Consider the following 57,671-nt stretch of genomic DNA (forward strand, 5'->3'; position numbering starts at 1 on the left):
TTAGCTGAAAGAATTAATGGAATATTAAAACAAGAATTTTTACTCTTTAAAACAAATACTAAACAAGAATTAGAACAACTAATAAAACAAAGTATTTATATTTATAATAACTTTAGACCTCATTTAGGATTAAATATGCTCACTCCAAATTATGTGCATAAAAAAATCCAGAGAGAAAATCCCTCTGGATGTATTGTTTAAAAACTTGTCAATCTATTTTAGGACTAGTCAAAATAAATGGTCTTATTCTTTTGTGTATTTATTTTTTAGCACAAAGTCTGGATGTTCTTGAAAGAAGTTGTCCCAGAAAACTTTATCGTAGGTCGCTCTATCAAATCGGGTCAGGTCTTTTACTCTATGCTCATAAGGGATTACATCTATATTCTCATTTGTAAAATCGTATGCATAAGAGTCGGTCAAATAAACATTGCTTCCTTTTTTATTCTCCTTATTAGTATATTCATTGAAGGCACGATTAAAGTAGCTATTAGCATAATATTTATTGTCATCTAACACTTTGGCAAAAGAAGTGATATTCTCCTCTTTAGAGACAAATTGTATGACATCTGCAAACCGAGGATAGCCTTTAAATCTTTTAGCTATTTCAACTTCGTTTAGCGTTATTTCCCAATTCTCGATAACTTTTATAATAGCAAAACTCTCTTTGTCGATGTATAGAACACCTGAATATTTCGTTGGATAAGTTCTATTGGTGTAATTCCATTTGTTGCGATCTGTTTCAAAAGCAATGATGTATAAATTGTCTTCGTTTGCATCTTTAGATTCCATAAAGTTTAGTTTGAATTTCTTGTATTTTCGCTTGTGTAAGATATTTGCATAGCGAATTGGGTTTTCTCTAAATTGTAATAATTGAGAAACGTATTTTAAGTTTTTATCTTTTTTATTGTTCCAATTAATTTGTTCAAGGCGTTGAGTCGTAATAAAAGAAGATAAATACCCTTGGTCGTAATCTTTGGTGATAAGCTCTAAATCTAAGGTGTTTTTATCGTTTACATTTTCTATCGTTCTGCTATATCTCATAAAGTTATACGGACTATCAGGGTGGTTTTTACCTTTATTTGCAATTGCCGCTTTGACAATCTCCTTGGCACTGAGTTGTTTTTTGATAACAATTTCAGCTAACTCCTCGTAGTTTGGCTCTACCAATTCTGTTTTTTGTAGCTTGTGGAGTGACACAAGAAGTGGGTTATAGCCCATAGCTTGTACTTCAAAAGTAGCATTAGCTTGAGTACTTGGTACGAACGGTAATTCATAATACCCATTTTCATCGGTTACTCTATATAACTCGAGATCCTTCAGAATTATCGTAGCATAAGCAATCGGTTGATTTGTGTATTTGTCAATCAATTGCCCAATGAACTTTTCTGTGGCTATAGTAACTTGTTCTATCGTAGTATTTTCAGTTTTTTTTGCTGCGCTTTTTCTTTTGTTAAAGTCTATGTATGGGCTACTTACCTTGTGTATAAATAAGTAACCATCGTGAAATAAATCAAGCCTTTCTGCAGAGAAATCAACATAATGCAACAATCGAGTCGATTTAGGTTGGTGCATTGCCTCTTGATTAGAGGAGATAAACAGGTTAGGAGTACCAAGCTGAACTAATTCCCCTTCAAAAGAATTTGCAGCAATAGGTGCTTCATGCCATATTTTTGTAGAAGAGTCAAATATGGAGTCGTTAGCGTGTAATGTTGCCAAACTATACACCTTGTCTTGTAACGCATCTTGAATGTGTTTACCCATTGATACAAACTCGCGTGCATACACATTACCACTATTAGGGTTGCTGTACATTACGTGGATGTTATCACCCCAAACCGCAATCTTTTCAGTAGGATGTCTTTTGTTATAGCTCAATAAGTTGTCGGCCATTTGTTTATCTCTAATATTGAGGTCTTTAGTTGCGAAATCACTTGTTAGTATTGGTTCTTTAGTAGTAATAGCGTCTTCTGCTACCGCTAAAACTCCTTTGGTAAACTGTTGCCAATGATAAGTCGTATCAGAATCAGGTAGAAGCTCTATTTGTTTGATAATGCGGTTCATTTCTTTCAAAAAAGCAGTTGCTTTAATATCCGAGTTGTCGTATTTCGCATTTTCAAGTAGTCCTTCTAATACAATGCCTAAGTCGTCTTGGTCCAGTTTAATCGCTATTTTGTGTTGGTCACAAAAGTCAAAGAAGTCCTCTATAAAATTAGCCGAATTTTGAACCTGAGAGTCGAAACCAATTACCTTTATGTTATTTGTTTCAATATACTGTACAAGTTCTTGAAATGCATCATCTTGGCTCCAAATACCCCAGATAGCATTGTTAAACACATCAGCATCAAATCCTTGTTGATTCATTTTATAAATGTCATACATCGGAGATTCGATAGCAAAGGTGTTAAATCCTAACTCTTGGTGTAAATATTGAAATACTCTGATTTTAGCTTCAAAAATAGTAGTATACGCGTGGGTAAGTTCACCTAACATAACCATTTGCTTGTTTTGCAATTCTTCTTTTAAAAAAGACAAATCAGAAAGGTCTTTAGAATTAGGGGGAAATAAAGGCTTTGTTTGTAGCTCTTGTGCGTTTGCTAAGGTCAGCATAAAACAAGAGATAAAGGTCATAAGTAATCTCATTATATGTATTTTGTTAGTTGGTAATCATATATATAACAAGTAAAAATATTTTTTATTGCATACTTGATTAAATGCAATAGTCGTTTTACAGATAGAAAAGACAATAATTGCAAGGAGACTTTTGTATTATTGTTTAGAACAATCGTTAAGATAAGAGAGGGGGTAGGCAATATAATTGTTTGCTTTTTAAACTTTATAACTAAGAAAATACAACAAAGAAAATTAGATTTTAAATATAAGTTTTATTTGTTTTAGTTCTATTGCTAAAAAGAAAGATGTTTTTGTTTTGTTTCTTTTTAACCTTAAACAACATTTTAATACACTATATTTGTTCAAGCTCATTTGAGTCAATTATAGCCAAAAAAAGAAATCATCTAATGGAGATTTATAGCAAAAGAAAAAAAGTTTTTGAAGAGAAATACAACTCAATTCGAAGTAAGTATAAGATAGTTGGAGCGATTAGATTAATTGTTTTTTTAATGATTATTTATTTCTTCTATCTATCAGTTTCTAATGCAGACTATTTTTATCTTTATATAGCAGGGGGTATTGTAGTCTTGTTTTTAGCACTGCTTAGATTACACGCATCATATTCTTGGCGTATGCGATATATGCAGGCGTTGATGGATATTAATAAAGATGAATTAGCCTTTTTAGATGAAGATGCGAGACCATTTGAAGGAGGAGATGAGTTTAAAACAACAGACCATCCTTACGCATTTGACTTAGATATTTTTGGAGCAAAATCGCTTTTTCAATATTTGAATAGAACAGCCTCTTTTATTGGGAAACAGAAATTAGCAGACTTGCTAAAAGGGCATTTAGACACTAAGACTATTTTATTAAATCAAGAAGCAATCAAAGAGTTGTCTCAAAAAGTAGAATGGCGTCAGGAGATTAATGCGTATAGTAAAATCTCTAATTTAGATGAAGCTGCTTTCAAGCGATTAAAAGCTTGGAGTGAGTCAGAGGTAGTTAAGATGAGTAAAATGACTCGTGTGTTGAGTTATGTAGTACCGGCTATTTTACTTGTTTCATCAATCCTATACTTGATTACAGATAGTACTGTTTACGGTTATATTGTATCTACTTCCTTTACGTTTAACTTAATCTTTGCAATGTCTAAAATACGCTATATACAAGCAGAGTTAGGCGGAGCTGATAAGGTACACGAAACGATAGATAGTTACAGTGCCATTATTAAGAGAATTGAAAAAGAGCCTTTCGCAACAGAAAAGATGAAAGGATATATCAAGCAATTGAGAAAAGACTCGTTTCAGGCCAGTAAGGAGTTAAAGGTATTATCTCGTTTGTTTGAGCAAATGGAAACAGTAGCCAATTTATTTGTGATGGTTATTTTTAACGGATTGGGGCAGTTTCACGTTCACGTGTTACACCGTTTTTTGGAGTGGAAACGCGAGAAAGCGCAGTTGGTTCCAATTGCAATTGAGGTAATCGGAGAAGTAGAAGCTTTAAATTCGCTGGCAAACTTTTCATATAACAACAGAACGTATAGTTTTCCAACCTTAAATGAAGATGGAGAAATGAGTTTTGCAGAACTTGGACATCCGCTGTTAAATGAAAAGAAAAGAGTTTGTAACGACATTAGTTTTAGTGACCAACGCTTTGTAATCTTAACGGGGTCTAATATGTCAGGTAAGAGTACTTTTTTACGTACCGTAGGAGTAAACTTAGTATTGGCAGGAGTAGGAGCTCCAGTTTGTGCTTCACAAGCGTCTTTCTTCCCATTGCCATTATTTGTTTCTATGCGTTTAACGGACTCGTTAGAAGACAGTGAGTCTTATTTCTATGCAGAGGTGAAGCGATTGAAGATGATTATAGAAAAGGTACAGCAAGAGCCTTGTTTTGTGTTGTTAGATGAGATTTTAAGAGGAACAAACTCAGATGACAAACAAAGTGGTACAATTGGAGTTATTATGAAGTTAATTCGCGAGAAAACGTATGGTGTAATTGCTACACACGATTTAGAGGTTTGTAATACGACAGATGAGTATCCAGAGATATTGATTAATAAGTGTTTTGAAGTAGAGATTAAACAAGACGATTTGTACTTTGACTACAAAATAAGAGATGGTGTGTGTCAGAATAAGAACGCTACATTCATTATGAAGAAAATGCAGATTATTGATTAACTGCATTCTTAAAAAACAGAACACCCTTTATAGGGTGTTTTTTTATGTCCTAATGTGTGTGAAAGTACTCTTTTGAAAGTAGAAATAGGTAAGCTGTTTAAAAAATGAAGCTTGAATTGCTGATATAAGATGCTCAAAAGTATATAAAAGCAGAAAATGTGGGTTGTTTTTAAATAAAGGCGAATTAGCAGGAAGGTAGCAAATACGGGGCTTTCCAGAGTTTTAAACGGAGGTTAATCGTAAATGAGTCGTAGATAAGTCGTATTTTGTTCGCGAAAAAGGCCTTTAGGTGAGGTATCTACGACTTATCTCCGAGTTATCTCCGACTAATGTACATATGAGGTTATGTCAATCCCTTTGTTTATAAGGGATTGCGGAGGTTGGAGTAAAAAAGTGGTACGGAGTTAATAGTGCATTTGATAGCAAATGATGTCAAAATAACCACTTGTCGGTTTTTGCTAAAATTAAATTCATTATAAGTAAAAGAAAAAGGGCTATCCTCTGGTAGAATAGCCCTTTAACAATATAAAAAAGTACAATTAAATTTGTGCAATTAACTCGTTGATTAATCCACGAGCGATAGGTTCTGCAGCTTGCACAGCTTTAAGAACTTCTTCGTGATGTGCTTCAACAATTCCTTCTTCGTTACCCATATCAGAGATAACAGAGATACCGAATACTTCCATATCCATATGGCGAGCAACGATTACTTCTGGTACAGTAGACATACCAACACAGTCAGCACCTACAACGCGAACCATTCTGTATTCAGCTAATGTTTCAAATGTAGGTCCTTGTAATCCGTAATAAACACCTTGTTTGATATCGTATTGTTTATCTTTAGCAATCACTAAAGCTTTGTCGATTAACGTTCTTGTGTAAGCATCGTTCATATTTACGAAACGAGGCCCGAAACGCTCATCATTTGCTCCACGTAATGGGTGGTCTGGGAAAGCGTTAATATGGTCAGTGATAATCATAATATCTCCAACTTTGAAAGAAGGGTTAACACCTCCTGAAGCGTTAGAAACGATTAATGTTTCAACTCCCATATATTTCATAACGCGGATAGGGAAAACAGTTTTAGCCATTTCATACCCTTCGTAGTAATGGAAACGCCCTTGCATAGCCACTACTTTTTTACCTCCAATAGTACCAAAGATTAAAGCTCCTTTATGTCCTTTAACAGTAGACACAGGAAAGTTAGGAATTTCAGAATATGGAATTTCATATTCAATAGTAATATCTGCTGTTAGATTCCCTAATCCTGAACCTAAAACAATTCCGATTTCTGGTTTAAAATTTGTTTTTTCAGATAGATACTTAACCGTTTCTTGTACTTGATCCCACATAGTTTAAAATTGTTTTGTCAAATTCCTCGTTGTTATTAATAAAGGAAGTTTGAATTGGTAAATAATATAATTTCTCAGAAGGGATTACATCTTTTAATCGAACATAGTCCTTTTCTGTTGTAATAATTTTATGCTCTTTTGCAGTATTCAAAATTAACTCAATATCTGCTTTAGAAAAATGATGATGGTCAGGGTAAGTTAAACAAGTTGTTTGTTCACTTTTTAAGTGGTCAAAGAAACTTTGTGGTTTAGCAATACCAGCTACCATTATAAATTCTTCTTTTTTCAAGTCATCAACAGAGATTGTATCTGTCTTTGAATATGCAAGTTTACTGAATTCAATATACGTAAAAAAAGACAATTGTCCTGATTTTAAATTTAATTCTTTTCTGATGATATTCTGATTATCAATACTTAAATCTTTCGGACACTTAGTTACAATAACTACATTAGCTCTCTTAGCTCCTTTGCGTGATTCTCTAAGATTACCTGTTGGCAACATATAATCTTTAAAGTATGGTTCGTCATAGGTAGTTAGTAAAATATAAAATCCCCCTTGAACAGCCAAGTGTTGAAAAGCATCATCAAGTACAATCGCTTGTGTTTGTGGTTTTAGTTTTAGTATATTTTGGATTCCGTTTACCCTTTTTGCATCTACAGCTACATTGATGCTTTCAAATTTATGGTGGTATTGAAAAGGTTCGTCACCAATTTGTTCCATTGTAGTGTTTTCATCTGCTAAAAAGAAACCTTCACTTTTGCGTTTGTATCCTCTACTCAAGGTAGCTACCTTAAAGTCGTTTTGCAATAAGCGAATAATATATTCTACCATTGGAGTTTTTCCTGTACCACCTACACTAAGATTTCCGACTACAATAGTGGGAATAGAAAAAGAGGTACGTTTAAATAGCCCAATTGTATAAAACCAATTGCGTATAGATGTGATTATGCCATATAAGATGGCAAAGGGAAATAGTAAGTTTCGAAGTAGATTCATAGGTACGAAATTACCAAATTTTTTATCTTTGAGAAAATATAATAACTTCAAGGAAAATTATACTTAGTAAGATGAAGATAAAAGAGATTATTCCGGTGTTAGAAGAGTTGGCACCGTTGGCCTATGCAGAGGATTTTGACAACGTAGGATTGTTAGTTGGCGATTATGATAGTGAGGTAACAGGTATATTAGTTTGTCACGATGCCTTAGAAGCTGTGGTTGACGAGGCAATTGAAAACAAGTGTAATATGATTGTTTGTTTTCATCCGATTCTATTTTCTGGTTTAAAGAAAATAACGGGTAAGAATTATGTAGAGCGTGCAGTGATTAAAGCGATAAAGAACGATATAGCTATTTACGCAATTCACACTGCTTTGGATAATCACCAAGAAGGGGTAAACAAGATATTTTGTGATACATTAGGTGTTACAAACTGCAAGATATTGATTCCGAAAAGTAATTATATTCAAAAGTTAGTTACTTATGCACCTCTTAATAAATTAGAAGAAATTAGAACAGCCTTGTTTGATGCAGGGGCAGGGGCACTTGGTAATTATGACAATTGCAGTTTTGTTTCTACAGGAGAGGGGAGTTTTAAAGGAAACGAAAAGAGTAATCCTACTATTGGAGAAAAGCACGTATTGGAGAAAGTACAGGAAAATAAGATTGAAGTTACATTTGAAAGACACTTACAAGGAAAGATTTTAAACGCTTTGTTTAATGCACACGATTATGAAGAGGTGGCTTATGAGATTTACAATCTTGAGAATAAGTTGCAGAACGTGGGAATGGGGATGATAGGAGAGTTAGAAGAGGCGATGGATGAAATAGCGTTCTTGAAAATGGTGAAAGAAAAAACAGGAACAGGGGGAATTCGCCACAGTGCATTACTTGGTAAGAAGATTAAGCGAGTTGCTGTTTTAGGAGGTTCAGGAAGTTTTGCTATAAAAGCAGCATTAAGCCAAAAAGCAGATGCATTTATTACGGCAGATTTAAAATATCATCAGTTTTATGAGGCTGAAAATCAAATGGTTTTAGCCGATATAGGCCACTTTGAAAGTGAAAGGTATATAAAAAATTATATAGTTAGACAACTTTCGGAAAAATTGACTACTTTTGCAGTTATTTTATCAACAGTAAATACGAATCCAGTTAACTACTTATAAAGATGACAAAGAAAAAAGAATTAACCGTTGAAGAGAAGTTAAGAGCATTATACGACTTGCAATTAATCGACTCAAGAATTGACGAAATTAGAAACATGCGAGGAGAATTACCTCTGGAAGTTGAAGACTTACAAGATGAGGTTGCTGGACTGAACAAACGCTTAGAAAAGTTAAATGTAGACTTAAGTGATATCGAAGCGAGTATTAAAGATAAAAAATCTTCAATCGAAGAGTTTAAAGCTGCTATTGCAAGATATACTGAGCAACAAAACGAGGTTAAAAACAATAGAGAGTACACTTCTTTAGAGAAAGAGATTGAGTTTCAAAAATTAGAAATCGAACTTGCTGAAAAGAACATTAAGGAAATGAAAGCAAGTATTGAACATAAAAAATCTTCTATCACTGAAACTGATTCAAAATTAACAGCAAGAAAAGAGCACTTAGCTCACAAAGAAGCTGAATTGAACAGTATCATGGCTGAAACTGAACGTGAAGAAAAAGTTCTTTTAGAGAAATCAGAAGAATTTAAAGCTGATATTGAAGAGCGTTTAATGGTTGCTTACAACAGAATTAGAAATGGAGTTCGCAATGGTTTAGCAGTTGTTTCTATTGAGCGTGGTGCTTCAGGAGGTTCTTACTTCACTATTCCGCCTCAAACACAGGTAGAAATTGCAGCTCGTAAGAAAATTATTACAGATGAGCACAGTGGACGTATCTTAGTTGATAGTGCATTAGCAGAAGAAGAAAGAGAAAAAATTGACGCTATTATAGCTAAATTATAATCTAAGGCCTCTTAATTTATTAAGAGGCTTTTTTTATTTATTAAGATGAAGAAGTTTGTAGGATTTATTGTGAATGTAATTTCCCTGTTTTCAGTGGAACGCGCTGTTGCTATATCCTACAAGTTTCTTACTTCTCCCCGTAAGGGACAGATTAAACTTGATGAGGTATTTCCTTTTTTAAATTCTGCTGCACAAACGCAGTTGCCTTATAAGGATTCTTATATACAAACGTATCAGTGGAATGCTGAGCGTACTGATTTACCTATTATTCTTTTTTTTCACGGTTGGGAAAGTAATTCTAATCGATGGGAAGCAATGGTTACGTATTTTGGAAACAATTATCGTTATATTGCTGTTGACGCTATAGGCCTTGGGCTATCGCCAGGTAAGAAGATTACCATTGTTGGTTATGCTGATATGATTGACTTCTGTTTAAATGCTTTTCAGCCAACGTATGTTATTTCACATTCTTTAGGGTCGTTTTCATTATTAAATCGATTAGCAGTTGATCAATACCCTTCTGTTGAGAAAGCGGTTTTGTTAGGGTGTTTAGATGAGTATAGTAGTGTTGTAAAGAACTATGTGGCTATGATGGGGTATCGATCAGTGATTCACAAAAGGTTAATTCAGAAAGTAGAACAGATAATTAAAATGCCAATACAAGCTTATGCAAGTTATTTGTTGGTAGAAAAGTGTACAGTTCCCTTATTACTTGTACACGATAGAGGTGATGATGTCATTTACGAAAGCGACTGTGTGAAGTTTCATCAAAAGATGGTTGATTTAAACCAAAATATCGTTGCTACAGAAGGATTAGGACATTCCTTACAAGACAAAGTTGTCTATCAATCAATCTTAGATTTTATAGAAGGCAATTAGTTTGCAACCAATTGTTTTATCGTTGAGAAAAATACTTATTTTTGCGCTATGGAAAAAGTACAAACACGTTTAAATAAATATCTATCTGAAGTTGGATATTGCTCAAGAAGAGAGGCTGATCGTCTAATAGAAGAGGGTCGTATTACTGTAAATGGTGTTGTTCCAGAAATGGGATTAAAAGTCAGTGAAGATGATGTTATTAGAGTAAACGGTCAATTGATTAAGAATAATGATGAGGAGAATGTTTATTTAGCATTCTACAAACCTGTTGGTATTGAGTGTACAACAAATTCTACTGTTAGAGATAATATCGTTGATTATATAAACTATCCAAAAAGAATATTTCCGGTAGGACGTTTGGATAAGGATAGTGAGGGGTTAATTATTATGACGAATGATGGAGACATCGTTAATAAGATTTTACGTCAGAAAAACAACCACGAGAAAGAATATATCGTTACGGTAAATAAACCTGTTACAGAGCGTTTTTTACAACGTATGGGGGCTGGTGTGCCTATCTTAGACACAATTACAAAAAAGTGTAGAGTAGAGCCTATTAGTAAAACTGTATTTAGAATATTTTTAACGCAGGGGTTAAACCGTCAAATTCGCCGTATGTGTGAGTTTTTTGGTTATGACGTTGTAGCGTTAAAGCGTATTCGAATTATCAATATCTCATTAGATATTCCGGTTGGAACGTATAGAGATTTGACAAAAGAAGAACTTGCAGAATTGAATCGATTGATTGAGCCGTCAGTTATGACTGAAGAGGCAAGTTTAAATCAAGATGAAGAGAGTCAGCAAAGTATTAGAAAGAGAATGACTTCTGAGAGTTCTGGACAAAGAGATGAGAGACGCCCACGTAGGAACTTTGATCGTGAAAAGACAAGCAGTAAGCCAAGAGAAATAAAGCTTAAAAATGAGCGTTTAAGTAAAAGAAGAAGAGAGAATTAAACTAATTCTCTCTTTTTTTGTTTTAGAGGGATGTGTTCACGAGAAACACTTAAATGTTTTTCAATAACTAAGAGATACTAAACTATACTGCAAAGAAAGGAGCCACTAAATAGTGATTCCTTTTTGTCGGGGGTATGAGTATTTGAACTAATCCTTGTAAATGTTTTTAAAACACTTACTTGTCTTATTTGTAAAAACTAACAATCTAATATCTCTCCTTAGTAAATTAGGTTAAAATCAAGTATACCTATTTTAAATGATGTTTTATTCTCTATGTGTGGCATTTTTGTAGATTAAGTCTTATTGTTTTTTACTTATCAATGGCAGGTATTTATCATATCCTTCTGCTTTCATTTCTGCTTTTGGGATAAAGCGGAGAGAGGCTCCATTAATGCAATAACGCAAACCTCCCAATTCTTCAGGACCGTCGTTAAAAACGTGTCCTAAATGTGCATCTCCTGTTGTACTTCTCACTTCTGTTCGATGCATACCCAAGGTGTTGTCTTGTTTTTCTTTAATTAATTTTTTGTCAATAGGTTTTGAGAAGCTAGGCCAGCCACAACCAGCATCAAATTTATCTGTAGAAATAAATAAGGGTTCTCCCGTAGTAATGTCTACGTATATTCCCTCTCGAAATTCGTTCCATAATTCATTGCTAAAGGCTCTTTCTGTCGCATTGTTTTGTGTTACCTCATATTGTAATGCGGTTAATTTGCTTTTAAGCATTTCTTTGTCTTTACGTGTGTACTCTTTTGGCTTTTCAGGGTTAGCTTTTCGCGCCAATTCAAATAAATCTGGTCCAATGTGACAATAACCTCCTGGATTCTTATCTAAGTATTCTTGGTGATAAGTTTCCGCATCATAGAAGTTGCGTAAGGGCTCCACTTCAACCACAATTTTTTGGGTATATTGTTTTGCTAAGGCTTGTATTTTCTTATCAATAATGGCTTTATCTTCTGCATTTACATAGTATATTCCAGAACGATATTGTGTTCCAATGTCATTAGCTTGACGATTTAAACTTGTTGGATCGATGGTTTTAAAGAATAAATCAATAAGTAAATCAAAATCTACAATAGTAGGATCGTACGTTACTTTAACTGTTTCTGTGAAACCAGTGTCTCCAGTTGAAACTTCTCGATATGAAGGGTTTACTGTATTTCCATTGGCATAGCCTACTTCTGTTGCGGTAACACCTCTTACTTGCTTAAAGAAGTGCTCTGTTCCCCAAAAGCATCCTCCTGCAAAGTAGATATCTTTCATTTCTTTACTTTGTTTTATATTCATTTGTGGCGTATTGATTTTCGTTGTTTTCTCTTTATCAGTTAGGATATTATTATTTGCCAGTAGTAAACCACTACAAGCTATTATGATTAAGGCTATTCGTTTTTTCATACTGTTTGTTTTTGGGTTGATTCTAATAAGGATATTCCAAAACCTAAATACATTAAGTCTTTTAGAATGAAGAAATCAGTTAATGGAAATCCGTCTACTGTTTTCCAAACACCTGGTGTAGTAAATAAATAACTAATAGTCATTAAGAATATGATACATAATCCGATACCTGCATACTTTTTAAAAGCATCATATTTTAATGTTAACACGAGGGTTAAAGCAACAAGTAGTTCTACTATACCAACGACAATGGAAACTGCCTGTACACTTAAGACGTTGTACATCCAGTATGACAAGGGGTGATTTTCAATTAATGGCACAATTGCTTTAGCTTCGGTAGGTGTAAATTTATATGCCCCTACCCATATTAGGATTAATACAGTGCCCCATAGGGAAATATAATATCCAAATGTGTGTTTTTTCGTTGAAAATGATTTTAGCTTCATTTTTTAGATTTTAAATAGTTAAACTTGTTTTTCTATTTGGTCGTTTTACTTTTAAAATCCTGACAAAATAAAAACTAAATCTTCAATTTATTTTTTATTTTGTTTTTAAAGTCTTGTATATCAGTATCATTTAGTTCATTTGAAGAACTGTTTTGTGTCATTTTTTTTAGGATATTATCTAAGAAAGTTACTTTTTGATAGTAATTTTCACAGCATTTACATAGCCATAAATGTTTTTTTAATCTTTGTTTTTGCCACCAAGATAACTCTTGACTATTTTGTTTTTCGATATATAAAGTAGCTTGACAGCAAGGCATAATCAGCCAATGTATAATTTTATTTATCATAATTACAATTGGATTAATTAGTTTGTTTTAAACCAGTTTGACTCTAGACACGCTCTAAGTTGCAAGCGACTTCGTTGGAGTATTTTCCATAAGTTAGTCGTACTAATACCTGTTTCCTGACAAACAGTAGTTGCTTTTTTTTCTTCTAAATAGTATAGTTTTACAGGTATTAACCACTTAGCAGGTAAATTATCTAAGCAATGTGTTAAGGTAGTTCTGAATGTTGCATCGTCAAGTAAAAGTTCTTGGTCATCTTGCCACTCGCCAATAACACTGTCGTCTTTCCATTGACCTGAGGCATCAAAAAAATGGTCTAATTTGATTTTTCCTGTGCTTTTGTATTTTTTTCGATAATAATCAGCTACCTTATACTTAAGGATATTCATTAACCAAGTTTTAGGATGACTTTCGCCTCTGAAAGAGTCGTAATATTCAAAGGCCGCAATAAAGACATCTTGTACCATATCTTCCGCATCTTCGCGGTTAGATAGCAAGTAGATGGCTCTATTTAATAAAGATAGACTATAATTATCAATCCAAGATTGTAAGTCTTCAGATTTCTTATTCATAAGGCATTCAAAATTTTAAAGGTTTTAGAAAACTAGTGTAGAATATATTGATAGCGTTTTTAAACTGTATATTTCTTGATGTATGAATAAGTACCATTACTTTTTTTCTTTGTAAGAAAATTGATACTAATAGCTAATTTAGTTTATTGTATTTAATTATTATGCATACTTTTTTGTAAAATATCCATAAATAATTGCAGAGATGGACTAATCTACTTCTGATGATGATGTGTTGCAATTATAGCAATAGTAGAGGTAAAGATTTTAATTGGTATTTCAATAATTAGCCTTTTTCTAATTCATCTTTTACAACAAAATGAGGTAAACACGCAATATTTATTTGGGTTATAATACTTCCTTTGATGATTTGAATGCTTCAACTTTCAATGTTTTGACTCAGTAGAATATATACACTTTGAAGTATATTTGATATCCTTCACCCTGGATTATTGTTTATTACAGAGTAGTTTTTCATTTGATTTTTTGTTGGACTAATTGATGATAGGCATCTGTAATGGGTGCAGCGTACAGGCTCAATATGTGTACTGATTCGAACCGTGTCCTCATTTTTTCCTTTTCCTTTAATGTTATCCCAAGAAATAGGGGATATTTTTAGTTTTAAAGAAATTTCTGTACGTTGGCCATTTACCGCTATCCTTGCGTATATAAGGGATGGAACTGTTTTGTTTGAATTAGAAACACGTATAATGACGTGTATTTCAAATGTGTTCTTTGTGTTTATATCAATTTATTATAATATATAACAAAAAAAAAACCGTAAATACCAAGTATTTACGGTTTTATGAGCATTTTATGCTCTTAAAGTCGGGGTGGCAGGATTCGAACCTGCGACCTCCTGGTCCCAAACCAGGCGCGATGACCGGGCTACGCTACACCCCGCTTTAGACTTATTTTGTCCTTGCGAGTGCAAATATAAAACATAATTTTAATTAATCAGTGCTATTTGCTTGTTTTTTTTAATTAAAAATAACTTAACCGGTAACTTTTTGAATATTAGACGGAAAGGTTGTGCAATAAGTAAGGGAAGTGAAAAATTTTATATACGTAGTCAGTGTTTTGGGAAACTTATAAGCTATATACAATTAGATGTTGCGTTGTACGAACTTGATGTTTTTTAATTTTTCGGTTTATAATGACAAAAAAAAGATAGGGGAGAATACTTTAAAATGTAAAGGATTGCTTATTTCTAAGTAGAAACTTTTACTTCCTATTAATAATTACATTGCTTAAGTAAAGTGTATAAAAAAAGGAACCACTAAATAGTGATTCCTTTCTGTCGGGGTGGCAGGATTCGAACCTGCGACCTCCTGGTCCCAAACCAGGCGCGATGACCGGGCTACGCTACACCCCGCTTAGACTTATTTTGTCCTTGCGAGTGCAAATTTAGAATATTTTTTTTATTGAAAAGCATATTTTGTAAAAAAATATTGATTTTTTTTGAAGGATTATTTTATTCCTCTTATACACAGTGTAATAAATTGTTTTATGATAACTCTTTCACCATAAAACGACCTCTTATATGCTTTACGTAATACATAAATGCAATAATAGTTTGTACCTTTTATGTAAATGAACTGCAATTTACTGATATACTAACTCACAAAGATTATCTCTGTACAGTTAAAATGACCATTTTATCACAATACAATAAATAAAAATGATTCGGCTATTTGTTATTTCTTTCATAACCTATTTTGAAAAGGCAATAAAAAAGGTATTTTTGTTTATATAATATAAAACTGATTGATTATGTCTAATATAGAAAGAGTAAAGTGTTTGATTATTGGTTCTGGACCTGCAGGTTATACTGCTGCTATTTATGCGGCTCGTGCTAATATGAACCCGGTATTATACCAAGGGATGCAACCTGGAGGACAATTAACTACTACAAATGAAGTAGAAAACTTCCCTGGATATCCAGAAGGAGTAACAGGTCCTGAAATGATGATGCAATTACAAGCTCAAGCACAACGTTTTGGAGCAGATATCCGCGACGGTTGGGCTACTAAAGTAGATTTAAGTGGTGATGTAAAGAAAGTGTGGATTAATGAAACTACTGAAGTACACGCTGATACAGTGATTATTTCTACAGGTGCTACTGCTAAATATTTAAACTTACCATCAGAGCAACACTACCTATCATTAGGAGGTGGAGTTTCTGCTTGTGCAGTATGTGACGGATTTTTCTACAGAAATCAAGAGGTAGTGATTGTTGGAGCAGGTGATTCTGCTTGTGAGGAAGCTCACTATCTATCTCAATTGTGTAAAAAAGTTACTATGCTTGTGCGTAGTGAAAAATTCCGTGCTTCTGTTATTATGGAAGAGCGTGTTCGCAACACTGAGAATATCGAAATATTAATGAACACAGTTACAGAAGAAGTTTTAGGAGACGGAAATGTAGTTACTGGTATTCGTGTTAAAAACAATGAAACAGGTGAGGTTAAAGAAATTCCTGCTACTGGATTCTTCGTTGCTATTGGTCATAAACCAAATACTGACATCTTCAAAGGTCAGTTAAATATGGATGAGACGGGTTATTTGTTAACAGAAGGAAAAACAAGTAAAACGAATATTCCAGGTGTATTTGCTTGTGGAGATGTTCAAGATAAAGACTATCGCCAAGCGATTACTGCTGCAGGTTCTGGTTGTATTGCTGCCTTAGATGCTGAGCGTTATATGGCTTCAAAATAAGCTTAATCTACATTAAATTATATTTTAAGTCCTGATAGATATTTCTTTCAGGACTTTTTTTGGTTAAAATTATTATAATAAAAAATAGTATGGTCTTGATTTAATTAGTAAGTTCGGTATTTGTAACCAAAAAAATAATCAAATTATGAAAATTAAGCGTTTATTTATGTCATTGTTGCTTGTGGGAATGATGTTTTCTTGTAGTAATGATGATGGATTGCCATTTACTGTTGCTGATAAAGTTGTTGAAACACCTGTAGATGAAGAACCAGTAGTAAAAGATGTTTTAGAAGGTAATTGGACTGTTGCAGCTTTAATTTTAAATGATATGGACTTAGGTTTAAATGAGTGTGAAACTCAGTCTACCATTTCGTTTTTACCAGAAGGTGTCTTAGAAGAAGTAGTTGTTAATTTCCGATGTGAAAGAGAAGAAGAGAAAAGAAAAGGAACATGGAAGGCTTTAGGAGATAATAAGTATCAAGTTAGAGCGGATGCTGAAAGTCCAAATGCTTTTTTTAATGATGTTGAGTATTCTACATTGATTGTAGAAGAAGAGCAAGTTGTCTTAAGACACAAAATTCAACACGAAGGCGAAAACCCTTATACTTTAGACTTGGTTTTAAAGAAAGAGCAAGTAAAAGAATAAATTATTTCTGTTTTTTAGTACATAGAGAGTTTTCTGGAGCTTATTTTATCTATTAATCTGAAAAACTTAGAGAAGTAAATCAAAAGATCACCAATTTAGGTGGTCTTTTTTTATTTTATAAAGTTAATATTTTAGAGTGCTTGTACGGATATTGTTATATTTGCGGTTCATAAAAATAAAAAATGCTTTTACTTAAAAATATATCATTCAGCTATACGGAGGGAAAACGTGTTATAAACGAATTAGACCTTGTAATTGAGAAAGGAAAACATATTGCACTTTTAGGAGAGAGTGGGTGTGGAAAGAGTACTTTATTAAAGTTGATTTATGGATTGCATGATTTAGATGAAGGTGAAATCTATTGGAATGAAAAACAAGTTTTAGGACCTGCTTATCATTTAGTGCCAGGTATGGATGAAATGAGATACTTAGCACAAGATTTTGACTTAATGCCTCATACTACGGTTGCTGAAAACGTAGGGAAGTTTTTGTCTAATTTTGATATGGAAGGCAAAAAACACAGAACAAAAGAGTTAATCGAATTGGTTGATTTAACTGATTTTGCTGATGTGAAGGTTAAACATTTAAGTGGTGGACAACAACAAAGAGTGGCTATTGCTCGTGTTTTGGCATTAGAACCTGAAGTGTTGTTATTAGATGAACCGTTTAGTCATATTGATTACTCTCGTCGTAGCTTGTTGAGAAGAAACCTTTTTGCTTATTTAAAAGAGAAAGGAATTACTTGTATTGTGGCTACTCACGATAGTGTTGATGCTTTGAGTTTTGCGGATGAAACTATTGTGCTTAGAGAGGGGATTGTTGTTGATATGGGGGAAACAAAAGAGTTATACGAGTTTCCAAATGATAAATATGTAGCTTCTTTATTTGGAGAGGTAAACGAATTGTATATTTCTGACTTTGCTCCTAAGGTTGAAATGGACGAAATGTTATTGGTTTACCCACATCAGTTAATGGTGTCTAAGCAAAAAGGACAAATAGAAGTAGAGGTAATCGACTCGTATTTTAAAGGAGATGGTTATCTAATTAAGTCTTTCTTTGGCAATGAGAGAGTGGTTTTCTTTGACCACCCGTTTGATATCGAAAAGAAAACAAAGATTAAATTAGCACTTAAAAAGTTTCAATAATATAGAAGGGATACAGTAATGTGTCCCTTTTTTTGTTTTAAATAGTTATGCGTGATAGGTTATGCGTGATAGGTTATGCGTGATGTGTGATAATTTTATAAGAGACGAAAGATAAATAGAACATAATATAATATTGTACGAAATAAAAAAGGCGCTAACTTCATAGGTTAGCGCCTTTTGTCTATTATTTTTTATTCTTTAAATGTTTTTCTAAGAACTGATCTTGTTCCCAAAGTAAGTGAAGAATATTTTCTTTTGCTACATAACTGTGGCTTTCTTTCGGTAAGATAACCATTCTAACAGGAGCACCTAAACCTTTTAAAGCTTGGAAGTAACGCTCTGTTTGTAACGTAAACGTTCCAGGGTTGTTATCTGCTTCACCGTGAACTAACAACATCGGTGTTTTCATTTTTTCAGCATTCATAAACGGAGACATTGTGTTGTATACTTCTGGTACTTCCCAATAGTTTCTCTGTTCTGTTTGGAAACCAAAAGGAGTCAATGTTCTGTTGTAAGCTCCACTACGTGCAATACCTACCGCAAATAAATCTGAATATGTCAATAAGTTTGCTGTCATAAACGCTCCGTATGAGTGTCCACCTACACCAACTCTTTTTCTATCGATAAATCCTAATTTGTCTACTGCGTCAATAGCTGCTTTACCGTTTGCAACTAATTGTTGTACATAAGTATCATTCGGTTCTTCAGTTCCTTCTCCTACAATTGGGAAAGAAGCATCGTCTAATACAGCATATCCTTTAGATACCCAGTAAACAAAAGAACCATAGTATGGGAATGTAAATTCATTCGGGTTGTTTGTAACCTGTCCAGCACTGTTTTTATCTTTAAACTCTCTTGGATAAGCCCAGATTAATAAAGGTAATTTCTCAGCTTTTTTCTTTCTGTCATATCCTTTAGGTAAGTATAAAGTACCTGAAAGTTCTAATCCATCCTCACGCTTGTAAGTGATTACTTCTTTATAAACACCATTTAAACTCTCAAATGGGTTTTTAAAATGTGTAATTGCTTTTAAGTCGTTTTTCTTTTTAATATTTCTGAAGTAATAGTTAGGGTATTCAGTTGGCGACTGAATAGACACTAATACAAGTCCTTTTTTAATATCTTCAATCGATTGGATAGATTCTTTTTTATCTGTGTAATTCGATTGATATAATCTTTTTTTGTTTTTCGTTTTGATGTCAAACTCATCAATGAATGGGAATTGTCCTTTAGAAGTATATCCATCACCGATTAAGTACATTTTGTTGTCGTTAATCGCTAAAACATATCTTCCATATTCATTGCGTTTTAATTCAAAGTTTCCTGGATCACTATAAGCATCTTGAGAGTTTCTATCTTCAATTTTAACTGGGTTCTCATTGCTTGTAGATGGATTAATCATAAAAGTACGCACATTTCTTGTGTCATACCATTGGTCAGATACAAGTGCGATATCGTCATTCCCCCAAGTAATTCCTCCATAGCGTTGCGTTAGCTTAACTATAGAAGTTGGAGCATTGTTAAATGGTGCTTCCCAGTTAAAAACTTCATCTCTATATGCTACTTCATTAGCTGGATCTCCTCCATCTAAAGCTTCTACAAAGTATAAAGTAGCTGGTTTGTCAGCTCTCCATCCCATATTTCTTTTCCCTTCGCGAACTGCCATAAATCCTTTTGGCATCACTTCGTTTAACGGAATATCGTTTACCTCTTTTACTTCTTTTCCTTCTTTAGTGTAAACTACAGATTTCATTGGGAAACGGTTTAAAGCTACTAAGTAAGAAAACGGTTTTTGTAATGTTGTAAGCATTAAATACTCTCCATCTGGTGAAAAAGAAGTACCTACATATAAATCACCTTTTTTGAAAAGCGTTTTGTTTCCGTTTAAGTCAATTTTATACAATTCAGAAGTAACTAAAGTTTCAAAGTTAGTTTCGTCTGCTTTGTTTTTCAATAAGTCTTGATATGTTCTATTTTGAGAAACAACTCCTTCACTCACAGAAACAATTGGTCCTGTTGGAATGTTCTTAGATGTATCAATTAAGTTTGGTCTATTAGCAGGAATTTGATTAATTAAGATGCTTTGTCCATCTCTAAACCAGGTAATAGGGTTACCAATATTTGCGTTTAAGTTCGCTTCAGTTAACTTTGTAGCTTGAGCAGATTTTACATCAAGTACCCAAAGTTCTACTCCATTTTCAATAGTATTTGTAAAAGCAAGTTTAGACTGATCTGGAGACCAAGTAATATTTGTAATACGTGGATTAGCCGGTAGTCCTTTTACTTGAACTTCTTGTGTGTCCTTAACTTTTCTAACTTTTAAGTTAGTGATATAAGTAACCGTACTTGAAATATTCGTGTTTACGTCAATTCGCAAACCAGCTAATCTCATTTCGTTTACGTTTAAATCCATTAATGTTTTATATGTACTTCTGTAAGTAAGTAACATATAATCAAGTTTGCTGTCCATTGAAATAGACGGAGCTCTTTCGAAGTCAGCAAGTTCTAAGATTTCTTGAGATGGTTTCTGGAACGTAATGTTTTCTTGTGCGTACATAGATGTAATCAAAAAAAGAGACAATAATGTTGTTTTGATGATTTTCATAAAGGTTAGTTTTTCGTTATGTGGGCTAATATACTTGAAAATACCGAGTGTTCAAGAAGTTATCTGTGCTTTTTGTGCCAAAAATGATATTACTATTTACTTAATAGTGTATTTTTGCACCACGTGAAACAAGAATTTAATAATATGTTTAAATCAAAAATAAGTGGGTTAGGGTATTACGTTCCTGAGAATGTGGTAACAAATGACGACCTATCAAAAGTGATGGATACGAATCACGAATGGATTGTTGAAAGAACAGGTATTCATGAAAGAAGACATAAGAAGTTAGAAGAAGACACTACTTCAGGAATGGGAGTGAAGGCCGCTCGTATTGCGATGGAAAGAGCAGGGGTAGAGGCAAAAGATATTGACTTTGTAGTATTTGCTACGTTAAGTCCTGATTACTACTTCCCAGGTCCTGGTGTTTTATTACAAAGAGAATTAGGGTTAAATACAGTAGCTGCATTAGATATTAGAGCACAGTGTTCTGGTTTTATCTACGCTTTGTCTATTGCAGATCAATACATTAAAACAGGTATGTATAAGAATGTTTTAGTTGTAGGGTCTGAGGTACATTCTGCTGGATTAGATATGACTACAAGAGGACGTGGTGTATCTGTTATTTTTGGAGATGGAGCAGGAGCGGCAGTATTGACACGATCTGAAAATGAGAATCAAGGTATTTTATCTACTCATATTCACTCACAAGGAGAGCACGCTGAAGAATTAGCGTTAATCGCTCCAGGAATGGGAGGTAGATGGGTAACGGATATTTTAGAGGACAACAATCCAGATGATATTAGTTACACACCTTATATGAACGGACAGTTTGTATTTAAAAATGCAGTAGTTCGCTTTAGTGAGGTTATTAATGAAGGATTAGAAGCAAACAACTTGGGAGTAGAAGATATTGATATGTTAATTCCACACCAAGCTAATTTGCGTATTTCACAATATATCCAACACAAATTTGGATTACCAGACGATAAAGTGTTTAACAACATTCAGAAATACGGTAATACAACAGCTGCATCAATTCCTATTGCCTTAACAGAAGCGTGGGAAGCAGGGAAAATTAAAGAAGGAGATTTAGTAGTTTTAGCAGCTTTCGGAAGTGGATTTACTTGGGGAAGTGTTATGTTAAGATGGTGAAAATTAATATATTAGCTTTAATGTAAAGTTAATATATATGAAATTTGATAAGATTCATAACAAAGGTCAAGCGCAACTTTTCAAGAATCCTTATTTAGAAATGTTGACTAAGGGACATCCTGCTATTATATGGGGGATGTATATTCCTATATTATCTTACATTGTTTATGTAGGATATAAAGACTATTCATTAAGTGTTCAAAGTATCATTCTTCTCTTTTTGGGAGGTATGTTATTTTGGACATTTTTTGAATATATAGCTCACAGATATATTTTTCACTGGATAAGTGATAAACCCAATATTCAGCGGTTTGCTTATGTGATGCATGGTAATCATCATCATTATCCGAGAGATAGACAGCGACTGTTTATGCCTCCCGTACCCAGTATTATTTTGGCGTCAGTGTTGTTTATCCTATTTTATGTTTTATTAGGACAATATACTTTTGGCTTTTATCCCGGATTTATAATCGGTTATTTGCTGTATGCTTCTATGCATTATGCTATTCACGCTTTTGCACCTCCATTTAAGTTTATGAAACCCTTATGGCGCAATCATCATTTGCATCATTATAAAGATGAGGCAATGGGCTTTGGTGTAAGTAATACGTTTTGGGATAGAGTGTTTGGAACTATGTTCGACTTAGCAAAAGAGAAAGAAGATAAGGAGAAGGTAAAGGAGCTGATGTTTGAGAAAAAGAAGAGTAAGATGTAAATAAAAAAAGGTGATCTATTGTTTTAGATCACCTTTTTTGTGTTATTTCTGGTCAGGTTTTACTTCTGTCCAAATATTTTTAGCGTTGAATTTTTTATCATTATGAGTCCCCCAAATTAAGTTTGCTAAATGTGGGTTGTCAATAAATGGGTTTCTATTTCCTTGTGAATAATAGTTGCTTGGATCACCGTGATACTCATTTCTTCTTCTTTCAATCTCAGATACAGGGTCTTCTGCATTCCATTTCATAAAAATACTGATCATTCCATCTCTTTCACCAGTTTGAGGGTTGATTATAGTATTTCCTACACCAATTCGATTAGGTATACATTGCTCTCCATAGCGAACATACATATACATCATCATACGTGCTACATCACCTTTCCATTCTTCTCCTGGGAACCATCCATTTGCAACAGGACCTGAATTACCACTTCCTTCAGCAAATTTTTTATTAGAACGTATGTAATTCCATTCTCCATTGATAGGTCTAAGGTTGTGAGCATCATGTCCTGCTATTTCTTGTATATTTTGAGGTATATGGTATTTGTTATTAATAGCAATTAGCACAGGCATAGCACGAGATTTTGCAAATACGTGCTCTCTTTCCCATTTTTTATGTCTTTCATATTCATTTGTGTACCTTTCTTTTTTAGGAAAAGATCTAAGTTTAGTGATATCTCCTTTATCTTGTCCTTCAGGCCAACCATAAATTAATAATACATTATCTGAGTTTTCAGGATCTTCATCAGTAATTACACTTGAATCCCATATTCCAGGCGTGTAAGAAAGAGGATTATGTGTTCTCTCTACAAGCTCGTGTAGATCCTTTTTTAGATCTTTCCCTCTTTTTCTAAAATCAATATCTTTATAGTACGCTTGTTGGTCTTGATCAACTGGAATATAGTTAAATCCTTTATTATTTTCAGGAGCAGGTCCTGGTACAGTAGGCTTAGACGGGTTGTCAATAATTGGTTTGTCGATAGGAGAACTATCGTCAGAAGAACTACAGCTTGCTGTTAGTGCAAGAAATGCAGCAAAAATGATAAGACTATATTTTTTCATATAGGATTATATAACTTGTATGGTGTTAATAAATAATTTCGTCTTGTAAAGATAGGGCAACTATTTCAAATACAAATAGCATTTGACACAATCAGTTGCTATTTGTATTTGAAATAAATGGCAGTTAGTTTATTGCCATTTGTTTTCTGCTTGTGGTCCTCCCCAAATAGCAGTTGCCAAATAAGGATTATCTATAAACGGATTCCTATTTCCTTGTGCGTGTCGCTTAGTTGAGTTACCGTGGTATTCATTTCTCTTTCTTTCAATATCAGACACGGGATCTTCTGCATTCCACTGTAAGAATAGCTTTAGCATTTTTTCATTTCCACCTTGCGTATTGTTTTCAAAAGCACCCGTACCCACTAAGTTAGGAGCACATTGTTTGCCGTATCTAACATACATATACATCACCATACGCGCTACATCACCTTTCCACTCATCACCAGGATACCAAGCTGGTTCACGTCCAACAGTTACCACACCTGCATTTCCACTACCTTGCGTAAAACGCTTATTTCCGCGTTCTTCATTCCACTCCCCATTAATAGCTCTAAGGTTATGAGCATCCACACCCGCAATTAGTCCTTCTGGCGTAAAAGCATAATCATCTTCTCTTGTTACTAATTTAGGTTTGGCTAACGATTTAGCAAAGATGTGTTCTCTTTCCCATTTCTTATCTCGATCAGCATTTACATTTCTGTTGTTCTGATCATATTTGCTCATAGAAGGGCGGTGCTTAGGAAGTTTAGCATCAGTTGCAGGCCAACTATACATTAGTATTAAGTTGTTTTTATTAGCCGGATCAGCATCAGTTACTTTACACGCTTCCCAAATATCCGGAGTATATTGCAACTGCTTATGTGTTTTTACTAATAAATCGTGTAAGTCATTTTTTAAGCTTTCTCCTGTTTTAGTCAAGTCGATATTACTGTAATATTCCTTTTCATATTTATCTGCAATAACAAGATTAGCCTTGTGGTTTGTGTCCACAATCGGATTAAAACCTTGGTTTGCTTCTATGATAGGAGTAGGGGCTTCTGCATTCTTTTTACAACTTGTAAATGCTACAAAAAAGGTAGCAATAGCTACAAACGTATATTTATTCATTCTATGGGATGTGATTATTATTTTAAGAAGTGTAAAGATACAAATTACTCCAAACAAGAAGAGCATCTGAAGTAATCAGATGCTCTTTAGTATTATGGATTGGAAAAGATTATTTCCATTTATTAACTCCTGGATATTCTTTCATACCCCAAATGCGGTTAGCCAACTCAGGGTTGTCAATAAATGGGTTTCTATTCCCTTGCGCTCCTGGATTTGATTTATTACCGTGGTATGTATTTCTTTTTTGTTCAAAAGGAGATACAGGATCTTCTGCATTCCATTTTAAGAACAAGTCAATCATCTCATCAGATAAGATACCTGTTTTATCATTTAAAGGCATTCCAACTTTAGTTGCTTTTGTATAGCCACCACCGTTTTCATTTTCATATCTGATATGCATATACATCATCATACGCGCTACATCACCTTTCCATTCATCACCAGGGTACCAGTATTCTTTTCCAATAGTATGTGAATTACCTTTTCCATCAACAAATTTTCTGTTTCCTCTTGAGCTATTACGAGATCTATTGATAGGTCTTAGGTTATGGGCATCGTGTCCTGCAATTGCTTCGATATTAGTTGGAGGAATTGGAGAACGTCCGTTAGCTTCTAATGCTAGTTGTTTTTTTGAATTATCAACTGCTAATGATTGAGCAAATACGTGTTCTCTTTCCCATAATTGAGTTACAGGTTTTGAAGAATTACCATTGTTTTTATCAATCTTAGGTACAGAACGTTTCTCGTGTATTTGTTTGGCATCTTTATCTGCCCATCCGTAAATCTGAAGTACGTTGTCAGGATTATCTGGATCTTCATCTGTAATCTCTGATGCGTCCCATATACCTGGGGTATAAGAAAGAGAGTTGTGGGTATTAGTAACTAACTTAGCTAATTGTTTTTTTAACGCCATTCCTTCTTGCGTAAAGTCCATTCCTTTATAATAGTCTTTATATTCAGCAGGAATAAGGTAATCACCCATATTTGGTGTAACAGGTACTTCTGGTTCCTCAGGCTTACCCGGTTCACCTGGTTCATTAGGATTAGTTGGTTTTTCAACCGGAGTTAAATCTGGTTCTGTTACAATTGGATCTTTCGTACAACTGAAAGTAATTAATGAAAGTCCAAGTAAAAAGAGTAATGATCTTTTCTTCATATTAGAGTGATTTAATGTTTATGTGATTTATTAAAGTGTGTTTGTGTGAATGTTTGATTTGTGTCAATTTCCGCTAAGGTACAGCTTAAATTAAGATAAAAAAAAGAGCTACTTTATGAAGTAGCTCTTTGTGTATAAAAAAGTAATTTTATTTATTTCCAACGGTTTTCAGCTTCCGGACCTCCCCAAATTTGAGTAGCTAAGTACGGATTGTCAATAAATGGGTTTCTATTCCCTTGTCCAGCCGGATTATTAGCATTACCAAGATATTCGTTTCTTGTTTTTTCTCTTTCAGAAACAGGCACTTCAGCATTCCATTTCAAGAATAGGTCAATCATACCATCTGGAGTACTGGTTGTAGAACCCACTCCAATTTTAGAAGGTAAACATTGCTCTCCATAACGAACATACATATACATCATCATACGCGCTACATCACCTTTCCATTCATCGCCAGGATACCATCCACCAGTAACAGGACCTGAATAACCATTACCTGGTGCAAATTTTAGATTATCCCTTTTTCCATTCCAATTTGTATCTGCAGGTCTAATGTTATGTGCATCAGTTCCAGGACCAGGAGGATTGGTGTTAAAACCACCTGCATCTTGTGTATAAACGTGTTCTCTATTCCAAGTGTCATTACTGCTTCCACCTGATGCTTGTTTGCTTATAGCTCTTGTATAAGCTTGCATTTCGGCAGAGCTTCCTTTTTCCTTATGACCATAAACTAAATATACTTCAGTAGGGTTTCCTGTTGTAACAGGAACGTAATCTGCAGCCTTAACAGCATCCCATACTTGTTTATATGTTATTTTTTTAGTGTGTGTTTTTGTAATCTTATCAGTTAAGTCAGCTTTAAGAGCAGTTCCTTTTTTTGTAAAGTCCACACCTGCGTAGTAAGCCTTTTGTGCTTCAGGTATATTTGAAAAATCACCTGGCTTCACAGGATCAGTTGTTCCCGGATCAGTTGGATCAGTAGTAGGTGGAGTAGGTTTAGACGGTTTTTCAACCGGTGTTAAATCAGGCTCCGTTATAATTGGGTCTTTGGTACAAGCATTTAATGCCAGTAAGGAAACCCCTAATAAGAGGAATAATTTATTTTTCATATAATTTTATTTTATAATATTGACTATTAATTACATAGTATTAAAGTTACGACAAAAAAAACTACTCCAAAGTAGAGTAGTTTTAAATTATATGAAAATTTATGTTATCTATTTCCAAAGGTTTTTAGCTTCCGGACCTCCCCAAATTTGAGTAGCTAAGTACGGATTGTCAATAAATGGGTTTCTATTCCCTTGCGCATACTGGTTAGCAGTATTTGCGTGGTATTTATTTCTGTTTCTTTCAATTTCTGATACTGGATCAGCTGCATTCCATTCTAATAAGATAGCAACCATATTATTATCCTCTTTAGTAGTAGAACCAACGGCAACTCCTGTAGGTAAACATCTGTTGTTGTATCTAACATACATATACATCATCATACGTGCTACATCACCTCTCCATTCATCACCAGGATACCATCCACCAGATACAGGACCAGAAAATCCTGAACCTTTTGCAAATTTCAAGTTTCCTCTTGTTGAGTTCCAATTAACATCAGCAGGACGTAAGTGGTGTCCATCAGCACCTGGACCAGATTCACCTAAATTAGGCGTACCTAACGATTTAGCATACGTATGCTCTCTATTCCATTGTCCTTGACCACCTCCATTAGATTGCTTACCTCTTGTGTAAGCTTTTGAACCCGTAGTAGTCCCTTTATGTCCATACAATAAATACACTTCATTTCCAGCAGGTGTCAAATCAGTTGCTTTAGAAGCTTCCCAAATGTCACCATAAGACAATGTTTTAGTATGTGTACTACTCACAAGCTTAGCTAACTCTTCTTTTAGCGCTATTCCTGTTTTCTTGAAATCAACTCCCTTATAGTAATTAGCCTGATCACTTGGAATATTAAATTCACCTGGTTTATTTGGTGTAGTAGGTTGTTCTGGCTCTGTAGGTTCAGTTGGCGTTGTCGGTTGGTTATTGTCAAAAACAATACTATCAATCAATAAATTGTAGTTTCCGTTTTTACCAACTTTAAAAGCAAACACAGATCCTTTACCACTTTTGTTGTAATCAACACCAGTTAAATCTAAAGTAACTTTAATCCAATTTGTAGCATTAATATTAACCCCTACATAGTTGTTAGCAAATGCTGTATTACTATCATTCATTGTGATAGCAGTTTTCTTTAAAACGATATCCTTAGATAAAATAATATCTGTTTTACTATTAATCTCTGCATCCGTTCTTAAATTGAAAACATTATAAGAACCATCCGCTTTATACACATTAAAAGAAAGCGATTGATTAGCTGTTCCTTTAAGGAAGAAAGTGATTGTTTTAGCATTTGCGTTTACAGTCTGGTTTTCAGTTGTAAATACATAATCATTTTTAGTAGTAGCTCCTTTAATGCTTAAAGCATTCTTACCATCTTTGCCTTGCCCCGCAGCTAAAGTTGCATAAGGTTGAAGTTTGAATGTATTAAGCGAATTTTTAAAGCTTTCAAAATTGTTGAAATCAGCTACCGTATTTGGTTTGTTGGTATCAACACCTGCATCCCCACTTGGTTTTGAAGGATCTGTTGGTTTACCACCATTATCTCCTGGTTTATTTTCACCTGGATTTGTTGGTTTAGGTTTTTCTACTTTCGTATTAGTAGGCTCTGTAATAATAGGATCTTTTGTACATCCTAAAACAGATAGCATAAAACCTGCAATTAAAACAAGTAATGTGTTTTTTTTCATTAGGTAAGTGTAGTGTATTATGTTTTGTAAGTATTTCTATGAAAAAAAATTACTTGTTTTTTCTTTCCAATAAAGCCATATAGAATCCGTCAAATCCAGACTCGTGCGACAATACTTTTCTATCTTCAATGAAAGTAAAGTCTTGACCAGCTTCACTGTTTAAGAATTTCTCAATTTGCTTTTCGTTTTCAGAAGGCAAGATTGAACAAGTAGCGTAAACCATTTTACCACCTGGTTTTAATATCTTAGAGTAGTCCTGTAATACTTGTTGTTGAACAGCTTTAATTTCTTCAACAAATTCAGGTCTTAATTTCCATTTGCTATCAGGGTTTCTCTTTAAAACACCTAAACCACTACAAGGAGCATCAATTAAAACACGGTCTGCTTTTTCGTGTAATTTTTTAATTGTTTTTGTTCCCTCAATGATGCGGTATTCAATGTTGAATGCCCCATTACGTTTAGCACGTAATTTCAATTGTTTTTGTTTGCTTTCGTAGATATCCATAGCAATAATCTGCCCTTTGTTTTCCATTAAAGCAGCAATGTGCAATGTTTTACCACCAGCACCAGCACAAGTATCAACAACTCTCATACCTGGTTTCACGTCAAGTAAACGCGCCACAAGTTGAGAAGAAGCATCTTGTACTTCAAACAATCCTTCTTTAAAAGCGTCTGTCATAAAAACATTAGCTCTTTCTTTTAAAACTAAAGCATCAGGATATTCCTCAGGCATAATAGTTTCAATATCTAAGTCAAACAAGATTGCGTGTAACTTCTCACGTGTCGTTTTTAACGTATTCACACGTAAAATAACGCTTGCTTGTTGGTTTTGAGCAGCGATTTCTTTCTCCCAAACTTCTTTTCCAAGTTCTTGTAATCCAAGTTCGTCAATCCAATCAGGAATAGACTCTTTGAATTTTCTTATTTTAGTAAGCTCATCAAATCTACCTTTGATTCTACGAACAGGAGTGTTTTCAAAATATTTCCAATCAGGAAGTGTATAACCTCTTAAAACAGCCCATACTGCAAAAATACGCCAAGCGTCATCTCTGGTATAAGGTTCTTTTACTTCTGCAATTTCAGCATATAATCTTTTCCATCTCGTGATTTCATAAATAGTTTCAGCAACGAATTTACGATCCGCGCTTCCCCAACGTTTGTCCTTTTTTAAGGCTCTCGCCACCATTTTATCGGCATACTCTCCGTCGTTGAAAATTGCTAAAATAGAGTCGATTACTGTAAATACAAGGTTTCTGTGTAGTCTCATTAATATAATATAATAAAATAGCCTACAAATATACGTCTTTGTAGGCTATATGTTTAACTATAGAATGTTATTTTATCTTTATTTCTTCTCTTTGTATTTTTTTAAGAGCTTTTTGTTAAAATCATCTTCTGCTTTCTTTAAAATCAAGATTTTTTTATCTCCAATGATCTTTTTAGCATCATCGATAAACTTTTTACGAGTAGAGAAATACGAGTTTTCAAACTCTACTAATTCTTTTAAGCGCTTAGAAGCATCGCTTTCACTGATTTGATTTAGGTCTTCAATACTACTTCCTTTGATGTATTTTACAATTTCATTATGTCTTAATTCACCCATCTTTTTGTCGTAAGCAGTATAAACAGGCCAAAACTTCTCAGCTTCTTTATCACTTAGATTTAACTGTGTTGTAAGGTGTGCTATTTTTAGCGATCTAATTTGTTCGTGTTTATCTTGTGCAAATGAAGAATGACAAACGAAAAGGATAAGTAGAAAAGGAATTATTTTTTTCATATTATTATTCATTTAAGTAATACTCAATGTCAATATGTGATAAAACATAATGGTCAATTTGAGTTTGGTTAATGTTTATTGAGTTTTCAATTTCTTGAATATCGTCTTCATCTAAAGCATTGATGATATCATTAGAAAGAGAATATGATTGGTTATATTCTAAGTAATTTTCTAAAGATTCTTTTTCAATCTTAGTAGATTTTTCAAATTTAAAAGTTAATGTCAAAGCAAGCAATGCCACTACGGATGCAGCAGCTACCCATATAAATCTATTGCGTTTTAGAGGAATTACTTTTGACTCTTTAGGTGCATTTTCCAACTGATCAAAAACACGTTGTTCTAAATTCTTAAAGTAGTCCTCTGGCACTTTAAAAACCTTTTTAGCATCTGTATTTTGTAACTGTTTCATATTACTCCTTTTTCTTTAGACGATATAAATGTCTAAAGGTTTAATTGCTATTAATAAAATTTTCTATTTTCTTGACTGCGTGGTGATAAGATGCTTTTAAAGCTCCGACACTGGTATCTACAATTTCTGATATTGTTTGATAGTCGAGCTCCTGAAAATACTTCATCTTAAACACCAATTGTTGTTTTTCTGGCAAGGTGGCTATGGCCTTTTGTAAGAGTATTTCAGCTTCATCTCCGTCAAACAAGCTATCGGCTTCTAATTGTTCTATTAAAAAGTCGTTTAGTTCTTCTGAATTAACCTTCATTTTATTCTTGCGCTGTTTCAAAAAATCCAGTGCTTGATTTGTCGCAATCCGATACATCCAAGAAAATAGTTTACTGTCGCCTTTAAACTTATCTATATTTTGAAATATTTTGATAAATGTTTCTTGAAGCACATCATCTGTATCGTCGTGATTAAGAACTAACGTACGAATATGCAAATACAGTCGCTCTTGATAGAGAGACATCAACTCGCGAAAAGCTTCGTGTTTGGTAACGCTATTTTTTAGTCTTTCAACTAATTCGTTTTCGTCAGTCAATTTGTATTGCTTTAGTTTAGTTCGTTTTTTTGGTAAGAGGTAAAAATATGTATTTATATCGGTTTATTGAACGAAAGCTGTTATTTTTGTGGGAAAAAATGGTAAAGACAGTAATCTTTGATATGGACGGTGTTATTGTGGACACAGAACCGGTGCACCGTTATGCATACCACAGTCACTTTGCAGAATTGGGAATTGAAATTTCTGAACACGTTTACAATTCTTTTACAGGACACTCAACTAAGAATACGTATGAGCGCATTAAAGAGTTGTATGGAGTAGAGGGAGACGTACAGGAAATGGTGCTTCGCAAGCGAGCTTTGTTTAACGATGCTTTTGATACAAAACCTGATTTGGAGCTAATTGACGGGGTGAGAGATTTGATTGAAGGGCTTTATCAAAAAGGTGTAGAATTAGTTGTGGGGTCTTCTGCTTCTAAAAGTACGATAGATCGCGTATTTAAACGCTTTAACCTATATCCTTATTTTACACATATCGTAAGTGGAGAAGACTTGCCTAAGTCTAAACCCGATCCTGCTATTTTCTTAAAAGCGGCTTCGTTGGCTAAACACAATGCAAAAGACGAATGTATTGTGATTGAGGATAGTACAAACGGAATCAAAGCAGCTAATGCAGCGGGTATTCGAGTGATCGGATATAAGAGTGCTAATTCAAAGCAACAAGATTATACGGGAGCAAATTATATAGTGCGCGATTTTACAGCGATAGACGCGGATTATATTCTTAATTTGGAGTAGTTATTTGCTACGGTTTATTTTTATAATGCTAAGTTTTTACTAACTTTGCTTTCTTTATAACAAACGTTAATTTACATAGATGTTTCATAGATATATTAAATTAGGTATAGCTGGGCTATTGTTTGCAACAGCGATTTGGCAATTTGTAGAAGGAGGAATTGGAAATGGAATTTTCTTATTGCTTTTAATGGCAATCGTAATATTGCTTTACTACAAAAATGAGTTTATCCTGTTAGCTTTCTTAAAATTGAGAAAACAAGACTTTGACGGAGCTCAAAAATGGTTGAATAAAATTAAGAATCCTGAAACAGCTTTAGTTCGCAAACAGAATGGTTACTATAACTATTTAATGGGAATTATGACATCTCAAACTAACTTAAATGCTTCTGAAAAATATATGAAGAAAGCAGTAGAGTTAGGATTGAATATGGATCAAGATTTAGCAATGGCTAAATTACAGTTAGCAGGTATTGCAATGACTAAACGCAGAAAGCTTGAGGCTCAAAAATTATTGGGTGAAGCTCAAAAATTAGACAAGCAAGGAATGCTAAAAGATCAAATCAAAATGATGAAAGAACAAATGAAGAGATTTTAATTAAATCACTCATTTTAAGATATCGAAAGCCGTACATTTTATGTGCGGCTTTTTTTTATGCCTATACTTGCTTGTTGTAATTAATAACAATAGCAAGTAGCAGTGCTATGTGAATAAACTAAAAACAAGGGATAGGCTTATATTAACTTTTGTGCTCTCGCCTTTATGACAACAAAATACTTGTTGTTTTCCACTTAAATATAGTTGTTTAGTGTACAAATGCTGTTTTCTGTATCACAGTAAACACGGGGCTTACAGGAGTTTTAATTGCACCATGTACCACACTAGTACCACACAACGCCCACATTCGCTCGGAAACAGGGGGTGTTTTCCGAACATCTCTCGAACTTGTGTGGTGTCAGTGTCGAACATGGTACGACTATGATTAAAACCACAGTTGAGTTATAATAAACGGATATTGCTGTTTTACAAGGATATCAAAGAACTTAGCAAGCTTGTATGAGGGTGATAAGCAGAACAAATGTCTGTTATATCTAATGCAAAAGTAGAATAGCCCTAACAAAGAAATTGGCAAAGCGGTTATTTTGACATCATTTGCTATCAAATGACATCATCTGCACTATAAACTATGTCCCACTTTTGTACTCAATCCTCTCTGAACCCTTATATATAAAGGGATTGAGATGGTTTTAAATGACATTTAGTCGCAAATAAGCCGTAAATAAGTCGTAATTACCTCACCTAAAGGCCTTTTTCGCGAACGAATTACGACTTAATTCCGAGGTAATTCCGACTTAATGCCGTTTGAGATAGTAACGAATACAGGTTAAGGCCAGTGGTTATAAGGGTTTGAAGCAATTTTGTTTAAAAAGTATAAACAACAAAACGCTTGAATATTATACCCAAGCGTTTTGTTGTTTTATAAAAAATGTATTATTTAATTTCTTCAGCTATAAATATTTATTTTACTGAAGGGGATTTTTTTGAAAAAGGTAACAAATGACTAGCGCATAGGAATAGCATTAAAAGCGACTGTTTCGTCTGCTGCTGTTATATACTTTAAGATGAGTTTCTTAAAGGTTTCAAGAATATAGATTTCTTGTGCTGTAAAGTTATAATTGCTGTCTTTTATTTCTGATATATACTTTTTTAGAAATTCTTTTCTATGTGCTTCTTTCAGAGAATCGAAAATAAAAGTTAACTGTGAATTATTTTCGTCAAGTGCTTCAATTTCAATACTCCATTGCAGTAGTCCGTTTTTGTAAAAGCTATCGTCGAGGTACGGTTTTATAGGATGATTGGACATTTCAGCTTTTAACTCAGCTTGCGTCAAGATTAATATATCTGCCGAATTTCTTTTCTCTTGAATGGCTTTATTATATTTTTTTCTATTGGTAACAATTTGGGCAGCTTCGTATTGTTTGTATTCAGATAAGTGTATGGTCATACCTCGTTCTTTTTGAACAATTGAATCTACAGTCGTTTTTTTTAAAGCGGGAATTAATGGATAATTAGAATGATTAGCATCGTTAAAGTATTCAAAGTAGGTTTTTAAATTATCAAGCGATATAGGAATCTTTTTAACTTGATTGTTATTGCTTACTTTTTGTCCGTAAATAAGAATTGGAAAAACTAATAGTAAAAATAAGAGTGGAGTTTTGATGTTTTTAATCATAATAAATTTCATTTCACGTGTTTTAAATATTGAAATACAGTGTTGCTTGTAGCAGAGCCTACATTGTATTTCAGATAACTGAATAGCTTGTAAAAGACTGACAAGGTAGTTATTAAAAACGATTATTGGTACTTCGTTTTTAAGAGAAATAGCAATACCTCAGAATAGCTTGCTCTTTTATGAGAATTGAAAAGAAACATATTGTTGTGTTTGCTATTTTAAGAGGAAAGAAAAATATGGAAAGTGTAAACAAAAAAACGCTTGAGTATTATACCCAAGCGTTTTGTTGTTTTATAAAAAACGTATTATTTAATCTCTTCAGATGTAAATCTTAATTTTACTGAAGGGAATTTACTTTGTGTCATTTGAATAGAGAATTCACTATCCGCTAAGAATACCAATTGCCCTGATTTATCAATCGCAAGGAATTTCTGTTTGATACGTTTGAACTCTTTAAACTCCTCGTTCTTCGGATCGTCAGGACGTACCCAACAAGCTTTATGAGCAGGGAAGTTTTCATACGTACATTTAGCACCATATTCGTGTTCTAAACGGTATTGGATAACCTCATATTGTAATGCACCAACCGTACCAATTACTTTACGGCCGTTCATTTCAAGTGTAAACAACTGTGCTACCCCTTCATCCATTAACTGGTCGATACCTTTTTCTAATTGCTTAGATTTCATCGGATCAGCATTGTTGATGTAACGGAAGTGCTCAGGAGAGAAGTTAGGAATTCCTTTGAAATTCATTAACTCACCTTCTGTCAGTGTATCTCCAATTTTGAAGTTACCTGTATCGTGTAAACCAACAATATCTCCAGCATAAGAAATATCAACAATTTCTTTCTTCTCTGCAAAGAATGCATTTGGACTTGAGAACTTCAATTTCTTACCTTGTCTTACGTGTAGGTAAGGCGTATTACGTTCAAAAGTACCAGAAACGATTTTGATAAACGCTAAACGGTCACGGTGTTTAGGGTCCATATTCGCGTGAATTTTAAATACAAATCCAGCAAATGTTTTCTCTGTTGGTTCTACAACTCTTGTGTCAGATTCTTTTGCTCTTGGAGATGGTGCGATTTGAATAAAACAATCCAATAACTCACGTACCCCAAAGTTGTTTAAAGCAGAACCGAAGAATACCGGTTGTAATTCACCTCTTACATATTCGTCTCTGTCAAAAGCAGGATAGATACCTTCAATGATTTCTAACTCTTCACGTAGCGTATCAGCAGCTTTAGCTCCAACTATTTTATCTAATTCAGGAGATTCTAAGTCAGAAATACTAATTGTTTCATCAATGTTTTTTCTACTATCCTCACTGAATAAGTTGATGTTTTTTTCCCAGATATTATAGATACCTTTAAAGTCGTATCCCATTCCAATAGGGAAACTCAAAGGAGTAACTCTTAATTGTAGTTTTTGCTCAACTTCATCCATTAATTCGAATGCATCACGACCTTCACGGTCTAATTTGTTGATGAATACAATCATTGGAATATTACGCATTCTACAAACTTCAACTAATTTTTCTGTTTGTTCCTCAACCCCTTTTGCAACGTCGATTACTACGATAACACTATCTACAGCAGTTAGTGTTCTAAACGTATCTTCAGCGAAGTCCTTGTGTCCAGGTGTATCTAAAATATTGATTTTTTTGTCTTTATAATTGAACGCAAGTACAGATGTAGCAACAGAGATACCACGTTGACGCTCAATTTCCATAAAATCGGAAGTAGCTCCTTTTTTAATTTTGTTGTTTTTTACAGCCCCAGCTTCTTGAATAGCTCCACCAAAAAGAAGTAACTTTTCTGTAAGTGTAGTTTTACCAGCATCCGGGTGAGCAATAACACCAAATGTACGTCTACGATCAATTTCTTTTAAAAAACTCATTATTAAAAATTTTAGGCTACAAAAGTACTTATTATTTGTATAAAAAAAAGCTGTTTTTTGTGTTATAGCGGTGTCTTGACTTGTTAAGTAGGTTATTTTATGCTTATTTTTAAAGCTTACTTTTATTATTCAGGTACAATTAGTTTGAATTTGTCCCCTTTTTTATGAGGAATAGCGTCGAGAAAAGCGAATAGAAACTTTTTCTAACAGCAAGACAATTATATTGCCAATATAGAGTTAAGATATAGTTCTGTTTTGTAAGAGTAGTTGTATTATTGTGTTACGGCTGTTCTTTTTTAGAAACCTTTTGTTGTAAATAGGTGATTAATAAAAGAAAGATTGCTAAGAACTAACTTTAAATAAGTATTTTTGAAAATTAGTTTGATAAAAGTCAAAATGTATTGGTATGAAAAACCGTAATATTCTAAGCTATTGTTTGATTTTACTGGCGAGTTGTACAGTTTTGACTTCTTGTGGAAACAATGGGGATGCTGGAGATAAGAAGAATGCTGTGGCAAGGGTAAACAACAATTACTTACAAAAAGAGGAATTAAATAGCATTGTTCCGTTAGGGGCAACACAAAAAGATAGTTTAGCAATTGTAACTCGATTTATTGATAAGTGGGCAAGTAAGCGACTGTTATTAGATGCGGCAGAGTTTAACTTATCAGATGATAAAGTAGAGGAAATTGATAAATTGGTAGCTCAGTTTAAAAGCGATTTGCTGATTAAAGCGTATTTAGAAAAGTTAGTGCAACAGCAAATTGATACCGTAGTCAAAGAAAAAGATTTGGAAGCGTACTATAATAAGTATAAGCAGAATTTTTTGATTGATGATATGCTGGTAAAGTTGTCTTACGTTAATGTAATGAATGACAATAGCAATTTTAAGACTATTAAAAAGTACTTTACATCGTCTAAAAAAGAAGATTTGACCAAGTTAGAAGATATGTCATTACATATGAAATCTTATGCTTTGAACGATTCGATATGGGTAGATGTAAAACAAATTTATGAGAAATTACCGTTTATAGAGCGAGGAAATAGGGATAGTTATTTAAAAAACAACTATTTTTTTGAGGAAGACGGAGAAAATAGTACTTATTTTGTGAAAGTAAAATCAGTTATAGGTAGAGGAAAAGTGATACCGTATGACTTTATGAAAAAATCATTGCGATTGATGGTAATAAACGATCGTAAAATGGAGTTATTAAAACAATTTGAAGAAGATATTTTAAAGGATGCTAAAAACAATAAGAGATATGAAGTTTTTTAATAAGAAGATGATAATGGCTTTAGGGCTGTCGTTGTCTTTTGTAGGTTTCGCACAAGCGCAGACTAAGCCAGGAAGAAAGATTGATGGTGTAGTGGGAGTAGTAGGAGATTATGTTATTTTGGAGTCTGAAATTGACAAAACGTTGATTGAGTTAAAAGCACAGCGCATTCCTGTTGGAGATTTGTCGAGATGTGACTTGTTCGAAAAATTATTAGAGGACAAACTTTTTGCGCACCAAGCAGTACAAGACAGTTTAGAGGTTACGGATGCTGAGATTACGAGTTTTATGACTGACCAGGTAAACCGAATGGTTGAAGAGGTAGGTTCAATGGATAAAATATTGAAGTTTTACAACAAAAAGAATGAAGAGGAATTCCGCGAGTACTTTTTTGATATTGTAAAGCAAAACAAATTGACACAAAATATGCAACAGCACATTGTGTCTAAGGTTACAATTACTCCTGAAGAAGTACGTTCGTTCTTTAACGAAATTCCAAAAGACGAATTGCCAATGGTAGGTGATGAGGTTGAATTGGCTGAGATTGTTATTAAACCTGTTATTTCAAAAGAGCAAAAACAATTGGTGATTGACCGTTTGAAAGAGATGAAAAAAGACGTTCTTGAAAATGGGGCAAGCTTTTTTAGTAAAGCTGTATTGTTTACAGATGACCCTGGATCTGCGCCAAATGGAGGATTCTATTCTATTACAAAGAAAACACCTTTCGTAAAAGAGTTTAAAGATGTTGCTTTCAGTACGGCAGAAGGAGATATTTCTGAGCCATTTGAAACAGAGTATGGTTATCACATTATTCAGGTTGAAAAAATTAGAGGACAATATGTGGACTTGCGCCATATTTTGTTAATTCCTAAACCAACGGATGAGGCAGTAGCTGAAGCTAAGAAAAAATTAGAGGGAATTAGAGAGAAAATTATCAATAAGGAGATCACTTTTGCAGAAGCAGCAGCAGCGTCTTCTGATGAAAAAGAAACAAGACAAAATGGGGGAATTATGAAAGACCCAATGACAATGGACCCACGTTTTGAGTTGAATAATATGGATGATAGAGAGTTATATTTCTTAGTATCTGGATTAAAAGAAGGAGAGGTTTCTCCTATTGCTACAAAAACAGATATGCAAACAAGAGGAAAGAATTTCCGTATTGTAACTGTAAATAAGAAGTTTCCTGAGCACAAAATTGACTTTGTAGAAGATTATACTAAGGTTAAGAATATGGCTTTGAACAAAAAGCAAGCTGAAGAAGTAGAAAAATGGGTGTCTGTTAAGATAAAAGACGCTTATATCAATATTCAGGGTGATTTTCGCAATTGTAAATTTCGCAATAATTGGCTGAAAAAATAAGAAAATAATAATCACAGAGATTGAAAACGACATTTTGACAATAGGTTGAAATGTCGTTTTTTTATTAATTAAAGAGTTTATTTTCTAAAATGATATTTTAAGCATTAAAAAATAATCAATTTGAGTAAAGTAGGTTTTATTCTTTAAAATTATTAGCTAATTATCATTACAATAGAATGTTTATAAATAATCTTATTTGTATTTGTAGGAAACATTAAAAACTTTTGAAAATTAATTAGTTTGCGTAAATTTGTGATGACAAAAAATTAAATACAAGTTAGACTTTTTTAAGGATAAGGTGTTTGGTTTCTAATTACTTAAAAAGCGTAGTATGCTATGGTTTATTTACACCACAAATAAGTGTAAGAGGATAGTGTTTATTCGTTAGCTATTAATATGGGATTTTAAAGGTGATTGAGTTAATAATCACAAAGGGGATTTTATCTAAAAGTGAAGTAATCTAAAGGGAGCAAGGGCTTGTGCTTTTTGAAGGCATAGCGAGTATTAAAACTAAAAACAAAATAACATTAATAGGTTGATAAGAATGTCAAAATTACTTTGTCAGCCTTAGATTTAATAGATATTAATTATGAGCCTTTATAAGGATTACTTAAACGAAATTGAAGAAAGAAAAGGGTTAGGACTTAGCCCGAAACCAATTGATGGTGCTGAACTATTAAGTGAAATTATTGAACAAGTTAAAGATGCTGCTAATGAATATCACGCAGAGTCTTTAAAACTTTTTGTTTATAATGTTTTACCTGGTACTACAAGTGCTGCTGGTGTTAAAGCAAATTTTTTAAAAGAGATTATTTTAGGAACTGCTGTAGTTAAAGAAATTACTCCAGCTTATGCTTTTGAATTATTATCTCATATGAAAGGTGGACCTTCTATTGAAGTTCTTCTTGATTTAGCTTTAGGTAATGATGTTGCAACTGCTGAGGAAGCTGCAAAAGTACTTAAAACACAAGTTTTCTTATACGACGCAGATACTGATCGTTTAAAAGAAGCTTTCTTAAAAGGAAACGTAATTGCTAAGGATATCTTAGAGAGCTACGCAAAAGCTGAGTTCTTTACTAAATTACCTGAAGTAGCTGAAAAAATTGAAGTAGTTACATTTATCGCTGGAGAAGGTGATATTTCTACCGACTTATTATCTCCAGGTAATCAAGCTCACTCTCGTTCTGACCGTGAATTACACGGACAGTGTATGATTACTCCTGAGGCACAAAAAGAAATTAAAGCGTTACAAGAATTACACCCAGGAAAAAGTGTAATGTTAATCGCTGAAAAAGGTACAATGGGAGTTGGATCTTCAAGAATGTCTGGAGTAAACAACGTTGCTCTTTGGACAGGAAAACAAGCGAGTCCTTATGTACCGTTTGTAAATATTGCTCCAATTGTTGGTGGTACTAATGGTATTTCTCCAATTTTCTTAACTACTGTTGATGTAACTGGTGGTATTGGTCTTGACCTTAAAAACTGGGTTAAAAAGACTGACGCTAACGGAGAAGTAGTTCGCAACGAAAAAGGAGAGCCAGTATTAGAAGAAGTTTACTCTGTAGCTACAGGTACTGTTCTTACAATTGATACAAAAGCGAAAAAACTTTATAATGGAGACCAAGAGTTAATTGATATTGCAAAAGCTCTTACACCTCAAAAATTAGAGTTTATCAAAGCTGGTGGTTCTTATGCTATCGTATTTGGTAAAAAAATCCAAACTTTTGCGGCTAAAACATTAGGAATTGAAGCTCCTGTAGTTTTTGCTCCGTCAAAAGAAATTTCTATCGAAGGTCAAGGGCTTACTGCTGTTGAAAAAATCTTCAATAGAAATGCAGTTGGAGTAACAGAAGGAAAAGTGTTACACGCTGGTTCTGACGTTCGTGTTGAGGTTAATATCGTTGGATCTCAAGATACAACTGGATTGATGACTTCTCAAGAGTTAGAGGCAATGGCTGCTACAGTTATTTCTCCTATCGTTGATGGTGCATACCAATCAGGATGTCACACTGCATCGGTTTGGGATAAAAAAGCGCAAGCTAACATCCCTAAATTAATGAAGTTTATGAATGACTTCGGATTGATCACTGCACGTGACCCTAAAGGAGAATACCATTCAATGACTGACGTTATCCACAAAGTATTAAACGACATTACTATTGACGATTGGGCTATCATTATCGGTGGTGACTCACACACAAGAATGTCTAAAGGTGTTGCTTTTGGAGCGGATTCAGGTACAGTAGCTCTTGCTTTAGCTACAGGTGAGGCGTCTATGCCAATTCCAGAATCTGTAAAAGTTACATTTAAAGGAGAGATGAAACCTCATATGGATTTCCGTGATGTGGTTCACGCTACTCAATCTCAAATGTTGAAACAATTTGGTGGTGAAAACGTATTCCAAGGTAGAATTATCGAGGTTCATATCGGTACTCTTCTTGCTGACCAAGCGTTTACATTTACTGACTGGACTGCTGAGATGAAAGCGAAAGCGTCTATCTGTATTTCTCAAGATGACACGTTAATCGAGTCTTTAGAGATTGCTAAAAACCGTATCCAAATCATGATTGATAAAGGTATGGATAATAAAAACCACGTATTACAAGGTTTAATTAATAAAGCGAATAAGAGAATTGAAGAGATTAAATCTGGTGATAAACCAGCTTTAGCTCCAGATGCTAACGCTAAATATTATGCTGAGGTAGTGGTTGATTTAGATATCATTGAAGAACCAATGATTGCTGACCCAGACGTTAATAATGATGATATTTCTAAACGCTATACACACGATACTATTAGAGAGCTTTCTTTCTACGGTGGAGATAAAAAAGTAGATTTAGGATTTGTAGGGTCTTGTATGGTTCACAAAGATGACTTAAAAATTGTTTCTCAAATGCTTAAAAACATTGAAAAACAAAATGGTGAAGTTAAATTCAACGCACCTTTAGTTGTTGCTGCGCCTACTTACAACATCATTGACGAGTTAAAAGCTGAAGGAGATTGGGAATATTTACAAAAATACTCTGGTTTCGAATTTAGCGACCTTTTACCTAAAAACAATGCTCGTACAGAATATGAAAATATTATGTATTTAGAGCGTCCTGGTTGTAACTTATGTATGGGTAACCAAGAGAAAGCTGCAAAAGGAGATACAGTAATGGCTACTTCAACTCGTTTGTTCCAAGGACGTGTAGTAGAAGATTCAGAACGCAAAAAAGGAGAGTCTTTATTGGCATCAACTCCAGTTGTAGTTCTTTCAGCTATTTTAGGTAGAATTCCGACAATTGAAGAGTATAAAGCTTCAGTAGAAGGTATCAACTTAACAAAATTTGCTCCTATTTCAACTAAGTAATAGAAAGTAATAAATATATAAAGCGAGGTAGTCTATATAGATTACCTCGCTTTTTTTATGGTTTATTCTTTGTTAAAGCATTGTGCGTGATGTTCTATTTCAAAATTACAGGAATTAGCAATAAAGCAAAGTTTGTTAGCTTGTAGGTGCAGTTGTAGTGCTAACGCTTTTTGTGATTTATCCCTGATGTGCACTATCGGATTTAAAACTACTTTGGTTATACGCCCGCTGCCATCAGCATTTAGTATTAATGTAGCTTCTGAATTGTCTTCATAAGCAAGTACTTCAATATTGTGTTGTTGGCATACATACAAATACGACATCATATGGCACGATGTAAGGGCACTCAACAATAAATCTTCCGGATTTAGCAATGTTGGGTCTCCTTTAAAGGCTTTAGCAGCAGAAATCGCTAAAATATCTTTTCCTTCTATTTTTATGGTGTGGCTTTTAGCATATACTTTTTCGTTTGATTTTTTTGGCTTATCGGTAGCAATCCAATTTAGTGCTGCTTTAAAAAGATGTTTGTACATAGTGGTTGTTTTTAAATAAGAGGATGAATTCACAAATAGCATTTGCTACCTAATAGGTATTAGTCGGTGAGTTTAGATAAGGGATGTGTAATACTTGCCTTTATTTTTTTCAAAATTAAACAAAATACTCGGCGAATTACCTTTAACCCTATCCTTGTTAAACTTTGTATTAATGTGTTTTTCATCAACTTTCTACATTTAAGTAGAATGGTTTTAAATTGAGGCTATTAGCATTATTTTAAAAAATTAGTACGAAAATAATTAGTAATTTGGGAAGACGTAATTAATGTAGAATCAAATAAAATTAATATGGCTTTTGATATTGAAATGATTAAAAAAGTGTACGAGAAAATGCCAGATAGAGTTGAAAAAGCTCGTCAATTGGTAGGTCGTCCGTTAACACTTTCTGAGAAAATTTTATATACGCATTTATGGGAAGGACAACCTTCACAAGCGTTTGAAAGAGGAAAAGATTATGTTGACTTTGCTCCAGATAGAGTAGCTTGTCAAGATGCAACTGCACAGATGGCTTTATTGCAATTTATGCACGCTGGAAAAGAGAAAGTAGCAGTACCGACGACAGTGCACTGTGACCACTTAATTCAAGCAAAAGTTGGCGCTGCAACAGATTTAAAAGTTGCAGAAACGCAATCTTCAGAAGTATTTAATTTCTTATCATCGGTATCAAATAAATACGGAATTGGTTTCTGGAAACCAGGAGCTGGTATTATTCACCAAATTGTCTTAGAGAATTATGCTTTCCCAGGAGGTATGATGATTGGTACTGACTCTCACACAGTAAATGCTGGTGGTTTAGGTATGTTGGCAATTGGTGTAGGTGGAGCTGATGCTGTTGACGTAATGTCTGGTATGGCTTGGGAGTTGAAATTCCCTAAATTAATTGGTGTTAAGTTGACGGGTAAATTAAACGGATGGACTGCACCTAAAGACGTTATCTTGAAAGTAGCTGATATTCTTACTGTAAAAGGTGGAACGGGAGCTATTGTTGAGTATTTCGGTGAAGGAGCTACTTCTATGTCTTGTACTGGTAAAGGTACAATTTGTAATATGGGTGCTGAAATCGGAGCTACAACTTCTACTTTCGGATATGATGATTCAATGAGAAGATATTTAGCTGCAACAGGTCGTCAGGATGTAGTTGATGCTGCTGATAAAGTAGCAGAACATTTAACTGCGGATGCTGAAGTGTATGCTAATCCATCACAATACTTTGATGAGTTAATCGAAATTAACTTGTCTGAATTAGAACCACATATTAACGGACCATTTACTCCGGATAGAGGTACTCCAGTTTCTAAAATGAAAGAGGAGGCTGATAAAAACGGATGGCCATTAAAAGTGGAATGGGGATTAATTGGATCTTGTACAAACTCTTCTTATGAGGATATGTCAAGAGCGGCTTCTATTGTTGAGCAAGCTGTTAAACACGGTATTACTCCAAAAGCTGAATTTGGTATTAACCCAGGTTCTGAGCAAATTCGCTTTACTATTGAAAGAGATGGTATCATTGATACTTTCGAGAAAATGGGAACGAAAGTGTTTACTAATGCTTGTGGACCTTGTATCGGACAATGGGATCGCGAGGGAGCTGACAAAGGAGAGAAAAACACAATTGTTCACTCGTTTAACCGTAACTTCTCTAAACGTGCGGATGGTAACCCAAATACACACGCTTTCGTAACGTCTCCAGAAATGGTGGCTGCTTTAGCCATTGCGGGTGATTTGAGCTTTAACCCAATCACAGACACGTTAATTAATGACAACGGAGAAGAGGTGAAATTACTTCCACCAACAGGTGATGAGTTACCGAAAAGAGGATTTGATGTAGATGATCCAGGTTATCAAGCGCCAGCAGAAGATGGTTCAAACGTTAAAGTTGAAGTATCTGCTGACTCTAAACGTCTTCAATTGTTAGATCCATTTACTCCTTGGGATGGTAAGAATATTACAGGAGCTAAATTGTTGATTAAGGCTTTTGGTAAATGTACTACTGACCACATTTCTATGGCTGGTCCTTGGTTGCGTTTCCGCGGTCACTTAGACAACATTTCTGATAATATGTTAATTGGTGCTGAAAATGCGTTTAACCATTTGACAAACAACGTTAAGAATACATTGACTGGAGAGTATGGTCCTGTACCTGCTGTTCAAAGAGCATATAAAGCGGCTGGTGTTCCTACTATTGTTGTGGGAGACCAAAACTACGGAGAAGGATCTTCTCGTGAGCACGCAGCTATGGAGCCACGTCATTTAGGAGTTAGAGCGGTATTAGTAAAATCATTTGCTCGTATTCACGAAACTAACTTGAAAAAACAAGGGATGTTAGCATTGACTTTTGCTAATGAAGCAGATTATGATAAAATCCAAGAAGACGATACAATCAACTTCTTAGACTTAACTGATTTTGCTCCTGGTAAACCGTTGCATATTGAGTTCGTACACGCTGACGGATCTAAAGATGTAATTGAGGCTAACCATACGTATAATGCAAGTCAAATTGAATGGTTTAAAGCTGGTTCGGCATTAAATTTAATTGCTGCTGGTAAATAGTCATTTGACAATATATAAGAATATAAAGAAGAGATCATCTATAATAGGTGGTCTCTTTTTTTTGTTTTAATGGAAGCAATGTGGCTTGGTTTATGTGTTTTCTTTACAATATGTTCTTGTTTTTTATATAAGATCAAAAGTGAATCATTTAAAAAGTTTAATTTTACGCAGTTTTAACAAAATGATAAAGAAGTATGACTAAAGAAGAGAAGGCTATTGTACTGGCCGTTGATGAAAAACCAAAATTAGGACAGTGGGTACTATTGAGTATTCAACATTTATTTGCCATGTTCGGGGCTACCGTTTTGGTTCCTGCATTAACAGGTATGAATCCTGCAATTGCCTTAATATCAAGTGGAATTGGTACTTTGGTTTTTATTTTTATTACAAAGGGAAAAGTGCCTTCTTATTTAGGTTCTTCATTCGCTTTTATTAACCCTATTATCGCTATGAAAGCATTGGAGGCTGATCCTAACTCAGGTATGCCTGTTGGTAGCTTTTTAGTGGGGAGTTTCCTTGTTGGGGTTGTTTATTCCTTAGTGTCTTTAATCATAGCAAAAGCAGGTACGAATTGGTTGATGAAACTATTACCGCCAATTGTAGTAGGTCCTGTTATTATGGTTATTGGTCTTGGTTTAGCAAGTACAGCAGTGGGAATGGTTACTAATAATCCGGCAGGAGAATACGATTTGACTTATGTGTTGATTGGATTAGTAACACTTTCAATTACGATTATTACAGCTATTTTTACAAGAGGATTTTTAAGTGTTATTCCCGTATTAGTTGGAATAATCGGAGGATATACTTTTGCTTCTATAATGGGAGTTGTACATTTTGAAGCTGTGGCAAACGCTAAGTGGATTGCAGTTCCTGAGTTCATGATGCCTTTTATAGATTATGAACCATCTGTTTCTTGGTATGTAATTCTGTTGATGTTACCTGTGGCAATTGTGCCTATTGCAGAACATATTGGACACCAATTGGTGTTGAGTAAAGTAATCGGAAAAGATTTAATCAAAGAACCAGGGTTGGATAGATCTATGTTAGGAGATGGTGTAGCGACAATGTTAGCGTCTTTAATTGGTGGACCACCTAATACGACTTATGGGGAAAATATTGGAGTATTAGCCATTACAAGAGCTTTTAGTATTTATATTTTTATTGGAGCAGCGTGTTTTGCTATTCTATTTGGATTCTGTGGCAAGGTAGCAGCCTTGTTAAGTACTATTCCGTCACCAGTAATGGGAGGAGTGTCTATTTTGTTATTCGGTATTATTGCGTCAAGTGGATTGCGTATGTTGGTAGAGAATAAGGTAGATTTCAAGATTAAGCGTAATTTGATTATTTCGTCTGTCATTTTAATTATCGGAATTGGTGGAGCTGCTATTCATATTGGAGATTTGTTTTCTTTAGAAGGAATGGCGTTAGCGTCTATCATCGGTATTGTTTTAAACTTAGTTTTACCAGGTAGGGAGGAAGTAAAGTTTGACGAGATGTTTAAGGATTCTTAAATAGTGTTAAAAAACTTATTTTTTACAATTATTATTGGTTATCCCGTTTGTTTTGTTCTATTTTTAATATTTAGAAGCTTTAGTACTATATTTGTACAAGTTTATTTTAAGCGATTACTATGAAAGAGAAGAAAAAGGGGAAAGGTTGGATATCTAATATTCTATTTATAATATTTATTGGGGTAGTATTTTTTACGCCACTTGGAACGAGTTTTAAAGTATGGATAAATAGGCTTGTGGCTATGAGTCCGTCTTTAGAGAAGCAAGAGGATGTGAAGAAGGTAAGTTTTGAAGACTGGATAGTTGTAGATGAAGAGGGGAAACCTTTTGATTTTACTACCGTAGAGGGTAAGGTTGTTATTATCAACTTTTGGGCTACGTGGTGTCCTCCTTGTATTGCGGAGAAACCGAGTTTCCAAGAGCTTTACAACGATTATAAGGATAAGGTTGTGTTTATGTTTGTAACGAATGATCCGGTGGATAAGGTGAAGGCGTTTAAAGAAAAGAATGAATATACCTTGCCTGTGTATTATGAAAAGAATAGTGCGCCAACAGAATTATATTCTACTTCACTTCCGTCATCGTATGTGATTGATAAAAAAGGAAATATAGTGGTTAAGAAATTTAGAGCAGCTGATTGGAATAGCTCTAAGTTTAGAGTTATGTTAGACGAATTGCTGAAATAGCATTTTATATAGAAAAGAAAAAACCTCTGAGCGCATTGCTTTCAGAGGTTTTTTTGTTTTAGAGAGAAATGAGGTTTTGAAAACCGGGAACTGGGAACTGGAAACTGGGAACTGGAAACTGGAAACTGGAAACTGGAAACCGTTAAACGTGATGCGTATAAGAATTATAAACAAAAAAAGCCCGTTGTAATTGTTACAACGGGCTTTATTATATTATAAAAGACTATCTACTAATAGTAAGTATAACGTCTAACTTGAGCTACATATTTAGCTAAACGGATAACTTGGTGGCTATAACCATATTCGTTATCATACCAAACGTACATAACAACGTTTTTACCGTCAGCAGAAACAATAGTTGCTTTACTATCAAAGATAGATGGAGCAGAAGTACCAACGATATCAGAAGATACTAATTCATTGTTGATTGAATATTTGATTTGCTCTACTAAATCACCATTTAAAGCAGCTTTACGCATAACTTCGTTTAATTCGTCAACTGAAGTTGTTTTTTCAACTTCTAAGTTTAATACTACTAATGAACCATTTGGAACTGGTACACGAATAGCGTTAGAAGTTAATTTACCAGCTAATGATGGTAATGCTTTAGCAACAGCACTTCCAGCACCTGTTTCAGTAATAACCATGTTTAACGCAGCAGCTCTACCACGACGGTATTTTTTGTGCATATTGTCAACCAAGTTTTGGTCATTTGTGTAAGCGTGGATAGTTTCTAAGTGTCCTTTTACTACTCCGAAATTATCTTCCATTACTTTAAGAATTGGAGTAATTGCGTTTGTTGTACAAGAAGCAGCAGACCAAATATCAACTTCCTCTGGGTTGTATTCAGTGTGGTTAACACCGTGTACGATGTTTGGAACACCTTTACCTGGAGCAGTTAATAATACTTTAGAAGCTCCTTTAGCAGTTAAGTGTCTCTTAAGGTCTTCATCAGTTTTGAAAGCTCCTGTATTGTCAATGATAAGTGCATTGTCAATATCGTAAGCAGTATAATCAATCTCTTCTGGAGAGTTAGCAGAAATCATATGAACAGTAGTTCCGTTGATGATTAAAGCATTGTTTTCTGGGTCAGCGATAACTGAACCTTCGAAATCTCCGTGTACAGAGTCATATTTTAATAAAGAAGCACGTTTTTCTAACAAAGTAGCATCGTTTTTATCACGAGTTACAATGGCTCTTAAACGCATTTGTTGTCCTTTACCGATTTTGTTCATTAACTCACGAGCTAATAATCTACCGATACGTCCAAATCCGTATAATACAACGTCTTTTGGTACTAATTCTTCAGTTTCTTTAGCATCTTTTAACTTCGCGTTTACGAAAGCTAAAGCGTTACTGTGTTGGTTATCTTCTAAGTGGTATTCGTAAGTCAAACGACCGATATCAATTCTTGACGGTGGTAAGTCTGCTTTTTGAATAGCTTCAGCGATTTCTACTGAATCGAAAATGTTGATTGGTTTTCCAACAAATTTTGCAGCGTATTCGTGTAAGTTGATGATATCGCTTACGCTACGGTCGATTAGTTGATTACGGAACATTAATAATTCGATAGACTTATCATACCATAAGTCACTAACGATTTTAATGAATTCTACACAAGCCTTTCTGCGGTCTGCTTGAAATGCTAATTCCTTTTCGTATAAGCTATTGTTCTTCATATTTAGATTGTGTTGTGATAAATTCCTGCAAAAGTCCGTTTTTTTAATGAATTAATCAAATTCAAAATGACAAATTGGACTTTTTCTTCGATATTTTGGGTGAACACCTATTTTATATTAGTAAACGCAAATGTTCTCCTTTCAAAGTGATAATATCTGCCTTTATTTTTTGAGAAAGCCCTACTTGATTTAAGATGTTTTTTGCTTGATTTATCGACATAATTTTAATTCCATTGATAGAAATAAGCAAGCTACCCTCTAATTCTCTCTTGTAATTTGACAGTTCTTTGTCGGTAATTCGCACTATTTTGATGCCGTAATTAACGTTGTTTTCCTCTCGTTCTTCATCACTTAATTCTTCGAATTCAATTCCCTTGTAGGCAAATTGCTGATTTTCTCGTTTGATTAAGGCAATTTTTGTTTCTTGTGGTTCATTATCTCTAATAAAATGAATATCAACTAAATCATTTGGTCTTTTGGTGTTGAGCACGGATTTAATATCTACAAATGTTTTGATGTCTTTGTTGTTGATTTTTGTTATGATATCTCCCGTTTTTATTCCTGCCTTTTCAGCTCCGGAATTAGGAACAATCTCTTTGACATAAAAACCGTTTTTCGTGTTTTTTAGGTTTAGTTCTGCTATGAGCTGTTGGTTTACCTCAAAACCACTTACCCCAAGTACCCCTTGTTGTACGTTTCCATACTCTAACAAATCCTCAACTATTTTACGGGTTACATTAGACGGAACTGCAAAGGCATAACCGACATAAGAACCGGTGTTGGATGAAATCATTGTGTTGATACCAATTAGTTCTCCACGCGTGTTTACCAAAGCACCTCCACTATTACCTGGGTTGATAGCTGCATCAGTTTGTATAAACGATTGAATGCCTGTTTTAGATAAGTTTCTTGCTTTAGCAGATACAATTCCCGCCGTAACTGTTGAGGTTAAGTTAAACGGATTACCAACAGCCAATACCCATTCTCCTAATTGAATATTGTCAGAATCTCCAAATACGATGTAGGGCAGTTTGTCTTTAGGTTCTATTTTTAGCAGGGCAATGTCCATTTGCTTATCTGTACCAATGAGTTTTGCTTTATAAGTTTCATCGTTATTTAAAGTAACCTCTAATTCAGACGAATTAGCAATTACGTGGTTGTTGGTTACAATATAGCCATCTTCCGTAATGATAACTCCAGAACCTGTACCGACTTGTGCTTGTGTACCTCCTTTATAACCGTAAAAAAATTCTAATAACGGATTAGAACGTGTAGTGATATAGCTTAGGTTTTTAACGTGAACTACTGCATTTACGGTGCTTTCTGCCGATTTTGTAAAGTCAAGACTGCCTGTAATAGGAGTAATGCGCGATGCCTGAGTAGTGTTTGGCAACGCATTTTCAGTAGTAATTTGCTCTTGCGCTTGTTGTTTGTTTTCAAATAAAATTTTATATCCTCCTAATGTTAGAGCACCACTAAGAAGACTGATAAAGAATATACTAAGAGTTTTCTTCATAATAGAATATTATTTAACTGTTTAAGAGTAAAAATAAGAAACTAAAATTTATAGATTAAATGCTTTAACCAACACTTAACAATGTGAACTAACCCACAATTATTTGTAAATTTACCCCTTTAATAAATAAAAGGTATATGATTAAGTTTTATAAATATCAAGGAACAGGGAACGACTTTGTGATGATTGACAATAGAAGTGGGTTCTTTCCAAAACAAGACAAAGCGTTAGTTGCTTTTTTATGTCACCGTCGTTTTGGTGTAGGAGGAGATGGATTGATATTATTAGAAAACGATGAACAGTACGACTTTAGAATGGTTTACTTTAACGCAGATGGTAGCGAGAGTACAATGTGTGGTAATGGAGGGAGATGTTTAGTTGCTTTTGCAAAGCAGTTGGGAATAATAACAAATGATAAATGCCGTTTTATTGCTATTGACGGAGAGCACAATGCTACGATAGATAAGGATAACAAAGTGTCGTTGCAGATGATTGACGTACAAGAAATCACCGTCAATAAAGAATATTGCTTTTTAAATACGGGTTCACCTCATCACGTGGAGTTGGTTAGAAATGTGAAAGAGTACGATGTTTTTAACAACGGAAAGGAGATTCGCGAAAGTGAACTATATGCACCTGGAGGTACTAATGTGAACTTTGTAGAGCAAGAAGGTCCTAATCATTTTAGAATAAGAACGTTTGAAAGAGGAGTAGAAGATGAGACTTTATCTTGTGGGACGGGAGCAACAGCAGTGGCTATCTCAATGTATTTAACAGGAAAGGCAGATGATACTACTATTAAGATTGACGTGGAAGGTGGAAACTTAAAGGTTGCTTTTGAAGTAGATGAAAACAACAAGTTTAGCAGGGTATTCTTAAGTGGTCCGGCTGAATTAGTGTTTGAAGGAACAATTGAAATTTAAAGAGATGTTGCATATTCAAGGAGAAACGATTTACCTGCGTGCTTTAGAGCCAGAAGATTTAGAGTTTATATATCAGATTGAAAACGATATGTCGCTGTGGGAGGTTAGTAATACGCAAACACCGTACAGTCGATTTTTAATTCACCAGTATTTAGAAAATGCCCATTTAGATATTTATGAGGCAAAGCAATTGCGCTTGGTAATTTGTGATAAAGACGACAAGGCGACACTTGGGTTGATAGACTTGTTTGACTTTGACCCTAAGAACAATAAAGCGGGGGTTGGAATTGTTATTCAAGACCTTAATGAACGCAATAGGGGTATTGGTTCAGAAGCATTAGAATTGGTTATAAATTACAGCCAACAGTATTTGGGATTAAACCAATTGTATGCTAATATTGCAACTGATAATACGGCAAGCACACACTTGTTTACCAAGTATGGTTTTGAACTAATTGGCGTTAAAAAACAATGGAATAAAGTTGGCTCTGTCTATAAAGATGAGGCTATGTATCAATTAATATTTTAAAGAGTAGTTATGAAATTAAAGAACATCTTAGTTTTACTTGTAGTATTAGGAGGATTCGGTTTATTAGGATATCTGTACGTTTGGTACGGAAAGGCATTTTCTCCAAACCTGCACGGATGGGATGAAAACGAATATGTGTACTTAACAGAGGGAGATAATTTTCAAACTGTGGTTAAGAAGTTAGAGCCATATTTGAATGATGTGAATGGTTTTGAGGAGATTGCAGAGCAAAGAAGCTACTCTGGAAATATTATGGGGGGAAAGTTCAAGTTGAGAAACGGAATGAACAGTTATGACCTTATTCAAGCTTTGAGAGACAATGTGCCTGTTCGTTTGACGTTTAACAATATGGAACGCGTTGAAAACTTAGCAGGACGTATGGCGGCGCAAGTTGAACCAGATAGTTTGGCTTTCTTACAATCGTTTTACGACGAGAGCTTCTTGAAAGAAACAGGGTTTACGAAAGAGAATGTATTGGCGTGTTTTTTACCTGAAACGTATGAGTTCTACTGGAATGTAAATCCGTTGAAAATTAGAAATAGAGTACATAAAGAGTATATCCGTTTTTGGAATGCTGAGCGTGAGGAGAAAGCAAAAGCATTGGGATTAACCCCTATTGAAGTGTCTATTTTAGCATCTATCGTACAAAAAGAAACTTCTAAAAATGACGAAAAGTCTAAAGTAGCTGGTGTATATCTTAATCGCTTAAGAATGGGAATGCCTTTACAAGCTGATCCAACTGTGGTGTATGCTAAGAAATTATATACAGGTGATTTTGATCAAGTAATCAAAAGAGTGTACTTAAAAGATACGGAAATACCCTCTCCGTATAATACGTATCAAAATACAGGATTGCCTCCAGGGCCTATTTTTATGGCAGATAAGAATACAATTGACGCTGTGTTAAATGCAGAGAAACACGATTATGTGTACTTCTGTGCAAGCGTTGAGAAAATGGGGTATCACGAGTTTGCTGTTACTTTAGCGCAACACAATGCTAATAGTAGAAAATACAGTACTTGGTTAAACCAAAATGGAATAAAATAAACAGTTTGTTTTTAAACGTAAAAGAGGATGTCTATATAGGCATCCTCTTTTTTTGACTTTTTGTGTAGTTTATTGTATTAGTTTTTTAATTCTTTGGGAGTAAGATTAGACTAACAATATGTAAGTAGTTTTGTTGTTTTTAGAGGGGCGAGAAAGATGTGATGGTAGAATAAGGGTACTTTAGTTTTGGTAAACACTTCTTGTTTTTAGAGAAACAAGTTTATTAGAATGAAGAGATAATAAATGGTTTTGATTTCATTGCGTTAAGAAGTTGAGTTTAAATGCAATTGTAAAAAAGGGAATGAAAGTACAAGGAGGTAGCGTAGTGTCGGTATATAAAAGAAAAGGGAGAACATCGCAATGTTCTCCCTTTTAGGTTTTTCTATTTAAAGTTTGGCTACTTTACTTGTTTTGTAAACTATTTCCAACCTCCACCAAGAGATTTGTATAGCTTAACTCTCGATAGTAATTTGTTTTGTTTAAGTTTATTCAAATTCAACTCACTATCAAGCATATTTTTTTGAGCGTTGATTACCTCAATATAAGTTGCATATCCACTATTGAATAATAAGTTAGATTGCTTAACACCTAACCTTGATGTAGAAACTTGTTCTTCTGCAATGTCAATTTGCTCTCTCACAGTTTCAGATGTAATCAAAGCATCAGTTACTTCTGTAATTGCTGTGTAAACTGTTTTCTGAAAGTCAATCTCTGACTTCGTTCTTTCAATTTTAGCTACCTCAAAGTCTGTTTTTAGTTTCTTTTTGTTGAAAATAGGTGCGGTAAGCTTACCTACTAAACCACCGAAAAGAGAACCAGGAATATTAAACCAATTAGAGCCTAACATACTGTTTACTCCTCCTGTAAGGTCTATTTGTAATGATGGATATCTACTTGTTTGCGTCACCCCTACAATAGCATTTTTAGCTTGTAACTCTAATTCTGCTGCTTGTACATCAGGTCTTTGGCTAACCATATATAACGGAATACCAGTTGTCAGGGTTTCGTCGTATTTTACATCAGCTAATTTGGTGTCCCTTTCAATATCATTAGGCAACTGACCAGTAAGTAATGACAAGGCGTTTTCTTGAATAGCAATCTGTTGTTTCAAAGAAGGAATTAACGCTTTGGCTACCAACATTTGGTTACGCGTTTGCTGAATTGCCAAGGAAGTGATTTGTCCCGCATCGCGTTGTAATTCTACAATCTTCAGGGTGTTTTTAGTCAACTCATAGTTAGTTTCAGCTACTTCCATTTGTGCGTCTAACAACAGTAAGTTGTAATATCCCTCAGCAATATTGGCAATTAAAGTAGTTTGTACTGCTTTCTTAGCCTCATTGGTCTGTAAGTACCTTGCTAATGCTTCTGTACTTTTACTTTTTATCTTTCCCCATATATCTATCTCCCAGCTCAATCCTAAACCAGAGATGTATTGTGCCGAGTTTACATACATATTATCTGGAGCCTCTTTTCCCTTGTCAGCATAGTACTTAGAAGAAGGCGAACCGTAGTAATTTTGAGATTTATATTGATAAGAAACACTTCCCATATCCATATTAATTGAAGGCAACCATTCTAATTTAGCTTGGCCAGCTTTCATATTAGCAATTTCAATGTTTTTGACTGCATTTTGCATATCAAAGTTGTGTTCTAACCCCTTTTCAATTAATTGGATTAACGTTTCATCTTCAAAGAAGGTTCTCCAATCAATATCAGCAATACCAACAGAGTCGTTTGCTGTTCTAATTGAATCACTTTGTCCTCTATAACTTTCAGGCAAGTCTAATTGAGGTGCTCTGTATTTCGATTGTGGCGCACAAGACTGTAATGCCACCAAAGCAGAAACCATAGAAGCATATAAAGTGTATGTTAATATTCTTTTTGTATTCATAGGTTTCTATTTTTAGTCGTTAGTAAATTTTGCTTTAAGTTTTTCATCCCACGTTTGGAAAATGAAGAATAGTACTGGGATAATAAAAATCCCTACGACTACTCCACATACCATACCTCCCGCGGCACTAAAACTGATAGAATGGTTACCTTGAGCAGATGGACCAACAGTAAACATCAATGGAATTAATCCAGCTACGAAAGCAAATGATGTCATTAAGATTGGTCTTAAACGCATCTTAGACCCCTCTATAGCTGCGTCAAAAATAGATAAGCCATTGCGTCTTTGTTGTAAAGCAAACTCCACAATTAGAATAGCGTTCTTAGCTAATAAACCAATCAGCATAATCAGTCCTACTTGTACATAAATGTTATTTTGTAATCCCGCTAAGTTTACAAATAGCGCCACCCCTAATAACCCTGTTGGTACAGTAAGTAAAATTGCAATAGGCAATAAATAACTCTCGTACTGTGCACATAGTAAGAAGTAAACAAATATAATACTCAAGGCAAAAATTAAGATAGCTTGGTTACCTGAGTCTTTTTCTTCTAAAGACATTCCTGTAAACTCATACGAATAGTTACCTGGTATTTTCCCTGTTACCTCTTCAATAGCTTTCATAGCATCTCCTGTACTATAACCCGTAGCAGGTGTAGCTTTAATAGAGATAGAATTGTATAAGTTATATCTCGTTACCGTTTGTGGACCTAATGTTTTTTTCAGTTTAATCAATGTGTTGGCGGGTAACATTTCACCGTCTTTGTTTTTCACGTAAATAGAACGGAAAGACTCTGGATTTTCTCTAAAAGGAATATCTGCTTGCATATACACACGGTATGTACGTCCAAATCTGTTGAAATCACCAGCTTTTATACGACCGTAGTAATTCTTAACTGTTGTCATTAAATCTTTTACGCTAACACCTAAAGATTTTGCTTTCACATAATCAATTTCTAATAAGTATTGAGGGTAATTGGCTTTAAAAGAAGTAAACGCATTTGCAATTTCGTCTCTGCTTTTCAACTCTTTTATCACCTCATCACTAACTTTACTGAATTCGTCAAATCCGCCACCCATACGGTCTTGAAGAACAAATTCAATACCACCGAAGTCACCAAATCCTGAAATAGTAGGTCTTGGGAATACGTTGAATGACGCCTCGTTAATAACAGATAAGTCGGATTGAATTTCCTCAATAATCTTGTCTATATTCTTTGTTTTTCCTCTTTCTTTGTACGGTTTCAAATTAAGGAAACCAACAGCAAATGACGGACTCGCGTTACCATCAATGGCGTTATAACCAGAAATAGCAGTCATTCCTTCAATATCCGTACGCTGTTTTAAAATACTATCGGCTTTAGCAAGAACAACTTTTGTACGTGCTAACGAAGCACCAGGAGGCATTGCTAAAGAGTATGTGATATAACTGTCGTCTTCTCTTGGAATAAACGAAGAAGGTGTTTTGTATAAGAATACAACTCCTAATCCGATGATTAATGCCAATCCAGCAATAGCTACTTTTTTATTGGTGATTAACTTCTTAATTGTAGCTACATATTTTTCAGTGAAACTGTCAAATGCTGTGTTGAAAGCAAAGAAGAATCTACCGCTTACGCGTTGTATAGTATTTTTATTTTTCTTTGCTACATACTCATCTCCTGAAGGTTGTTTTAAAAACAAAGCACATAAAGCAGGACTCAACGTTAATGCGTTTACAGCTGAAATAAGAATAGCAAAGGCAAGGGTATAGGCAAATTGCTTATAGAATATACCAGCAGGACCTTGCATAAAACCAACAGGTAAGAACACAGCTGACATTACTAAAGTAATAGAAATAATAGCTCTTGTAATCTCGTTCATCGTTGAGATTGTCGCTTCTTTTGCTTTCATTCCCGTTTGATGCATTTTCTCGTGTATAGCTTCAACCACTACAATAGCATCATCTACTACAATACCAATGGCGAGTACTAAAGCAAACATTGTTAATACGTTAATAGAGAATCCCATTAAGTAGATAAAGAACAACGTACCTACCAAGGAAATAGGAATAGCAATAGCAGGAATAATTGTTGATCTAAAGTCTTGTAAGAATAAGTAAACGATAATAAACACTAAGAAGAAAGCTTCAAAAAGCGTACTTTTTACTTGGTTAATCGACTCGTCAATCTGATTCTTTACAGAGTAGCTAATTTCATAGTGAACTCCTTTTGGGAACGACTTAGAAACGCGTTCTAATACTTTTCTAACAGCAATATCAATATCTCTGGCATTTGAACCCGCAGTTTGCGTAATGTTCATTGTCAACCCAGGGTAACCGTTTACACTGTTATCACTCCCCACGTTAGACGCGCCAAATT

The 57,671-nt window shown here is 34.3% G+C and carries 47 protein-coding genes and 2 tRNA genes (1 of these 49 running past the window's edge); 22 read left to right on the forward strand and 27 right to left on the reverse strand.

The features are described 5' to 3' along the window. Positions 1-201 (forward strand): integrase core domain-containing protein (locus BLT46_RS04880; RefSeq protein WP_143021861.1); only part of this gene is annotated, 201 nt, incomplete at its 5' end. Positions 202-243: 42 nt separating this feature from the next. Here BLT46_RS04880 and BLT46_RS04885 read toward each other — a convergent pair. Further along, positions 244-2,640 carry an erythromycin esterase family protein gene (locus BLT46_RS04885; RefSeq protein ID WP_090407102.1) on the reverse strand — a complete coding sequence of 799 codons (2,397 nt, stop codon included), beginning with the start codon at positions 2,638-2,640 and terminating at the stop codon, positions 244-246. 377 nt (positions 2,641-3,017) lie between these two features. On the opposite strand from BLT46_RS04885, the gene BLT46_RS04890 reads away from it, so the two are divergent. Continuing rightward, positions 3,018-4,793 (forward strand): MutS-related protein, encoded by a 1,776-nt coding sequence (locus BLT46_RS04890; RefSeq protein ID WP_090407105.1) that lies wholly within the window; start codon positions 3,018-3,020, stop codon positions 4,791-4,793. Between the two features lie 539 nt (positions 4,794-5,332). On the opposite strand, the gene BLT46_RS04895 is transcribed toward BLT46_RS04890, so the two are convergent. Next, positions 5,333-6,145 (reverse strand): purine-nucleoside phosphorylase, encoded by an 813-nt coding sequence (locus BLT46_RS04895; protein WP_090407108.1) that lies wholly within the window; start codon positions 6,143-6,145, stop codon positions 5,333-5,335. Continuing rightward, positions 6,117-7,142, reverse strand: a complete 1,026-nt coding sequence (gene lpxK, locus BLT46_RS04900) for a tetraacyldisaccharide 4'-kinase (RefSeq protein ID WP_090407111.1) — start codon at positions 7,140-7,142, stop codon at positions 6,117-6,119. Before lpxK ends, BLT46_RS04895 begins: the two co-directional genes overlap by 29 nt. Before the next feature lie 71 nt (positions 7,143-7,213). On the opposite strand from lpxK, the gene BLT46_RS04905 reads away from it, so the two are divergent. Genes BLT46_RS04905 through rluF form a run of 4 tightly spaced genes read left to right on the forward strand, consistent with a single transcriptional unit; the run spans position 7,214 to position 10,923 of the window. After that, positions 7,214-8,308 carry a Nif3-like dinuclear metal center hexameric protein gene (locus tag BLT46_RS04905; RefSeq protein ID WP_090407114.1) on the forward strand — a complete coding sequence of 365 codons (1,095 nt, stop codon included), beginning with the start codon at positions 7,214-7,216 and terminating at the stop codon, positions 8,306-8,308. Positions 8,309-8,310: 2 nt separating this feature from the next. Further along, the gene (locus BLT46_RS04910) at positions 8,311-9,090 is read left to right on the forward strand and encodes a zinc ribbon domain-containing protein (protein ID WP_090407117.1); all 780 of its coding nucleotides are present in this window, start codon (positions 8,311-8,313) and stop codon (positions 9,088-9,090) included. A gap of 45 nt (positions 9,091-9,135) precedes the next feature. Then, a complete protein-coding gene (locus tag BLT46_RS04915; protein WP_090407120.1) occupies positions 9,136-9,969 on the forward strand; it encodes an alpha/beta hydrolase in 834 nt (277 codons plus the stop codon). A 48-nt stretch (positions 9,970-10,017) separates the two neighbouring features. Further along, the gene (gene rluF / locus BLT46_RS04920; protein WP_090407123.1) at positions 10,018-10,923 is read left to right on the forward strand and encodes a 23S rRNA pseudouridine(2604) synthase RluF; all 906 of its coding nucleotides are present in this window, start codon (positions 10,018-10,020) and stop codon (positions 10,921-10,923) included. A 300-nt stretch (positions 10,924-11,223) separates the two neighbouring features. Here rluF and msrB read toward each other — a convergent pair whose 3' ends face one another. From msrB to BLT46_RS04955, 7 genes are all read right to left on the reverse strand, one after another. Beyond that, the gene (gene msrB / locus BLT46_RS04925) at positions 11,224-12,318 is read right to left on the reverse strand and encodes a peptide-methionine (R)-S-oxide reductase MsrB (RefSeq protein ID WP_090407126.1); all 1,095 of its coding nucleotides are present in this window, start codon (positions 12,316-12,318) and stop codon (positions 11,224-11,226) included. After that, positions 12,315-12,764, reverse strand: coding sequence for a DUF417 family protein (locus BLT46_RS04930; RefSeq protein WP_090407130.1), 450 nt, complete (start codon positions 12,762-12,764; stop codon positions 12,315-12,317). Before BLT46_RS04930 ends, msrB begins: the two co-directional genes overlap by 4 nt. 74 nt (positions 12,765-12,838) lie before the next feature. Continuing rightward, on the reverse strand, positions 12,839-13,111 hold the full coding sequence (locus tag BLT46_RS04935; RefSeq protein WP_090407133.1) for a hypothetical protein: 273 nt from the start codon (positions 13,109-13,111) through the stop codon (positions 12,839-12,841). 17 nt (positions 13,112-13,128) lie between these two features. Further along, positions 13,129-13,680 (reverse strand): sigma-70 family RNA polymerase sigma factor, encoded by a 552-nt coding sequence (locus BLT46_RS04940; protein WP_090407136.1) that lies wholly within the window; start codon positions 13,678-13,680, stop codon positions 13,129-13,131. 436 nt (positions 13,681-14,116) lie between these two features. After that, positions 14,117-14,428, reverse strand: coding sequence for an Arm DNA-binding domain-containing protein (locus BLT46_RS04945; protein WP_317040927.1), 312 nt, complete (start codon positions 14,426-14,428; stop codon positions 14,117-14,119). A 77-nt stretch (positions 14,429-14,505) separates the two neighbouring features. After that, a tRNA-Pro gene (locus BLT46_RS04950) sits at positions 14,506-14,580 on the reverse strand. A 397-nt stretch (positions 14,581-14,977) separates the two neighbouring features. After that, a tRNA-Pro gene (locus BLT46_RS04955) sits at positions 14,978-15,052 on the reverse strand. Between the two features lie 398 nt (positions 15,053-15,450). Between BLT46_RS04955 and trxB the strand changes: the two genes are divergently transcribed. The 3 genes from trxB (at position 15,451) to BLT46_RS04970 (ending at position 18,183) form a co-directional block, all read left to right on the forward strand. Then, positions 15,451-16,392: a thioredoxin-disulfide reductase gene (trxB, locus tag BLT46_RS04960; RefSeq protein WP_090407138.1), complete on the forward strand. Its 942-nt coding sequence runs from the start codon at positions 15,451-15,453 to the stop codon at positions 16,390-16,392. A gap of 145 nt (positions 16,393-16,537) precedes the next feature. Next, a complete protein-coding gene (locus tag BLT46_RS04965; RefSeq protein WP_090407141.1) occupies positions 16,538-17,038 on the forward strand; it encodes a hypothetical protein in 501 nt (166 codons plus the stop codon). A 182-nt stretch (positions 17,039-17,220) separates the two neighbouring features. After that, on the forward strand, positions 17,221-18,183 hold the full coding sequence (locus BLT46_RS04970; protein WP_090407144.1) for an ABC transporter ATP-binding protein: 963 nt from the start codon (positions 17,221-17,223) through the stop codon (positions 18,181-18,183). A gap of 184 nt (positions 18,184-18,367) precedes the next feature. Here BLT46_RS04970 and BLT46_RS04975 read toward each other — a convergent pair whose 3' ends face one another. Beyond that, positions 18,368-20,788 carry an alpha/beta hydrolase family protein gene (locus BLT46_RS04975; protein WP_090407147.1) on the reverse strand — a complete coding sequence of 807 codons (2,421 nt, stop codon included), beginning with the start codon at positions 20,786-20,788 and terminating at the stop codon, positions 18,368-18,370. Between the two features lie 144 nt (positions 20,789-20,932). Between BLT46_RS04975 and BLT46_RS04980 the strand changes: the two genes are divergently transcribed. Continuing rightward, entirely contained in the window at positions 20,933-21,940 is a 1,008-nt protein-coding gene (locus tag BLT46_RS04980) for a 3-oxoacyl-ACP synthase III family protein (RefSeq protein WP_090407150.1), read from the forward strand. Between the two features lie 37 nt (positions 21,941-21,977). Beyond that, the gene (locus BLT46_RS04985; protein ID WP_090407152.1) at positions 21,978-22,655 is read left to right on the forward strand and encodes a sterol desaturase family protein; all 678 of its coding nucleotides are present in this window, start codon (positions 21,978-21,980) and stop codon (positions 22,653-22,655) included. Between the two features lie 42 nt (positions 22,656-22,697). Here the strand turns inward: BLT46_RS04985 and BLT46_RS04990 are convergent, their stop codons facing one another. The 9 genes from BLT46_RS04990 to BLT46_RS05030 all read right to left on the reverse strand — a co-directional run bounded on the left by BLT46_RS04990 (position 22,698) and on the right by BLT46_RS05030 (position 31,553). Further along, positions 22,698-23,720, reverse strand: coding sequence for an endonuclease I family protein (locus BLT46_RS04990; protein WP_090407155.1), 1,023 nt, complete (start codon positions 23,718-23,720; stop codon positions 22,698-22,700). A 129-nt stretch (positions 23,721-23,849) separates the two neighbouring features. Continuing rightward, a complete protein-coding gene (locus tag BLT46_RS04995; protein WP_090407158.1) occupies positions 23,850-24,827 on the reverse strand; it encodes an endonuclease I family protein in 978 nt (325 codons plus the stop codon). Positions 24,828-24,936: 109 nt separating this feature from the next. Next, positions 24,937-25,983 carry an endonuclease I family protein gene (locus BLT46_RS05000; RefSeq protein WP_090407161.1) on the reverse strand — a complete coding sequence of 349 codons (1,047 nt, stop codon included), beginning with the start codon at positions 25,981-25,983 and terminating at the stop codon, positions 24,937-24,939. Between the two features lie 152 nt (positions 25,984-26,135). After that, a complete protein-coding gene (locus tag BLT46_RS05005; protein WP_090407163.1) occupies positions 26,136-27,092 on the reverse strand; it encodes an endonuclease I family protein in 957 nt (318 codons plus the stop codon). 108 nt (positions 27,093-27,200) lie between these two features. Then, on the reverse strand, positions 27,201-28,784 hold the full coding sequence (locus BLT46_RS13235; RefSeq protein WP_245722946.1) for an endonuclease I family protein: 1,584 nt from the start codon (positions 28,782-28,784) through the stop codon (positions 27,201-27,203). Positions 28,785-28,833: 49 nt separating this feature from the next. Beyond that, positions 28,834-30,051 (reverse strand): RsmB/NOP family class I SAM-dependent RNA methyltransferase, encoded by a 1,218-nt coding sequence (locus BLT46_RS05015; protein ID WP_090407166.1) that lies wholly within the window; start codon positions 30,049-30,051, stop codon positions 28,834-28,836. A gap of 78 nt (positions 30,052-30,129) precedes the next feature. Next, positions 30,130-30,561, reverse strand: coding sequence for a hypothetical protein (locus tag BLT46_RS05020; protein ID WP_090407361.1), 432 nt, complete (start codon positions 30,559-30,561; stop codon positions 30,130-30,132). A 4-nt stretch (positions 30,562-30,565) separates the two neighbouring features. Then, positions 30,566-30,970, reverse strand: coding sequence for a hypothetical protein (locus tag BLT46_RS05025; protein WP_090407169.1), 405 nt, complete (start codon positions 30,968-30,970; stop codon positions 30,566-30,568). Between the two features lie 40 nt (positions 30,971-31,010). Beyond that, complete coding sequence (locus BLT46_RS05030) at positions 31,011-31,553, reverse strand: RNA polymerase sigma factor (protein WP_090407171.1); 543 nt, start codon at positions 31,551-31,553, stop codon at positions 31,011-31,013. A gap of 98 nt (positions 31,554-31,651) precedes the next feature. On the opposite strand from BLT46_RS05030, the gene BLT46_RS05035 reads away from it, so the two are divergent. Together BLT46_RS05035 and BLT46_RS05040 are read left to right on the forward strand one after the other, a co-directional pair. Continuing rightward, positions 31,652-32,311: an HAD family hydrolase gene (locus BLT46_RS05035; RefSeq protein ID WP_090407174.1), complete on the forward strand. Its 660-nt coding sequence runs from the start codon at positions 31,652-31,654 to the stop codon at positions 32,309-32,311. Between the two features lie 79 nt (positions 32,312-32,390). Beyond that, positions 32,391-32,906 carry a hypothetical protein gene (locus BLT46_RS05040; protein WP_090407178.1) on the forward strand — a complete coding sequence of 172 codons (516 nt, stop codon included), beginning with the start codon at positions 32,391-32,393 and terminating at the stop codon, positions 32,904-32,906. A gap of 964 nt (positions 32,907-33,870) precedes the next feature. Here BLT46_RS05040 and BLT46_RS05045 read toward each other — a convergent pair. Together BLT46_RS05045 and BLT46_RS05050 are read right to left on the reverse strand one after the other, a co-directional pair. After that, the gene (locus BLT46_RS05045) at positions 33,871-34,554 is read right to left on the reverse strand and encodes a hypothetical protein (protein ID WP_143021863.1); all 684 of its coding nucleotides are present in this window, start codon (positions 34,552-34,554) and stop codon (positions 33,871-33,873) included. A 293-nt stretch (positions 34,555-34,847) separates the two neighbouring features. Continuing rightward, positions 34,848-36,440 carry a peptide chain release factor 3 gene (locus BLT46_RS05050; protein ID WP_090407184.1) on the reverse strand — a complete coding sequence of 531 codons (1,593 nt, stop codon included), beginning with the start codon at positions 36,438-36,440 and terminating at the stop codon, positions 34,848-34,850. Positions 36,441-36,846: 406 nt separating this feature from the next. On the opposite strand from BLT46_RS05050, the gene BLT46_RS05055 reads away from it, so the two are divergent. The 3 genes from BLT46_RS05055 (at position 36,847) to BLT46_RS05065 (ending at position 42,428) form a co-directional block, all read left to right on the forward strand. Then, positions 36,847-37,716 carry a hypothetical protein gene (locus BLT46_RS05055; protein ID WP_090407186.1) on the forward strand — a complete coding sequence of 290 codons (870 nt, stop codon included), beginning with the start codon at positions 36,847-36,849 and terminating at the stop codon, positions 37,714-37,716. Beyond that, positions 37,703-39,076, forward strand: a complete 1,374-nt coding sequence (locus tag BLT46_RS05060) for a peptidylprolyl isomerase (RefSeq protein ID WP_090407364.1) — start codon at positions 37,703-37,705, stop codon at positions 39,074-39,076. Before BLT46_RS05055 ends, BLT46_RS05060 begins: the two co-directional genes overlap by 14 nt. A 589-nt stretch (positions 39,077-39,665) precedes the next feature. Continuing rightward, positions 39,666-42,428 (forward strand): bifunctional aconitate hydratase 2/2-methylisocitrate dehydratase, encoded by a 2,763-nt coding sequence (locus tag BLT46_RS05065; RefSeq protein ID WP_090407189.1) that lies wholly within the window; start codon positions 39,666-39,668, stop codon positions 42,426-42,428. 62 nt (positions 42,429-42,490) lie between these two features. Here the strand turns inward: BLT46_RS05065 and BLT46_RS05070 are convergent, their stop codons facing one another. Continuing rightward, on the reverse strand, positions 42,491-42,961 hold the full coding sequence (locus BLT46_RS05070; protein WP_090407192.1) for an OsmC family protein: 471 nt from the start codon (positions 42,959-42,961) through the stop codon (positions 42,491-42,493). 309 nt (positions 42,962-43,270) lie between these two features. Between BLT46_RS05070 and BLT46_RS05075 the strand changes: the two genes are divergently transcribed. The 3 genes from BLT46_RS05075 (at position 43,271) to BLT46_RS05085 (ending at position 47,729) form a co-directional block, all read left to right on the forward strand. Further along, positions 43,271-45,532, forward strand: a complete 2,262-nt coding sequence (locus BLT46_RS05075) for an aconitate hydratase (RefSeq protein ID WP_090407194.1) — start codon at positions 43,271-43,273, stop codon at positions 45,530-45,532. Between the two features lie 194 nt (positions 45,533-45,726). Then, entirely contained in the window at positions 45,727-47,043 is a 1,317-nt protein-coding gene (locus BLT46_RS05080; protein WP_090407197.1) for a solute carrier family 23 protein, read from the forward strand. Positions 47,044-47,162: 119 nt separating this feature from the next. Beyond that, entirely contained in the window at positions 47,163-47,729 is a 567-nt protein-coding gene (locus tag BLT46_RS05085; RefSeq protein WP_090407199.1) for a TlpA family protein disulfide reductase, read from the forward strand. 230 nt (positions 47,730-47,959) lie between these two features. Here BLT46_RS05085 and BLT46_RS05090 read toward each other — a convergent pair whose 3' ends face one another. Then, the gene (locus tag BLT46_RS05090) at positions 47,960-49,408 is read right to left on the reverse strand and encodes a glyceraldehyde-3-phosphate dehydrogenase (protein WP_090407203.1); all 1,449 of its coding nucleotides are present in this window, start codon (positions 49,406-49,408) and stop codon (positions 47,960-47,962) included. Positions 49,409-49,520: 112 nt separating this feature from the next. Beyond that, positions 49,521-50,924 (reverse strand): S1C family serine protease, encoded by a 1,404-nt coding sequence (locus BLT46_RS05095; RefSeq protein WP_090407207.1) that lies wholly within the window; start codon positions 50,922-50,924, stop codon positions 49,521-49,523. A 137-nt stretch (positions 50,925-51,061) separates the two neighbouring features. On the opposite strand from BLT46_RS05095, the gene dapF reads away from it, so the two are divergent. Genes dapF through mltG form a run of 3 tightly spaced genes read left to right on the forward strand, consistent with a single transcriptional unit; the run spans position 51,062 to position 53,423 of the window. Then, positions 51,062-51,847 carry a diaminopimelate epimerase gene (dapF, locus tag BLT46_RS05100; protein WP_090407210.1) on the forward strand — a complete coding sequence of 262 codons (786 nt, stop codon included), beginning with the start codon at positions 51,062-51,064 and terminating at the stop codon, positions 51,845-51,847. Positions 51,848-51,851: 4 nt separating this feature from the next. Then, entirely contained in the window at positions 51,852-52,376 is a 525-nt protein-coding gene (locus BLT46_RS05105) for a GNAT family N-acetyltransferase (RefSeq protein ID WP_090407367.1), read from the forward strand. 9 nt (positions 52,377-52,385) lie between these two features. Next, positions 52,386-53,423, forward strand: coding sequence for an endolytic transglycosylase MltG (gene mltG, locus BLT46_RS05110; RefSeq protein WP_090407213.1), 1,038 nt, complete (start codon positions 52,386-52,388; stop codon positions 53,421-53,423). Between the two features lie 418 nt (positions 53,424-53,841). Here the strand turns inward: mltG and BLT46_RS05115 are convergent, their stop codons facing one another. Then, the gene (locus BLT46_RS05115) at positions 53,842-55,314 is read right to left on the reverse strand and encodes an efflux transporter outer membrane subunit (protein ID WP_090407218.1); all 1,473 of its coding nucleotides are present in this window, start codon (positions 55,312-55,314) and stop codon (positions 53,842-53,844) included. 12 nt (positions 55,315-55,326) lie between these two features. Next, positions 55,327-57,671 carry the 3' portion of an efflux RND transporter permease subunit gene (locus BLT46_RS05120; protein WP_090407221.1) on the reverse strand. Its footprint extends 805 nt past the window's final position, so the window shows 2,345 of its 3,150 coding nt (coding positions 806-3,150); its start codon lies off the right edge, out of view; its stop codon occupies positions 55,327-55,329.

Source organism: Myroides phaeus, from assembly GCF_900099675.1.
GTDB classification, from domain to species: Bacteria; Bacteroidota; Bacteroidia; order Flavobacteriales; family Flavobacteriaceae; genus Flavobacterium; species Flavobacterium phaeum.

What these genes read in the sequence shown, in the direction of transcription:
- BLT46_RS04980 (WP_090407150.1), top strand. Translation starts at nt 20,933, where the DNA reads ATGTTTAAATCAAAAATAAGTGGGTTAGGGTATTACGTTCCTGAGAAT.
- BLT46_RS05020 (WP_090407361.1), bottom strand. Translation starts at nt 30,561, where the DNA reads ATGAAAAAAATAATTCCTTTTCTACTTATCCTTTTCGTTTGTCATTCT.
- trxB (WP_090407138.1), top strand. Translation starts at nt 15,451, where the DNA reads ATGTCTAATATAGAAAGAGTAAAGTGTTTGATTATTGGTTCTGGACCT.
- BLT46_RS05080 (WP_090407197.1), top strand. Translation starts at nt 45,727, where the DNA reads ATGACTAAAGAAGAGAAGGCTATTGTACTGGCCGTTGATGAAAAACCA.
- BLT46_RS04910 (WP_090407117.1), top strand. Translation starts at nt 8,311, where the DNA reads ATGACAAAGAAAAAAGAATTAACCGTTGAAGAGAAGTTAAGAGCATTA.
- BLT46_RS05005 (WP_090407163.1), bottom strand. Translation starts at nt 27,092, where the DNA reads ATGAAAAATAAATTATTCCTCTTATTAGGGGTTTCCTTACTGGCATTA.
- BLT46_RS05085 (WP_090407199.1), top strand. Translation starts at nt 47,163, where the DNA reads ATGAAAGAGAAGAAAAAGGGGAAAGGTTGGATATCTAATATTCTATTT.
- BLT46_RS05075 (WP_090407194.1), top strand. Translation starts at nt 43,271, where the DNA reads ATGGCTTTTGATATTGAAATGATTAAAAAAGTGTACGAGAAAATGCCA.
- dapF (WP_090407210.1), top strand. Translation starts at nt 51,062, where the DNA reads ATGATTAAGTTTTATAAATATCAAGGAACAGGGAACGACTTTGTGATG.
- BLT46_RS05095 (WP_090407207.1), bottom strand. Translation starts at nt 50,924, where the DNA reads ATGAAGAAAACTCTTAGTATATTCTTTATCAGTCTTCTTAGTGGTGCT.
- BLT46_RS05090 (WP_090407203.1), bottom strand. Translation starts at nt 49,408, where the DNA reads ATGAAGAACAATAGCTTATACGAAAAGGAATTAGCATTTCAAGCAGAC.
- BLT46_RS05045 (WP_143021863.1), bottom strand. Translation starts at nt 34,554, where the DNA reads ATGAAATTTATTATGATTAAAAACATCAAAACTCCACTCTTATTTTTA.
- BLT46_RS04905 (WP_090407114.1), top strand. Translation starts at nt 7,214, where the DNA reads ATGAAGATAAAAGAGATTATTCCGGTGTTAGAAGAGTTGGCACCGTTG.
- BLT46_RS04895 (WP_090407108.1), bottom strand. Translation starts at nt 6,145, where the DNA reads ATGTGGGATCAAGTACAAGAAACGGTTAAGTATCTATCTGAAAAAACA.
- BLT46_RS04930 (WP_090407130.1), bottom strand. Translation starts at nt 12,764, where the DNA reads ATGAAGCTAAAATCATTTTCAACGAAAAAACACACATTTGGATATTAT.
- BLT46_RS05050 (WP_090407184.1), bottom strand. Translation starts at nt 36,440, where the DNA reads ATGAGTTTTTTAAAAGAAATTGATCGTAGACGTACATTTGGTGTTATT.
- msrB (WP_090407126.1), bottom strand. Translation starts at nt 12,318, where the DNA reads ATGAAAAAACGAATAGCCTTAATCATAATAGCTTGTAGTGGTTTACTA.
- BLT46_RS04890 (WP_090407105.1), top strand. Translation starts at nt 3,018, where the DNA reads ATGGAGATTTATAGCAAAAGAAAAAAAGTTTTTGAAGAGAAATACAAC.
- BLT46_RS05000 (WP_090407161.1), bottom strand. Translation starts at nt 25,983, where the DNA reads ATGAAGAAAAGATCATTACTCTTTTTACTTGGACTTTCATTAATTACT.
- BLT46_RS13235 (WP_245722946.1), bottom strand. Translation starts at nt 28,784, where the DNA reads ATGAAAAAAAACACATTACTTGTTTTAATTGCAGGTTTTATGCTATCT.
- BLT46_RS05065 (WP_090407189.1), top strand. Translation starts at nt 39,666, where the DNA reads ATGAGCCTTTATAAGGATTACTTAAACGAAATTGAAGAAAGAAAAGGG.
- mltG (WP_090407213.1), top strand. Translation starts at nt 52,386, where the DNA reads ATGAAATTAAAGAACATCTTAGTTTTACTTGTAGTATTAGGAGGATTC.
- BLT46_RS05015 (WP_090407166.1), bottom strand. Translation starts at nt 30,051, where the DNA reads ATGAGACTACACAGAAACCTTGTATTTACAGTAATCGACTCTATTTTA.
- BLT46_RS05060 (WP_090407364.1), top strand. Translation starts at nt 37,703, where the DNA reads ATGAAGTTTTTTAATAAGAAGATGATAATGGCTTTAGGGCTGTCGTTG.
- BLT46_RS05040 (WP_090407178.1), top strand. Translation starts at nt 32,391, where the DNA reads ATGTTTCATAGATATATTAAATTAGGTATAGCTGGGCTATTGTTTGCA.
- BLT46_RS05055 (WP_090407186.1), top strand. Translation starts at nt 36,847, where the DNA reads ATGAAAAACCGTAATATTCTAAGCTATTGTTTGATTTTACTGGCGAGT.
- BLT46_RS04965 (WP_090407141.1), top strand. Translation starts at nt 16,538, where the DNA reads ATGAAAATTAAGCGTTTATTTATGTCATTGTTGCTTGTGGGAATGATG.
- BLT46_RS05115 (WP_090407218.1), bottom strand. Translation starts at nt 55,314, where the DNA reads ATGAATACAAAAAGAATATTAACATACACTTTATATGCTTCTATGGTT.
- lpxK (WP_090407111.1), bottom strand. Translation starts at nt 7,142, where the DNA reads ATGAATCTACTTCGAAACTTACTATTTCCCTTTGCCATCTTATATGGC.
- BLT46_RS04915 (WP_090407120.1), top strand. Translation starts at nt 9,136, where the DNA reads ATGAAGAAGTTTGTAGGATTTATTGTGAATGTAATTTCCCTGTTTTCA.
- rluF (WP_090407123.1), top strand. Translation starts at nt 10,018, where the DNA reads ATGGAAAAAGTACAAACACGTTTAAATAAATATCTATCTGAAGTTGGA.
- BLT46_RS05105 (WP_090407367.1), top strand. Translation starts at nt 51,852, where the DNA reads ATGTTGCATATTCAAGGAGAAACGATTTACCTGCGTGCTTTAGAGCCA.
- BLT46_RS04995 (WP_090407158.1), bottom strand. Translation starts at nt 24,827, where the DNA reads ATGAATAAATATACGTTTGTAGCTATTGCTACCTTTTTTGTAGCATTT.
- BLT46_RS05070 (WP_090407192.1), bottom strand. Translation starts at nt 42,961, where the DNA reads ATGTACAAACATCTTTTTAAAGCAGCACTAAATTGGATTGCTACCGAT.
- BLT46_RS05035 (WP_090407174.1), top strand. Translation starts at nt 31,652, where the DNA reads ATGGTAAAGACAGTAATCTTTGATATGGACGGTGTTATTGTGGACACA.
- BLT46_RS04935 (WP_090407133.1), bottom strand. Translation starts at nt 13,111, where the DNA reads ATGATAAATAAAATTATACATTGGCTGATTATGCCTTGCTGTCAAGCT.
- BLT46_RS05025 (WP_090407169.1), bottom strand. Translation starts at nt 30,970, where the DNA reads ATGAAACAGTTACAAAATACAGATGCTAAAAAGGTTTTTAAAGTGCCA.
- BLT46_RS04985 (WP_090407152.1), top strand. Translation starts at nt 21,978, where the DNA reads ATGAAATTTGATAAGATTCATAACAAAGGTCAAGCGCAACTTTTCAAG.
- BLT46_RS04970 (WP_090407144.1), top strand. Translation starts at nt 17,221, where the DNA reads ATGCTTTTACTTAAAAATATATCATTCAGCTATACGGAGGGAAAACGT.
- BLT46_RS04885 (WP_090407102.1), bottom strand. Translation starts at nt 2,640, where the DNA reads ATGAGATTACTTATGACCTTTATCTCTTGTTTTATGCTGACCTTAGCA.
- BLT46_RS04940 (WP_090407136.1), bottom strand. Translation starts at nt 13,680, where the DNA reads ATGAATAAGAAATCTGAAGACTTACAATCTTGGATTGATAATTATAGT.
- BLT46_RS04975 (WP_090407147.1), bottom strand. Translation starts at nt 20,788, where the DNA reads ATGAAAATCATCAAAACAACATTATTGTCTCTTTTTTTGATTACATCT.
- BLT46_RS04990 (WP_090407155.1), bottom strand. Translation starts at nt 23,720, where the DNA reads ATGAAAAAATATAGTCTTATCATTTTTGCTGCATTTCTTGCACTAACA.